Consider the following 57671-nt stretch of genomic DNA (forward strand, 5'->3'; position numbering starts at 1 on the left):
ACACCCAGACCGTACTCAAAACCCAGAGCAGTCCGGGCGGCGCAGGTTTTAACGAACTGCGCATCGAAGACCGCAAAGGTGCCGAGTCCATTTCCATCCGCGCCCAACGCGACTGGTCCGAGCATGTACTTAATGATCAGTCGATCCAGGTGGATAACCAGCGCAAGGTCAACGTCACCGGGTTGTCCAGCCATGAGCTGCATGGCGAAGAACACCATCTCACTCATGGGTCACGCAAAATCCAGGTGCTGGCCGATGACTCTTTGACGGTGGTCGGTAATCAGCACATCAAAGCGGCCAATCATCTGGTCAGCGCGGCCCAGGAAATCCACCTGGCCGCCGGGCAAAACATGGTCATAGACGCCACGCTGAGTACGACTATCAAGGCGGGTGGTCATTGGATATCGATTACGCCAGCGGGGATTTTTACCAGCGTACCGATTCTGTTGGGTGGAGTTCCTTTGCCGGGGATGCCTGCCGTTCCGGTCCCACCCGTACCTCTCGAAAAACGAGTAGCGGTTCCGGGCGGTCCCTCCACACCGGTGATGGAGGTATCGGTTCAAGCCCTCCGTGATGAGTTCGAAATTCTTCCCGCCCGTTGTGAGGCCTGCGAGGCCGCCAAAGCGGAAGAGCTGGCGCAGGGAGACCAGCCATGACCGTCCCTTCCCAGGCCAATTATTTGTTGATCGACGGCGCATTAAGGCCAGGCGCGCTGGTCAGCCTTTATGAGCGTCATGAAATCTTTGAAATCGCCCCGTTGTATTTGGGGACTCGCTGGAAAGACCTTTACGACCTCGGGCCGATTCTGGTCAAGCCTGTGCCGGGCAGTACGCTCCTGTCGAACTGGCTCGTTGATGAGGCGCTTTGGACAGATTCAACGCTGATTTTTTGCGAGGCCTCGATTGAGGAAGTCGCCAGCCACCTTCGACGTTTTATCAGCCCTCCTGACTGTAACGGCGGGAGCGGTTTACTGCGTTTTGCCGATCCGCTGGTGGCGCACTTTTGGCTGTCGAGCTTTTCCGGGTCAGAAACCCTGCATCTGGGCCCCATCCAGCATTGGTGGGTAGCCAAGCCAAAGCAGGCTTGGGAATCACGTTCGCAGCCTTCCTGGCAGGTATTCAGCGGACGCCATAACGGATCGCCTTGGGACCACCGCTGCGCACTGCTGGGCCCCGACCAAATACTCGCTCTTGAGCGAACCCAACACTGGCGATTTCTTGGGCGTGTTCACGCGTGGATCAGTGAGCGAAACCCTTCGTTCTTTTTCGACATGAGCGGCGCGCAGATCACTGATTGGTTGGACTCAAGTCTGAATGCAGGTCTGGAGTGGGGCCTTGTCAGTGAGCGTGGTCTGGTTATCTGGATTGAGGCCTGCGCCGATGATGGTCAGGACTTCGCCACTAGCCCGCATGGCCATTACCGAAAATGGCTAACCCTCGATCCAGAACACGCCCGCCTGTCTCCCGAAGCACGAATCAAAGCTTTCGACGCGCACCGCTATGCGCAAAAGGATAACGCTCATGGCTGATAAAAACGGCAACCCTCAGCAGTGTCGCAACGCTCGGTTCTCCAATAGGCCCATGGCTAATCCGGGCGTCTGCCCGTTCAAAGGTCCGGACATCGCCATTGTGCCCATGCGCTATGCGCTGGACCGATCCCGCTATGACGTCGATCCCGGCCGGCTCACGCCTTTGAGTGCGGAGGGCAAATGGAAATGCCCTCCCAAACTGCAAAGCCGCAACTACACCTTGCGACAGCTGCGCGATGGATTTGTGTATGTCTACGACGAGACGGACGAAGCGCTGCACGAGTACCGTTTCAGCGCGCAGGACGCCAGCCTGACGCGGATTGTCTGGAGCGATGCTGGGCAAGATACCCGGTCTGCCTCAGGTGAAAGCCGCAGCCACCTGCTTTATCCCCGCACTCACAAGTTGCGTATGGCCTTCTCGCCGTATCAATGGACCTGGCGCATGTGCCAGTTGATAAGTGCCAGCGGTGTAAAGCGTGCCTCATGGCTGCGTGAACTGGACTTAGGCGACTACAGCCGACAGATGACCGCCTGGCATGCGCTGCCGTTGACCCGACTGAGCAAGCGGGTAGTGGCAGACGTGGATCCTCATCCCGTCAATCATGACGGCCGTTTTGCTGATTCAGCCCATCCTCCGGTGGCAGACGAAGAAGGCAAGTATCCATCTGTTGCCCTGGCCGCCGATGTGCTCTGGACCGGTGGCGTCGAGGATAAATTCAGTTCGGTACTGATCGCGCTGGACGATCCGTTGGCAATGCTCGAAGACCTGAGTATGCAGCTTGCAACTGATCAGGCGGCGCTTCATGAGTTTCAGCTGGAGCATGAGCACGCGCTGAATATCGCGGGTGTCGTGGAGAAACTATGCGGTGCCGCGGGGGACAAGTCTCTGCTGCCTGCTTCGGTATTGAAGGATGAAACGAAAACCCGGCAGTACATCCGGGATGTGGAAGCATACTTTGAGCAGCTTCAGGTGGAGGATGACCTCAAGCAAAGTGCTGATGGTCAGGTTTTGGGGCTTATTGAGTTGCCCTCTGCAGCCTTGGGCGATGAGCTCAAGGCTAATTACGGCAGTTTGCCGAATCCCGATTTGCGCAAAAGCTGGCAGGACCGCAGCAAGTGGCGTCGCGAGGTCGACCTGCAAGCGGCGCGGGAATACTCCGACACCCGGAATGCGCAACTGAAGACCCTTCGTGCGCACGTCATTGAAACCCAGAATGACATCAAGGCATTAGTCGCCTATATCGGCACCGATCCGATTCGGCTGTTCATTGACACCACTCATTCAACCTCGCTGCTGTGTTTGCTGGATGTTGTATCCGACCTGTTATGCAACCTGAGTCAGGACCTTGGCTTTTCTCGCTGGCTGCAAGAGGAAGAAGAGAACAGCAAAACCCTGTTTGGCCATGCTCGTTTCGGCTTCTCCCATCTGATCAAAGATGCCATGACCAATGAAGCCAATCGCGTGATGCAGGGCATTTCCGATGTCACGGCATTGGTAGGGCGGGCAGGGGAACTGAACGGATTTCTCACCCACGATGCCTTGGCAGAAAAACCCTGGATCAAGGCGCTGAGCGAACCGGCGCAAATGACCCTGAATGCCTTGGTCGATCTCGCCAAAGGTGCAGGAAAGGCGACCCTGGAAAACATCCAGCTGGCGTTCTTCCCGGTCGACAGTCGTCTGGCCGGCGGTGCCATCAATCAAAACGCTGCCTTGATACTGCGCAACCTGCTCATGGGCCATGTGCTGCTCAACCACCCCGAGAAACTGCAGATCGACGAGGCTTTCATCAAACAACACGCGGCCTGGGAGGCTGAGCTCAAAAAGGGGCGTGATCTTTACAAAACCGCTCAATATCGCTGGCTCTACCAAGCCAAACAATACGACCGCCGTGCTCTCGCGTCGATCATGCAAAACATCCAGCACCAATTGACACGGCAGAGGCTCAACGAGCCGTTGCTGTTCGACTATCGCGGCAAGCGCTACGGTCAAGTCATGCAGTCCAAGATCGTGAACTTCTTCGCCGCACACGGCCAGCTCACCCAGGCATGGAGCAAACAGGCCAAAGCCTGGAGCGCCGAACACGGTCTTAACGCTGGCGCTATCACTTGGGGTATTGCGGCCATCAACCTGCTTAACACCTTCGTTACTTACGAGACGGCCAGCCGGGATGGTGAGTTGAGCAAGAAGGATTGGGCGAAGGTAGCGTCGGCTGCGGCCTATACCGGGAATGCGTTGATGGCTGTGTTTGTCGAGACTGGGTGGGGGGCGATGAAGGGGCTGGAGATTTTTGGTAGCGACTCGAAACCCATCAAAATTACCCAGAAGTCTGCAGCTCACTGGACTCGAGCGGGTAAATCCGACTGGGGGAAATTGATAAAAGGATTTGGTACGAGGTTGGTTGGGTTAGGCGGGTTTGCTGTGATAGCTGCGTCTTTGGAGTGGTGGGATATCGATGATGATTACCTGAATACGGACTCAGCGTTGGATAAAGATGTAATGAATATAAAGAAGATCTCTGTCCTTGGATTTGCAATGGTGGGTGGGGCTCAGTTGTTAGCTGGCATTGCGGCATTAGTGGGTAACGGAACACTAGCTGCCTTGGTCATGAGTCCTTGGTTCTTTGGTATCACAGCATTGATTGGGTTGGTGTACCTGTTATCAACTCTGACGCTCAACTATTTGAAGCGAGATGTCGTGGGACACTGGCTTCGCAAATGTCACTGGTCTCGCTACCCGGATGAGTGCTTTGAGAGCAAAGATGAGGAGAATCAAACGTTCCTTGAAATTCAACTTGCTCCGGCGCTTTTCATAAAGCCAACATTCCATGCCAGCCAACATTACTTCCCTGATATTGGTTATCTACCAACTGAGACCCAAAACGGCGCCTGGGTGCAGTTGCGATTGCCCGGCGCCATTCGAGGCGAGTTGGCGCATGTGAATTTGACTGCAACCGGCCGACCGTTTCCTGGCTTTCCGGTAGAGAGACTAGGCGACAGCTTGAAGGACTGTTTCAGTGGCTATGGCACAGTTGAGGCCGTTGCTCAGTGGCGAAGAGTTTCGCTGCTCAAAACTCAGACCCGCTTCAACGAGCCGCCGCAAAAAATCTCGCCTCCAGCGGACGAAGATGTTATTTGGCAAACTTGGGTTCCGCTCACTGAAAGTGCGCAGTACCTGGAACTACAAGTTTGGTACTCAGCACAAACTTTGCCCATCCGAGAGGGCGACAAAGGCTATCGCTATCAGATTGAACTGATTCCAGAGGGAGAGACTGATGGCAGCGAGAGTCGAGTGGTCGGTGCAAATCTAAACTCCCTGACGGTTGAATCCTTAGGCGGTCGCGCGGACGCCTTGCTGCTTCCCTTGCCGTTGTAATGATTCAGTCGTCTAGCGGTGAGCACTGGGTGGTAGCCGAACTTGCTAGCGAAAGCGCTGGGTCATACACCAAATTCGTCGGTTGTCCTGACCCTTAGCAAGCAGTCCCACAATATGATGAGTTCAGTTCGGGCACTGATATATTTTAGATAGGGTAGTCACGTGATGAGTCTGAAAGAGAATGCACAGGTACAGGAGCCTTCCGTTGAAGCAGATCTATCTCTGGAGAAGGAAGTGAGCGCTATCTTTATGAGCTGGGAGATAAAGGCTCATGCGCATCCGACAATGTTTATGGATGTTGGAATGGCGGTCCTTGGAGCATTTCCGTTCATTTTTTGTATCTACGGCGTTTTTTTTCATGAGAACGAAAATACAAGGCACTCATTTATAAATTCAGGTGCGTTTGGCATGGCGCTGGTTTTTTTCATGTGGATTGTAATCGTTCGACAAAAGACCTTCTATTCCTACCGTATTTCTGAGAAGGGTGGAGAAGTTGACTATTGGCTGTACTTTCCAAAGTGCGCCGGTTGGATATTCAAAGGCATTGCGGTTTTTGTATTGGTCACCGTGCTGGCCATAATCTCAATCATGCCAATGATGATTTTTGCTTTGGTCGGCGTCGGCGCTATTACCATCCCGGCTGCCTTGAAGCTGCTGGCCTGGGAGAATGAGATTGATAGCGGCAGTTTTGAGTGGGAGAGAGTGCAGTTGATAGTGGCGGATCGAAAGAGAAGTCTCGTGGTTCTTCAGCGAAGATACCATCCCGATATTCCGTTTGAACAAAACTACATGTATTTCGAGGTTTTTTTGCCCAAGCAGCGGTTTGATGAGTTTATTAGAGCTTGCAAGCATTACGCCCCTTCCACGGTGGATTTTGAAGAGGGGGATGCTGGGTATTAGTATTTTGGTCCGCATATTTTGGGGGGCAATGGAAGGGGAGGTATGGTCGTAAGTTGCTAGTTTAAGTATCGATTTTGGATAGCTATATGTCGAAGTTGAAAAAAAGGGTTAAGAGCAAGCCTTGTGTTCGCAAAGCTCCTCTGGTCTGGAAGGTAAGAGCGCACGCACGACCTACTCTGCCTGCGGATATCGGAATGGGTGTGCTGTTTGTGATTCCGATAATCTTATTTGCTTATGGGTGGCAAGGGGATGTTAGTGATGGAGCGAGAGAGACCCTTACTAGTGGTGGTATAATCTCCGTTTTTATCTACTCATATCTCTGGTCCTTTGGTGTTAGACAAAAGACAGTATTTGAATATCATGTAAATGAGTTAGGGGGAAGTATGGCCTGCCAGCTATATTATCCAAAATACGCGGGACGCTTTTTCAAAGGCCTCGCCATCTTCGCCTTCGTTGCCATCCTCTCCATGATCTCAATAGACCCAAGCCTGATTTGGATCGCTGCGGGGCCGGCGGGTATTTCCATAGCTGCGGCAGTTAAGCTGCTCAATTGGGAGAACCCCGTCGAGCACCATGCCACTGACTGGGCGCGCTATGACCTCGTCTTCATTGATCGTAAGCGGAAAATGGTCGTCCCCAGCTTTCATGCCGATCCCTTGGCAGGCTTCGAAGTCCACCTCGAAAAAGCCAGAATCGATGACTTCGTTGCCTTCCTGAAGACCGTGATCCCACACGCTGAATTCCGCGAAGCTGAGTGGAAGTGGTAGCCGCTCAGGTACCTCGAATTCCCCAACCCGACAAGCGGCCCCACCACGGAACGATTCCCGTGAACCGGGCGTCATAAGCTCCCTTGAGCCAGCATCCATCGGCCCCGCGATTAGCCGTCGCGGGGCTTCCATGTTTTAATTGAACGCTTGTTCAATTAAAACCGGTGGTTCGCTGCCCGCTCATAACAGGAGGCTTACCCTTGCTTAATCCGTTTGTTGCCGTCTTTTCCTACGACCTTGAGGTGCATTGCTCATGAGTGCACCTGCTAGCCAGTCCAGCGGTATGGTTCGTATGAATCCGCCGGTGTTTTATTTCGCGGCGACGGTTATTTTGCTGTTTGGTGTGTCAGTCATTTCCTTCCCGGAGGCCGCTGGCCAGTGGTTGCTGGCGGCACAGAACTGGGCGGCCAATACGGTCGGCTGGTATTACATGCTGGCGATGACGATCTATCTGGTCTTCGTGGTGGTCACCGCCTTGTCTGGTTACGGCAAGATCAAGCTCGGTGCCGACCACGACGAACCCGAATTCAGTTATCTGTCCTGGGCGGGCATGCTGTTCGCTGCCGGGATCAGCATCACGTTGTTCTTCTTCTGTGTATCGGAACCCCTGACGCACTTGCTGCAGCCACCGCAGGGCGAAGCGGGTACGTCTGAGGCGGCGCGGCAGGCGATGCAGTTGCTGTTTCTGCACTGGGGCTTGCACGGCTGGGGTGTGTTTGCGTTTGTGGGCATGGCGCTCGCGTACTTCGCTTATCGCCATAATTTGCCCTTGGCGCTGCGCTCGGCGCTGTATCCGCTGATCGGCAAACGCATCAATGGTCCTATTGGTTATGCGGTTGACGGCTTTGGCATCATCGCGACGATTTTTGGCCTCGGTGCTGACATGGGGTTTGGGGTATTGCACCTGAATTCCGGGCTGGATTACCTGTTTGATATTCCCCATACCCAATGGATTCAAGTCGGGCTGATCACGTTGATGATGGGCGCGGCGATTCTGGTGGCGATCGCAGGTGTCGACAAAGGCGTGCGTGTCATGTCTGACATCAACATGCTGCTGGCCTGTGCGCTGTTGCTGTTTGTGTTGTTTGCTGGCCCGACGCAGCACCTGCTCAACACTTTGGTGCAAAACATTGGTGATTACCTCGGGGCGATCACCACCAAGAGTTTTGATGTGTATGCCTACGACGAGCCGAGCGAATGGCTGGGTGGCTGGACGGTGTTTTACTGGGCCTGGTGGATTGCCTGGTCGCCTTTCGTAGGTCTGTTCATTGCGCGTATTTCCCGTGGCCGGACCATCCGTGAGTTCGTGTTCGGTGTGCTGCTGATTCCGTTGGGCTTCACCCTGGCGTGGATGTCTATTTTTGGTAACAGCGCCATCGATCAGGTGCTCAACCATGGCATGGTCGCGCTGGGGCAGTCGGCTATTGATGATCCGTCACGCACGCTTTATTTGCTGCTGGAAACCTATCCATGGAGCAAAACTGTTATTGCGGTGACGGTGTTCATCAGCTTTGTGTTCTTCGTCACTTCGGCGGACTCGGGCACCGTCGTGCTTTCGACACTATCCGCCAAAGGCGGCAACCCGGATGAAGACGGCCCGAAATGGCTACGGGTGTTCTGGGGTGTGGCGACTGCACTAGTTACCAGCGGGCTGCTGTTCTCCGGCAGTATCGATGCGTTGAAGTCAGCAGTGGTGCTGACATCGCTGCCGTTCTCACTGATTTTGCTGTTGATGATGTGGGGCCTGCACAAGGCGTTCTTCATGGAATCCCAGCGACAGATCGCGCAGTTGTACTCGCTGGCTCCGGCATCCGGGGCTCGACGTGGTGGCTGGCGTCAGCGCCTTAGCCAGGCCGTGCATTATCCGTCGCGAGACGAGGTGTACCGCTTCCTCGACCAGACTGTGCGTCCGGCGATCGAAGACGTTACGGCTGTGTTTGCCGAGAAGGGTCTGAACGTTGTGACTCAGCCTGACCCGGCCAATGACAGCGTCAGCCTGGAAATTGGCCATGGCGAAGAGCGGCCGTTCATTTATCAAGTGATGATGAAGGGCTTCTTCACGCCGTCGTTTGCGCGTGGCGGGATGGGCTCCAAACAGCTGAACAATCGTCGCTATTACCGCGCCGAAGTGCACCTGAGCGAGGGCAGTCAGGATTACGACCTGGTGGGCTACACCAAAGAGCAGGTCATCAACGACATCCTCGACCAGTACGAGCGGCATATGCAGTTCCTGCATTTGGTGCGCTAGGTCAGTGAGACCATCTAACCTCGGTCCCACAGAGTTGCGTAGATTCTGTGGGAGCCGAGCTTGCTCGTGATAAGCCTGTACGCGGTTGCCAGTCAAACCGCGTCACCTTTCATCGCTGGCAAGCGCTGCCTATAGGTTGGTTTCATTCGTTAAGGCGGTGTTGCGGTCTATATAAGGCTGCGGATGCACCTGCCCTTCGCGAATAAATTCGCTCCCACGGATTTGTGTTTGCAGGCCAACATAGAATCTCCGACAGGGGTTTGAGTTAGCAACTCGGCTCACATCGATCTACGCCAACCCACCGTTGGCACGCAGGATCTGCCCGTTGACCCAGCCTGAGTCTGGCCCGGCCAGAAACGACACGACATTGGCTATGTCTTCTGGCTGACCCAGGCGTTGCAGCGGCGGCATGTTTGCGAAGTTCTTGATCTGCTCTTCAGTTTTGCCATTCAGGAACAGCTCGGTAGCCACTGGACCGGGCGCTACTGCATTGACGGTGATGCTGCGCCCGCGCAGTTCCTTGGCGAACACATGAGTGAATGATTCAACCGCAGCTTTGGTGGCGTTGTAGATCGCGTAGCCGGGAATGTTCAGTGCCAGCGCCGAGCTGGAGAAGTTGATGATCCGCCCGCCATCGTTCATTCGCTCCCCGGCTTCACGTAGCGTGTTGAAGGTGCCTCGTGTGTTGATGGCGAAAGTCTGTTCGAACAGTTCGTCGCTGGTGTCGACGATGGGCATGGTTTTCATGATGCCGGCGTTGTTGACCAGCACATCGACTTTACCCAATTGCTGCTCGGTCAGATCAAACAGGGTGCGCACATCGGCTGTGCTGGCGACGTCGGCCTTGATGGCGATCGCCTGACCGCCGTCGGCTATGAGGCTGGCGACCAGCGTCTCGGCTTCGGTTGCGCTGTTGGCGTAATTCACGGCGACGGCAAAACCGTCGGCTGATAGACGCTTGGCGATTTCAGCGCCGATACCGCGTGAGGCTCCGGTGACAATGGCGACTTTGCGAGGGTTGTTCTGAGTCATGGTCCACCTCCGTTCTGAATGTGTCGTTACTTTCACATGTTGAGCGCGGGGGATAAACAGGCGGGAATTGGCATGATTGTTCGGTAAATCTGAACAAATACGTTCGCATCAGTAGATGCTGACCTGTGGGAGAGCGGCCAGTGTCCATAACAGCAAACGCATGGCCCTGTAGGAGCTGCCGAAGGCTGCGAATGCGGTATGCCAGGATGAATGCTTCGCAGCCTTCGGCAGCTCCTACAGGGCCATGCGTTTCAATGCAGTCAGGAGGGGCCCCAGTGAGCTCGCAATCGCGAGCAAGCTCGGCTCCCACGGAATCAAATCGGGGTCAGTATCCAGTGGTGTGGATGCAAAAAGCCCAGAGCTGCTCGCGCAACGCTGGGCTTTCGGAGGAACGAAAGGCTTGATCAGCCTTCATCGCCCTCATCATCGTCACCACCATCGATCTTCATGCCCAGCTCCTTGATCTTGCGAGTCAAGGTGTTACGGCCCCAGCCCAGCAACACAGCGGCGTCGCGACGACGGCCAGCGGTATGCTTGAGGGCGGTTTCGATCATGATGCGTTCGAAGGTCGGCACGGCACTGTCCAGCAGGCTGGATTGACCGCGGGCAAGAGCCTGATCGGCCCATTGGCGCAACGCTTGTTCCCAGTTGGTCACTGGCGCTGCATCTTGCGGCAGGCTCAGCAGCTCTGGCGGCAGGTCGCTGATGTGCACTTCACGGCCAGAGGCCATGACGGTGATCCAGCGGCAGGTGTTTTCCAGCTGACGCACGTTACCCGGCCAAGGCAGGTGTTTGAGGTATTCCTCGGTTTCCGCCTTGAGCAGTTTCGGTTCGACCGCCAGTTCCTGAGCCGCACGGCTGAGGAAGTGTTTGGCCAGGGTCGGAATGTCTTCACGACGATCCGACATGCGTGGAATGTGGATGCGAATCACGTTCAGACGGTGGAACAAGTCTTCCCGGAATTTGCCAGCCTGCACCAGTGTTTCCAGGTTCTGGTGAGTCGCCGCAATGATGCGCACGTCAACTTTGACCGGCGTGTGACCGCCCACGCGATAGAACTCGCCGTCAGCCAGAACACGCAGCAAGCGCGTTTGGGTGTCGGCAGGCATGTCGCCGATTTCGTCGAGGAACAGGGTGCCGCCATCCGCTTGTTCAAAGCGCCCGCGACGCAGGTTTGCTGCTCCGGTGAACGCGCCTTTTTCGTGGCCGAACAGTTCCGATTCCATCAAGTCTTTCGGAATGGCGGCCATGTTCAATGCAATGAACGGTGAGGCTGACCGTGGGCTGTGACGATGCAGGGCGTGAGCAACCAGTTCTTTACCGGTGCCCGACTCGCCGTTGATCAACACGGTGATGTTGGAGTGGCTGAGACGACCGATGGCGCGAAACACTTCCTGCATCGCTGGCGCTTCGCCAATGATTTCAGGGGTGCGGGTCAGTGTCGGAGCAACGTCCATGCCTTGCTGTTCCTGGGCATGCAGGTTGGCACGCTTGACCAGAGAAACGGCTTCGTCGACGTCGAACGGTTTTGGCAGGTACTCGAACGCGCCGCCCTGGTAAGAGGCAACAGCGCTGTCCAGATCTGAATGAGCGGTCATGATGATGACCGGCAGGCGCGGGTGTTGTTCGCGGATTCGCGCCAACAGGTCCAGGCCACTGGCGCCCGGCATGCGGATGTCAGAGATAATCACGTCCGGTTGCTGACGGGCCAGGCGGCTCATCACGCCATCGGCGCTGTCGAAGCTTTGTGTGGTCATGCCTTCTTGTTGCAAGGCTTTTTCCAGAACCCAACGAATGGAACGATCGTCATCTACGATCCAGACAGTTTCACTACGGCTCATGTCGAAGCTGCTCCTTGTTCCAGCGGCAGGAAGATCGAGAAGGTGGTGTGGCCAGGATGGCTGTCACACTCGATCAGCCCCTGGTGCTGACTAATGATGTTCTGCGTTATCGCAAGACCGAGTCCAGTGCCGTCAGGACGGCCACTGACCATCGGGTAGAAAATGGTTTCCTGAAGCTCGGCGGGGATTCCAGGACCGTTGTCGATGATTTCGATTTTGCTGACCAGCCGGTGACGCACATGACCGATCGTGAACTGACGCATCGCACGAGTACGCAGGCTGATTCGGCCCAGGCGAAGCTCGTTCTGGCTGCTGATGGCTTGCATCGCATTACGCACGATATTGAGCACGGCCTGAATCATCTGTTCACGGTCGATCAATACATCGGGAATACTTGGATCATAGTCGCGCACCAGAGTGATGCACCCTTGGCTTTCCGCTTCGACCAGACTGCAGACACGCTCAAGCACTTCGTGCACGTTAGTCATGGCCAGCGACGGCAGTTTGTTTGACCCGAGCATGCGATCCACCAGATTTCTCAGGCGGTCGGCTTCCTCGATGATGACGTTGGTGTAGTCCTTCAAGCTCTCTTCAGGCAGCTCCCGCGCCAGCAGTTGCGCTGCGCCGCGAATCCCGCCAAGTGGGTTCTTTATTTCGTGAGCCAGGCCACGCACCAACATCTTGGTGGTTTCCTGCTTGGACAACTGGGCTTCTTCCTTGGTGATGCGCAGCAGGCGGTCCCGTGGATGGACCTCTAGCAGCAGCAAGGTTTCGCCTTGGCTGAGGATGGGCGTCACGGCGTAGTCGACCGTCAGGGTCTGGCCGGTCAAGGCTGTGAGCATGGCCTCACGCTTGGTGAAAGGGTGCGCTTGTTCTACCGCCTGGCGCAGAGAGCTCAACGCTTCTGCAGATTCAGTGAAGAGCTCGCTGATGAATTGCCCATGGCTGCGCTGACCGCTGATGGCCAGCAGCATTTCCGCTGCCGGGTTCATGTACTCAAGGCGCAGATCGGCGTTGAGCAGAATGGTGGCAGTGGTCAGGTTATCGAGTAACAAACGGTGCAGCGCGTCGCTGATAGTCATTAAAGTCTTTGACCTCTTTTGGCTCATTGCGATTCCAGGTGAGCCTCGAATCGCAGGCGCTGGTTGGTCTTCTCCAGCGTGGGTAACGCCACTGATACATTTGTATCCAGTGCAGATAGGGTGCTGTTATAGCCAAGTTGCAAAAACCAAACCAAGGCTCCGAAAAGAAGCGTTTAAACTGCAAAACCGGGCTTTTTTTGGACAGTGCGTTTGATTGGTTCATCGAAGGGTATCGTTTTCGAACCAAAATGGGGTTCCCGGCCGACTTGCTTGCAATATCTTGCACCAATATAGGGCTTTGATGTTTTGGAGAGAGGTGCTCTATCAAAAGAAAGGCAGAATGCTGCTTTTTTCTTTGGGTTTGTCTTTGAGGGGGCACTCAGGGCGCACGCCGTACTCGGCGGTTTCGCAGGGGTTGGCCAGACGTTTCTGGGCCAGTGAAATACGTTGCATGTGGAAGGGTTGATTGGGCGTCTTTTCCAGCACTCGGCCTTTATCGTCGAGAATCTGCGCAGCGATCTGATGCGTGCCCCTGTCGATGTTCTTCAGCGGGAAAACAGGGCTACGCCCGGCTTGGGCGACTGGCTTGCCATCCAGCAAAAGCTGGTAGGTATGACCTGGCTGCAACGCGGGATCGCTGGTGATGGTGGCAATCATCTCCCCTTCTGTACTGCGTACGGTCGCGTCCGGTTCTGGCACGAGAACCCGAAGCAGGTCGTAACGAAACATCGGCCGGGGCTTGTCTCTGGTGGGTGTACTTTTTTGCACGGTGCGCGGTGGCGGCGAGCCGCTGGTGCTGTTGCTGGGCAGAATCTCGACGCGTTTGGCGTTCTTGTGAGGCTGGTCCGTGAAGACTTTATTACCCTGCGCATCCGTGTAGGTATAGACATCTGCCAGCACCGGAGCAGGCAGCGTGATCAGTAAGCCCAACAGTGCGCAGACCCATGTCCGTGATTTAAGGTTTGCCGACATGAACGCGCTGCACCGTCAGTGTGATGGTTGGACTCTGCTGGATGATGCGGCCTTTATCCAGCACCACTACGGCAAAGCTGTGTTCGCCACGATCAATGTTGACGACTTGCAGGCGCGGCACATTCCCTGGCTGACCATAGAGATTTCCATCCACCAGTAATTGCAGCAAGTGCCCCGGAAGCAGTCTTGGCTGGATAGCGACCCCGACGGTAAACGTACCGTTGTTGGCGCGCAGTGCTTCATCAGCGGGCAAGTCGGTCAGCGCCAGCGTCGGGTAGGCCACTTGTGTCTGTGCTGAGGGTGGCGGGTTTTGCGGGGGTGCTACCGGGGTAGCCATTTTCTGGGTGTCGACGCTGTTGAGTGGCGGCAGCTCCACGACCTGAGCCTTGACGCCATCGGGCGGCGTATTGCTGAACGCAGCATTACCGTTGGCGTCGGTGTATTTGTAAATCTGCGCCGCTGCGGGCAAGGCGATCAACAGCAGCAGACAGATGAGGCTTAGGCGCATGCGGGCTCCATGGCTTGGCTGCGGGTAGCGGTGGGTTGCGCGCAGCATAGAACATAAATCAGCTGAAGCGGTTGATGATCATTTACCTGTCACGCACAACTCGCCGACTGCTCGCGTAAGCGCCAGGTCATGAATCGGATCTTTCGCTTGTAGTCGGGACTGTTGAATCACCCAGTTCGGGCATTGTGGGTCCTGACGGTACATCGCAAAGGCTGAGTATTCGCGCAGCAATCGCGTTTGCAGTTGATCCAGCTGGGGCCGAATTTGCCCGACCAGATCTGGTCTTGGCGTGTCTGGCGCCTTACCCGCTTCGTGCCACCGGGCGAGCAGTGCATACTGCACCAGCTTGTTCGCTTCAATTTGTGCGGCGAGGAATTGGCTGACTTCCTGCGCATCCAGGTTGTATGTCGGTGCGAGCTTTGCGGCGGCTGCGATGACCTGTGCTTCGCGAGGGCTGTCCTGTATCGGTTTCCCACTGTCCCATTTGGTCAGCGCGACCTGGTCTGCGATGGCAAGGCGTTCGCTGATCGTTGTCAGTAAAGGTGCAAGCGGTGCGGGCGAAGTCACGGGTGTGCCCGCGCAGGCGGTCAGGCTGGTGAGCGCAGCGCAGAGAAAAAGCAAGCATGCTGGATTGGACATATCTCTTTTTTCTCTCAAATTAATCGGAGCATTGATGCTGAACCTGTAGGAGCGCACGAGCACCTACAGGGGGCGGTGTTCGCGAATCGACAGCATGCACCTGCTGGCGGCGTGCGTGGCAACAAATAGATATCGCCTATTAAATCCCGCCCATAAAAAAGGCCTCCCGAAGGAGGCCTCTTTAGTGCGTCAGAATGCCTGACGCGACTGGATTAGCAGCTGTAGTACAGCTCGTATTCCAGTGGGTGTACGAAGGTGCGTACTTTGATTTCTTCTTCGCTTTTCAGAGCGATGTAAGCGTCGATGAAGTCGTCGCTGAAAACGCCGCCTTTGGTCAGGAACGCACGACCTTTGTCCAGCTCTTCCAGGGCTTCTTTCAGGCTGCCGCAAACTTGTGGGATCTCTTTGGCCTCTTCAGGCGGCAGGTCATACAGGTTTTTGTCAGCAGCATCGCCAGGGTGGATCTTGTTCTGGATACCGTCCAGGCCGGCCATCAGCAGTGCTGCGAAAGCCAGGTACGGGTTGGCAGCTGGATCCGGGAAGCGAGCTTCGATACGACGGCCTTTAGGGCTGTTGACGTAAGGAATACGGATCGACGCGGAACGGTTACGAGCCGAGTACGCCAGCATTACTGGAGCTTCGAAGCCTGGAACCAGACGCTTGTAGGAGTTGGTAGCAGGGTTGGTGAAGCCGTTCAGTGCCTTACCGTGCTTGATGATGCCGCCGATGAAGTACAGAGCGGTGTCGGACAGGCCGGCATAGCCTTCGCCTGCGAAGGTGTTCTTGCCATCTTTGGAGATGGACATGTGAACGTGCATACCCGAACCGTTATCGCCGTACAGAGGCTTAGGCATGAAGGTAGCGGTGCGGCCATAAGCGTCAGCAACGTTGTGAACAACGTATTTCAGGGTCTGAACTTCGTCAGCCTTTTTAACCAGCGTGTTGAATTTCACGCCGATTTCGTTCTGACCAGCAGTGGCCACTTCGTGGTGGTGAACTTCTACGGTCTGGCCCATTTCTTCCAGAGCGTTGCACATTGCGGTGCGGATTTCGTGGTCATGGTCGAATGGCGGAACCGGGAAGTAGCCACCTTTGATACCTGGACGGTGGCCTTTGTTGCCGCCTTCGATGTCCTGATCGGACATCCACGAACCTTGTTCGGAGTAGATTTTGAACATGGAGCCGGAGATGTCGGACTTGAACTTCACTTCGTCGAAGATGAAGAACTCTGGCTCTGGACCGGCGAATACGGTGTCACCGATACCGGTCGACTTGAGGTATTCCTCAGCGCGGTGGGCGATTGCACGTGGGTCGCGATCGTAACCTTGCATGGTCGAAGGTTCGATGATGTCGCAAACCAGGATCAGCGTTGGGTCTTCGGTGAACGGATCGAGAACGGCGGTTTCGTCGTCCGGCAGCAGGATCATGTCGGAGGCTTCGATGCCTTTCCAGCCAGAGATGGAGGAGCCGTCGAACATCTTGCCGACTTCGAAGAAGTCGTCTTCCAGAGCATCGCGAGCCGGCATGGTCACGTGGTGCTGTGTACCTTTAGTGTCCGTGAAGCGCAGATCAATCCACTTAACGTCATGATCTTTGATAAGTTGAACCGACTTCGACATGGTGTCCTCCGGGTGGCTTCGGGCCTATTTAATGGTTTGGGCCCTTAGAATTTGGGTGATGCCGGCGCAGATACTCTGCCAAGGCAACCTGCCTCACAAGGGAGCAAATTGCATGCCAGTGCCCCGAGATGGGTTTTGTGCCCGAAACGCTCGCATTTTCAGGCATAAATTCGATTATTTGAAAAATTAGCGCACCACAATGATGCTCGATATTGCGGGTCGGGTCTTTTTTGGTGCGCTGATGATTGGTTGCACGATAACTGGTTAAACCTTGAGCAATTTCCGCTATAATCCCGCCCCCTCTTTTTCGGCTGGCACCTCGCGCGCTGTTTTCATGAAACTAATCGTAAAAGTCTTCCCCGAGATCATCATCAAAAGCCCGCCGGTGCGTAAGCAATTCATCCGCCAGCTGGCCAAGAACATCCGCATCGTGCTCCGTGATCTGGACCCGGTACTGGTGGTGGACGGGTCGTGGGACAACCTCGAGGTTCAGACGAAACTGACTGACGCCAAGGTCCTGCAGGACATGACCGACCGCCTGAGCTGCATGCCGGGCATCGCCAATTTTCTTCAGGTGGCCGAATACCCGCTGGGCGATATGGACGACATCGTTGCCAAGTGCAAACTGCACTACGCCGATTTGCTGCCGGGCAAGATGTTTTCAGTGCGCTGCAAGCGGGCAGGCAAGCACACATTCAGCTCTATGGATGTCGAGAAATACGTCGGCAGCCAGTTGCGCAAACAGTGCGGCGCGGCCGGTATCGAGCTGAAAAAGCCGGAAATCGTGGTGCGAATGGAAATTCGCGACAAACGGTTGTTTGTGATTCACAGCCAGCACAACAGTGTCGGCGGATACCCGTTAGGCGCCCTCGAACAGACCCTGGTGTTGATGTCCGGTGGTTTCGATTCGACTGTGGCGGCCTATCAGGTCATGCGTCGCGGGCTGATGGCGCATTTCTGCTTCTTTAATCTGGGCGGGCGTGCCCATGAACTGGGCGTCATGGAAGTCGCACATTTCATCTGGAAGAAGTACGGCAGCTCCCAGCGTGTGCTGTTTGTCAGCGTGCCTTTCGAGGAAGTTCTCGGAGAAATCCTGCAGAAAGTCGATAACAGTCATATGGGTGTAGTTTTGAAGCGTATGATGTTACGCGCTGCATCCTCTATCGCTGACCGTCTTGATATCGATGTGCTGGTTACCGGCGAAGCGATTTCACAGGTTGCCAGCCAGACGTTGCCGAACCTGTCGTTGATTGATGCCGCGACTGACAAGCTGGTCTTGCGTCCTTTGATCACCAGCCACAAGCAGGACATCGTCGATCAGGCGGTCGAGATTGGCACTGCCGATTTCGCCAGACACATGCCTGAGTATTGCGGGGTGATTTCGATCAACCCCAAGACCAACGCCAAGCGCAACCGCGTTGAGTACGAAGAGCAACAGTTCGACATGGAGGTTCTCGAGCGAGCGCTTGCGAACGCCAAACTGGTTTCGATCGATCGGGTGATTGACGATCTGAGCCGGAGCATCGAGATAGAAGAAGTCAGTCAGGCACTGGCAGGGCAGGTCATCGTCGACATCCGTCACCCGGACGCCCAGGAAGATCAGCCGCTGGTGTTGCCTGGCATTGAAGTACAGGCGTTGCCGTTCTATGCATTGAACAGCCGCTTCAAGGAACTGGATAACACGCGCCAGTACCTGTTGTATTGCGACAAAGGCGTCATGAGTCGCCTGCATGCTCACCATTTGCTCAGTGAGGGGTATGCCAATGTGCGCGTTTATAGACCGAGCTAAGTGCCCGGGGCTGTTTGCCTGTGGCTTGCGTCACCGGCCCCCCGACGCCAGTCGTCTAGCCGTAACGGCTTTGGCCGACTCTGACGTTATAAATAGCTGTTTAGCAGTATTCAGCTAACCGAATCCTCTGATCGAGATACACAAGTGATCGAAAATCTACGCAACATCGCCATCATTGCTCACGTTGACCATGGTAAAACCACCCTGGTAGACAAACTCTTGCGCCAATCCGGCACTCTGGAGCGTAACGAGCTCAACGACGAGCGCGTGATGGACTCCAACGACCAGGAGAAAGAGCGCGGTATTACCATTCTGGCGAAAAACACCGCCATCAACTGGAACGGCTACCACATCAACATCGTGGACACCCCGGGCCACGCCGACTTCGGTGGTGAAGTTGAGCGCGTAATGTCGATGGTTGACTCCGTGCTGCTGCTGGTCGACGCACAAGACGGCCCTATGCCGCAAACCCGTTTCGTGACCAAGAAGGCTTTCGAAGCCGGCCTGCGTCCAATCGTGGTTATCAACAAGGTTGACCGTCCAGGCGCGCGTCCGGACTGGGTTCTGGATCAGATCTTCGACCTGTTCGACAACCTGGGTGCTACCGAAGAACAGCTGGACTTCAAAGTCGTCTACGCCTCGGCCCTGAACGGTATTGCCGGTCTGGACCACGCTGAAATGGCTGAAGACATGACCCCGCTGTACCAGTCGATCGTCGACAACGTACCTGCGCCGTCTGTTGACCGTGACGGTCCGTTCCAGATGCAAATCTCCGCTCTGGACTACAACAGCTTCCTGGGTGTTATCGGTGTTGGCCGTATCGCTCGTGGTCGCGTCAAGCCGAACACCCCGGTTGTAGCGATCAGCGCCGACGGCAAACGCCGTAACGGTCGTATCCTGAAGCTGATGGGTCACCACGGTCTGCACCGCATCGACGTTGAAGAAGCAGCAGCTGGCGACATCGTCTGCATCAGCGGTATGGATTCGCTGTTCATCTCCGACACCCTGTGCGACCCGCTGAACGTGGAAGCAATGGTGCCGTTGACCGTTGACGAACCTACCGTTTCGATGACCTTCCAGGTCAACGACTCGCCGTTCTGCGGTAAAGAAGGCAAGTTCGTGACGTCCCGTAACATCAAGGAACGTCTGGACAAAGAGCTGCTGTACAACGTTGCTCTGCGCGTTGAAGAAGGCGACACCGCTGACAAGTTCAAGGTCTCGGGCCGTGGTGAGCTGCACTTGTCGGTACTGATCGAAACCATGCGTCGCGAAGGCTTCGAAATGGGTGTTGGTCGTCCGGAAGTGATCATCCGTGTCGTTGACGGCGTGAAGCAGGAACCGTTTGAAAACGTCACCATCGACCTGCCAGAAGAATCCCAAGGTTCCATCATGGAGCAAATGGGTCTGCGTAAAGGCGATCTGACCAACATGGTTCCGGATGGCAAGGGCCGTGTGCGCCTTGAGTACAACATCCCTGCTCGTGGTCTGATCGGTTTCCGTAACGAGTTCCTGACCCTCACCTCCGGTGCAGGCATCCTGACCTCGATCTTCGACCGTTACGACACCATGAAGTCGGGCGATGTGTCGGGCCGTCAGAACGGCGTTCTGGTTTCGGTTGAAACCGGCAAGGCTCTGACCTACTCGCTGGAAACCCTGCAGGCTCGTGGCAAGCTGTTCGTTGAACACGGTCAGGAGATCTACTGCGGTCAGATCGTTGGCTTGAACAGCCGCGACAACGACCTGGGTATCAACCCAACCAAAGGCAAGAAGCTCGACAACATGCGTGCTTCGGGTAAAGACGAAACCATCGCTCTGGTTCCACCTGTCAAGTTCACCCTTGAACAGGCTCTGGAATTCATCCAGGACGACGAGCTGTGCGAAGTAACGCCTAAGTCCATCCGTCTTCGCAAGAAGATCCTGGACGAAAGCGAGCGTACCCGCGCTGCCAAGAAAGCCAAGAACTGATTAGTTTTTAATCAGGCTTGAAAAAACGCCCCCGACCGCAAGGTCGGGGGCGTTTTTGTTTGTGTGGTGATCACTTATTTTGTCGGAGCTGCCCAGGTCTCTGTGGGAGCGAATTTATTCGCGAAAGGGCCAGTCCTGAGGCATATCTGTGACTGACACACTGCATTCGCGAATGAATTCGCTCCCACAGATGTCCGTGTTCGTAGGGTTATGGCGCAGTGTCAGCGCCACCGTCTCATATTGGCAATCTTAAAACTTCGGAAATGGCGTGCTGGTGTTGTTCTTCAGCGTGCCGGTGTCCTGACGCACTACGGCCTTGGGCTTGTAAGCGCAGTAGCCGGGACGCGGGCCAACCTTGGGGTGGTTGCGGCAAGTGTCCGGACGTTTGTCGTAGATGGTGCACAGGCGGCTCTTGCGGTCCAGATACAGGCAGTCGTTATTGCTCATGCGCTGCAAGGTGAAGATTTCGGACTTCTGGTTGTAGCGCTCGACAATCCCTTCCTTCTGCAAACGCTTGGCGATGTTCTTTGCCGGTTCGCCGCGCTCGAAGTCATCGACGATGCCGATGCGGATCAAGTCCTTGATCTTCACTTCAACTGGCAGCGTGCAGCAGCTGGAGATGCAGCCTCCGCACATATGGCTGGAGTATTTGGCCCAGGTATCGATACGGTCGATTTCTGCGGCGGCGATCAAGGTCGGTTTCATGAGCAATACGGTTCCGGGTGTATCGGGCGCGCGATGATACCGGTGTCCGGGGAAATCGAGTAATCAAAAATTACCAAGGCGACTGGTGGGCATAGAGCTTTGGGGACGTGATTACCTTGTGTGCGGTGCTTGGTCTGGGCAGGTTTGCGGTGATCTCAAGCTCATGATGAACCTGTGGGACCGAATTCATTCGGGAAAGCGATATTTCGGAGCCCAGAATTGGCCGCGTATGTACCGGCCCCTTCGCGAATAAATTCGCTCCCACAGGGTTTGTGCGTGCAGGCAATTAAAGAGTCCTCCGCTGGAACCCCAGCAATCAGCTCTGCGCCAACACTTTCGCCAGTTCCTCTATCTGCTCCTGCCGCTCAGCCTGATTCAGCTTTGCCCCCGGATTCAGCGACGACCATTGCGGATGAGCGCGGGCTTTTTGCAGCGCGTCGGGCAGTTTGCCTTCACGCCAGGTTTTATCCTGTGGTGTGGTCAACTGGATGCTTTCCATGGCGGCATGGCCTCTGGCGCCCAAGGCAATCAGCAAATGGCGTTGACGCAAGGCGAGCAGGCGCAGTACGGCATCGTCCACCGTAAGCTCGCGCTGACCTTTGATCTTGCCAAGCAAGCGCCCGCCGTAACTGCGTGCAGTCTGTAATGCCCCACCGGCAATCGCTCCAGCCAAAGCCGCCGCACCCATGGTGAGTCCGCCCACCAGCAAGTCGACTCCCGCACCCGCTGCTGCGCCTGCCGCAATTCCGCCGCCAACCCGTACGCCCAGTTGCTTGAGGGTTTCCGGGTTGAACAGGTCGTCACCCCAGCGCCCGTCCAGTAACGGAAGGTCGCTGGCCGCTGCGTCCTGGGTACGAAACGCATACAGCTTGAGTAGCTCCTCCACGCAGCGTTGTTCGCGCTGACGCACCGCTTTGCGCAACTCATCGATAGCTTGTTGCTCATGGCCCGATTCGGTTGAAACGCTGCGGCGGCAGGCCGCGCAGTCGATAAGCAACTGCGCGATCAAGCGACTGGCGCTTTGCTGACGCGCTTCGCGCTGAGCTTCCTGATCGAGAATCAGCCGTTCCAGTTGGCCGCGGGAGTTTTCCAGCAGCAGGGCAAGACTTTCATAAAGGCGCCGCTCGCCGTCTTCCGGCGGCGCGACACTGTCAAAGCGCACCAGCGCATGCAGACCCAGTCGTGCAAGTGCCTCGCGCCATGCGGGCTCCCGGTGTTCTGCACTGCTGACAAAATTCAGGACGGGCAGCAGCGGCTTGCCGCAGCTGGCCAGAATCGACAGTTCGTCGCGATATTTGGCCAGTACCGGCTCCCGGGCGTCGATCACGTACAGACCTGCGTCCGAAGCCAGTAATTGGCGCATGACCTTGGCTTCCTGCTCGAAACGTTGCCTCGCTTCGCTGCCCTCCAGAAACCGCGCAAGCCGCGCCGGGCCGTCCAGACGCTCGCCCGGTCTGTCCTGGCGTTCGAGAAAGTCCAGCAACGCGATGGCGTCTTCCAGGCCCGGCGTGTCGTACAGTTCAAGCAGAGCCTGCCCGTCCACGGATAACCGTGCCCCTTCCACATGGCGTGTGGTGCTTGGACGATGGGATACCTCGCCAAAGCCCACATCGCGAGTCAGGGTTCGCAGCAGCGAAGTCTTGCCGACGTTGGTGTGGCCGACCACCGCCAGCTTCAGTGGGCGGATGTTGTCCTTGTCAGTCATTACCTGTCTCCAGCCAGTTCAGGGGCGCGCTGTCGCTGCAGGTCAGCTCCAGTTGCTGGAGTGCGGCGTGCCAGTCGCCGAGCCTTTGCGGGTTGAGGCTCTGGCCAGCAGGGGCGGGCAATAACCAGACCCGTGTTGCGCCCGCACAGCGAGCCAGTTCGGCAACCAGTGCAAGGCTGCCGCGATCAGGTGAGCGCCGAGGGTCGCAGGCAATCACCAACCGAGCAGGCGGAAAGCGGGTCAGTTGATCAAGCAGTTTTTGTCGGGATTCCCGGCTGTCGAGAATGCCTGCATCAACCACGCCTTCAGGCAATAACGGCGGCCATGGCTGTTCATCGTCCAGTTCGATAGCGACCAACAATGCGCCGTCGCTGTGTTGCGCTGCGCCATTGGGCTGTACTTGATGCAGTTGCTCTGGCGCAGCGTCGCTGACCCCCAGTCTCTCGCTGCTGGGCATCAGGCGTTCGCGAAGCTGGCTGTAACCGGGCAAGGTCAGGTCCAGACTCAAAGCCGCCCGGCCCATGCGCCAGCGCCACACGCAGACCAACGCAAGGATCAGGCGCGGCACGATGCCATAGACCAATAGCACGCCGACCAGCCATGCCGCCCAGGCCTGACGACCTGATTCAACAACCAGGGCGCTGTCGCCGCTGGCGCGGATCATGGACTCGTCCGGCACAGTAAAGCCCAGCATGGCCGGGAGAATGCCGAGGGTCTGGGTCAGGCTGACGAAGGTGTCGCTGCCTAAAATAGTGGTTTCCCACACAAAGCCATAACGTCGGGTTGCCATCAGCATCAATAGCAGCACCAGCGCGCTGACCAGTGCCAGCAGCCATAAGCCATGGATCATCGCACCTAGCACCCATCGATTCAGGCGTTTGCGCTGCAACAGCACAATTAGCGCAGGGGCAAGCTGGGCGGCCTGAGCATCGCGGGCGAGTTTTTCGCTGAGCCATAGCCAGATACGTCCAAGGCTCGCCGTGTTTTGTCCGGCGACGCCGAAGCTCATCGCCCAACTGAACAGCATAATCAGGTTCAGCCCGAGCAGGCTGCCCAGCGCCCAGAACACATTGACCGGCGTCTGGCCGTCGCCCATTGCAGCGAATGCCAGCCCGGCGCCGCTGAGCACCGAGAAAATAGCCAATGCGATCAGCGCCAGGCGCGCGCCTTGTTTCCAGTGCGGCAGTGCGGCGCGCATGCCGTCACGTTCGGCCAGCCACAGGGCCCGGCTTTGCACGCGATTAGTCAGATCGCCACCGTTGGCCCGGGCGCGACGGTTGGCTTCAAGGTCTTCCAGCGGGCCGGCCTGTTCTTCGCGCAGACGCACGGCTTCAGTCAGCCATAGAGTATCGAGGGGAGTCAGAGCAGTCACACAGCGTCTCGTCGAATGAATCAGTAAAAGAGCATAACCTCTGCGCCCTGTATTCGAGCAAATCGGCCGCTACGAATTCAGTGTCAGCGTCTGTTATTCTCGCCGCCATGAAAAATCAACTTCCGCTCAGCCTGATTGCCGCCCTTGGTGAGAACCGAGTGATTGGCGTCGACAATTCCATGCCCTGGCACTTGCCGGGGGATTTCAAATATTTCAAGGCCACGACCCTGGGCAAGCCGATCATCATGGGCCGCAAGACCTGGGATTCATTGGGCCGGCCGCTGCCGGGACGCTTGAATCTGGTGGTCACGCGCCAGGCGGATCTGCAACTGGAGGGCGCTGAAGTGTTCACTTCGCTGGAGTCTGCTGTCACTCGCGCTGAAGAATGGGCCCTGGAGCAGGGCGTTGCGGAAGTGATGCTGATCGGCGGTGCGCAGTTATATGCACAGGGTCTGGCTCAGGCAGATCGCTTGTACCTGACCCGTGTGGCGTTGAGCCCCGAAGGCGATGCGTGGTTTCCGGAGTTTGATCTGGCCGAATGGGCGTTGGTGTCCGAGGTGTTGAACCCGGCGGCAGATGACAAGCCTGCGTATAGCTTTGAGGTTTGGGAGCGGCACTAATTTCCGGTTGACTGCGGAGTTGTGGGACCGGATTCATCCGGGAAGGGGTATTTCAGCCGAGATAAATTCAGCGTCTGCACCGGCCCCTTCGCGAATGAATTCGCTCCCACAGGATTTCTGACGGTCACAAAAGTGTCGTAATCGGAAATCTGCGTCGCGAATCGCTTCCAGTGTGACGCCCTCGGGACGTACACAGTCGCTGGCATCCCCAATCAGTCATCATAATTTGTTACGGTCGATCCTCTTAACGTTCAGGGGGATACCACGATGAAGTTCGCTCCACGATTGCTTGCCGCCGCGCTCTGCCTGGGTCTGGCCGGGCAGGCGTTTGCCGCCACCGAGTTGAAGCACTGGCCTGAGCCCGCGGCAAAAGCGCTCGATGCAATGATTGCCGCCAATGCCAATAAGGGCAATTACGCGGTTTTCGACATGGACAACACCAGCTACCGCTTCGACCTCGAAGAGTCGCTGCTGCCGTACATGGAAAGCAAAGGGCTGATCACTCGTGAAAAACTTGATCCGTCCCTCAAGCTGATGCCTTTCAAAGACACGGCGGATCACAAGGAAAGCCTGTTCAGTTACTACTACCGCCTGTGTGAAGTCGACGACATGGTCTGCTACCCATGGGTCGCTCAAGTGTTCTCGGGCTTTACCCTCAAAGAGCTTAAAGGCTATGTCGATGAGCTGATGGCCTTGGGTAAACCGATCCCGGCCACTTACTACGATGGCGATGTGGTCAAGAAGCTCGATGTCGAGCCGCCACGCATCTTTACCGGCCAGAAAGAGCTGTTCAACAAGCTGATGGAAAACGGCATTGAGGTCTACGTCATGACCGCCGCGTCCGAAGAGTTGGTGCGGATGGTCGCCTCAGATACCAAATACGGCTACAACGTCAAACCGCAAAACGTGATTGGCGTGACCATGCTGCTCAAGGACAAGAAGACCGGCGAACTGACCACCGCACGCAAGCAGATCACGGCGGGCAAGTATGACGAGAAGGCCAACCTTGGTCTTGAGCTGACGCCTTATCTCTGGACTCCAGCGACCTGGATGGCGGGCAAGCAGGCGGCGATCCTGACCTACATCAATCAATGGAAGAAGCCAGTGCTGGTAGCGGGTGATACGCCAACCAGCGATGGCTACATGCTGTTCCACGGCGTAGACGTCAACAAGGGCGGCGTTCATTTGTGGATCAACCGCAAAGACAAGTACATGACCCAGTTGAACGGCATGATCAAAAGCAACGCAGAGGCTCAGGCCAAAGAAGGGTTGCCGGTAACGGCGGACAAGAACTGGGTGATCGTCAAGCCGGATGAGATTCAGTAAATAACAGAATGACGTGCCCCCTGTGGGAGTGAATTCATTCGCGAATGCGGTGTTCCAAGCGACGGATTTGTATCGTTTGTACCGGCCCTTTCGCGAATGAATTCGCTCCCACAGGTTTTGTGTTGCTCCGGGCAGCCCAACAACAAAAAACCCGGCATCGCTGCCGGGTTTTTTGTGGTCACTGAAAAAGCTTACGGCACCAGCTTGTCCAGCAACGCCTTGTCACGCACCGCGCCTTTGTCGGCGCTGGTGGCGAGCAGGGCGTAGGCTTTCAGGGCTGTGGTCACTTTACGTGGACGCACTTCAACCGGCTTCCAGCCTTTCTCGTCCTGCTCTGCACGACGCGCGGCCATCTCTGCGTCGTCGATCAACAGATTGATCGAGCGATTCGGGATGTCTATCAGCACTTTGTCACCGTCGCGCACCAGACCGATTGCGCCGCCAGCGGCTGCTTCCGGGGAAGCATGACCGATGGACAGGCCTGAAGTACCACCCGAGAAACGACCGTCAGTGAGCAGCGCACACGCTTTGCCCAGACCTTTGGATTTCAGGTACGACGTCGGGTACAGCATTTCCTGCATGCCCGGACCGCCTTTCGGGCCTTCGTAACGGATGATCACGATGTCGCCTGCCTGAACTTCGTCAGCAAGGATGCCGCGCACGGCGCTGTCCTGGCTTTCGAAGATCTTGGCGTTGCCTTCGAATACATGGATCGACTCGTCGACGCCCGCTGTTTTCACTACGCAGCCGTCCAGCGCGATGTTGCCGTACAGCACGGCGAGGCCGCCTTCTTGCGAGTAGGCGTGCTCGAAACTGCGGATGCAGCCGTTTTCACGGTCGTCATCCACGGTTTCCCAACGGGTCGACTGGCTGAATGCAGTCTGGGTCGGGATACCTGCCGGGCCTGCGCGGAAGAAGGTGTGCACAGCTTCATCGTCAGTCTGGGTGATGTCCCATTTGGCGATGGCTTCTTCCATCGACGGGCTGTGCACGGTTGGCAGGTCGGTGTGCAGCAGGCCGCCACGGGCCAGCGAGCCGAGGATGCTGAAGATGCCGCCTGCGCGGTGTACGTCTTCCATGTGGTACTTCTGGATGTTCGGCGCCACTTTGCACAGCTGAGGAACCTTGCGCGACAGGCGATCGATATCACGCAGGTCGAAGGGGATCTCGGCTTCCTGAGCCGCCGCCAGCAAGTGCAGGATAGTGTTGGTCGACCCGCCCATGGCGATGTCTAGCATCATGGCGTTTTCAAACGCCTTGAAGTTGGCGATGTTGCGCGGCAGGACGGCTTCGTTGTTTTCGATGTAGTACTGACGGCACAGATCGACGATGGTGCGGCCAGCCTGCAGGAACAGTTGCTCGCGGTCGCTGTGAGTGGCCAGTGTCGAACCGTTGCCCGGCAGTGCCAGACCCAGTGCTTCGGTCAGGCAGTTCATCGAGTTAGCGGTGAACATGCCTGAGCATGAACCGCAGGTCGGACAAGCGCTGCGCTCGTATTCGGCGACTTTTTCGTCGCTGGCGGTAGAGTCGGCCGCGATGACCATGGCATCGACCAAATCCAGGCCGTGTGAGGCGAGTTTGGTCTTACCGGCTTCCATCGGGCCGCCAGAAACGAAGATCACCGGGATGTTAAGGCGCAAAGCAGCCATCAACATGCCAGGGGTGATCTTGTCGCAGTTGGAGATGCAGACGATGGCGTCGGCACAGTGGGCGTTGACCATGTATTCCACGGAGTCGGCGATGATCTCGCGGCTCGGCAGCGAATACAGCATGCCGTCGTGGCCCATGGCGATGCCGTCATCCACGGCAATGGTGTTGAATTCCTTGGCAACGCCACCGGCACGTTCAATTTCACGGGCAACCAGTTGGCCCATGTCCTTGAGGTGCACGTGGCCCGGTACGAACTGAGTGAATGAGTTGGCAACGGCAATGATCGGTTTCTTGAAGTCTGCGTCTTTCATCCCGGTGGCGCGCCACAAGGCACGAGCGCCGGCCATGTTGCGGCCGTGGGTGGACGTTTTAGAGCGGTAATCAGGCATGGAGCACTCCGGGCGGCTAATCAGGTAAACAAGAGGGAGTGAGCTTCTAGTGTCTTCACATAACAAACGGCAGTGACCGCTTGCTGCGAGGGAAACCGACGCCACGGGATCGCCGTGCGCTCGGCCTGAGCTCATAAACCCGCCGGGGATGAATGGCGATGAATAGCGCCGATTCTACACCTGTGAGGGGGATAAGGGATGTTAAGGGTGGGATTTATGGATGAATGATGACTACAGCCATATGGCATCCCAAAGCGGGTAGTCACCATAGCGCTTTACCAGGCCTGTACGAATGGGGTTGGCGACGATGTAGCGCGCTGCCTGGATGATTTCGCTTTCTTGTCGGATTGCTCGATCGTGGTAGCCTTTTTGCCAGAGCTTGAACTGGTGGTTTTTTGCTCTGGTGACGGCGAGAGCGCTGCCTGATTTAACTCGGCGCATTAAGTCACCTAGATCGCCGCTCTTCAATTCTATAAGCCAGTGGAAATGATCCGGCATAACCACCCATGCTAAAGAGTTCGCCAGCTCTTGATCCTGTGCTTTGCGGAACTCGCTTGCCAAAAGTCGCCCCATTGTCCAGTCAGAAAAAATGGGGTCTCGGTTTTGAGTGACGGATGTCAGCAGATAAATACGACCTGTCTCGCAATGGCGACCCTGACGTAATTTCGAGCCACGACATGAATCGGTCATACCATGCCCTTCATTCTGGTTTGAGACAGGAAGGTTAGGCGGTGATGCTGGATTCTGTGGCTCTGAACTGGCTCTTTATGTGTCTGTTCCGATGCCATCGCGGGCAAGCGCGCTCCTACAGTTGAAATTCGATCCTGTAGGAGCGCGCTTGCTCGCGATGACGTCAGTTGTCGTTACGCAAATTTAAACCCAACCATCATTCTTCTTACGGCCGCGGGTCAGGGCCGGGATGATCAGGCCGACCAACAGGCCGGCGCCAGCGATGCTGCCGCCGTAAACCATGTAGCGCATGAGCACGAGGTTGTTCTCGTCGCCCAACTTGGCTTGGGTGGTGCGCAGTTCCGATTGGGATGCGCTGAGCTGCTCGTTGAGATCTTTGCTGCGGGCCTCCAGCTCGTCGATCAGTTTCTTACGGGTGTCCAGGGTTTCCTGCATGCCTTGCACGCGGGTCTTCCAGCCATCGTCGATGGTTTTGAGCTGGCCGCTCAGGTCTGCGACTTGTTGAACCAGTTCAGGCAGCCGCTCGGCCTGGCCGGGTTCGCTTTGCAGGTCAGCTGTCGGAATCCATACCGAGTTGCCACCCTCACGCACCTGGCTGTACTCGCCCTGGGTGCTGATCAACTCAACCTTCTGGCCTGACTTGAGGGTGCCGACAATCCGGTAACCGTCGGTGGGGCCGCTGCGCACATAGGTATTGAGGCTGTCGCTGACCCAGCGGTCATTGGGTTTGGTTTCTGCCGCATGGGCTGTACTGCAAGCAGCAATCAGCAATCCAGCGCCTAGAGTGCGGTAGTTGAAAACACGAGGAAGACGAGAAATGAATGCTGAAAGATGACGAGACATAGACATGGTTATCTTCGATAAAAGGAAAGATAAAGGCGCCGATGGTCGGGCCGGTAAAGATGGGGCAGTGACCTGCAGGGCAAACGCGCTGCAACTGCGATGGATGATCGGCATGGGCGAGAAGGGGAATACATGAGCCTATTGGGGCTCAACGCCAGCAACGCCATCCTTTTTTATCCCCACACACTGACCGTCAAAAACCGTTCGGGTTCATTGCCGGGGTGTGACGGTGACGGAATTCTGACTTGCGGTAGGAAGATGCTGCCGGGTTTGATGTGTAGGAGCTGCCGCAGGCTGGGAAAGCTGGGCTGGCCTCACAGGGCGATTTCACAGCCTGCGGCTCTTATCAAACAACACGTAATCAGCTGAATTCATGCCTAACCCGTGGGACCGAATTTATTCGGGAAGAGGTCTTTGGATTCGCTGAATTTTATCGTCAGGAATGCCGCTTCCCGGATAAATCCGGTCCCACACGTCCTCTGTTTGCGGCGAGAAAGCGCGGTGACATGGACACCGCGGCAGCTCTAGAGCAATAGCGTGCCTTGCTTAGCTATTCGGCAACAACCGGCACGTGATGCTCTTGATGTAACGTGTTTCTGCGATTGCCGGGTGAACCGGGTGATCCGGGCCCTGGCCGCCGCGTTCCAGCAACTGAATGTTGCGGTCCAGGTGTCGAGCGCTGGTCAGCAGGATGTTTTGCAGGTCATCTTCCGGCAGATGCATCGAGCACGACGCGCTGACCAGGATGCCGTCCTTGCTGAGCAAACGCATGGCTTGCTCGTTCAGACGACGGTAGCCGGCTTCACCGTTTTTCAGGTCTTTTTTGCGTTTGATGAAGGCCGGTGGGTCGGCAACGATGACGTCGAAACGTTCTTCGCCCGCTTTCAGCTCTTTCAGGGCGGCGAACACGTCACCTTCGATGCACGTGAGCTTTTCTGCAAAACCGTTCAGGGCGGCGTTACGTTCCACGCCATCCAGCGCAAATGCAGATGCGTCAACACAGGTCACGTCAGTAGCGCCGAATGCCGCTGCCTGAATGCCCCAGCCGCCGATGTAGCTGTAGAGATCCAGAACACGTTTGCCTTTGACGTAAGGAGCAATACGCGCGCGGTTCATGCGGTGGTCGTAGAACCAGCCGGTTTTCTGACCTTCCATGACTGGTGCTTCGAACTTCACGCCGTTCTCTTCCAGCGCTACCCACTCCGGTACCAGCCCGAAGACGGTTTCGACGTAGCGATTCAGGCCTTCTGCATCGCGCGCGGCCGAATCATTCTTGAACAGGATGCCGCTTGGCTTGAGCACTTGAACAAGTGCTGCCACCACGTCTTCCTTGTGATTTTCCATAGTGGCAGAAGCCAGCTGGACCACCAGAATGTCGCCGAAACGATCAACGACCAGGCCGGGCAGCAGGTCCGAGTCGCCGTAGACCAGGCGATAGAACGGCTTATCAAACAGGCGGTCGCGCAAGGACAACGCCACGTTGAGGCGATGCACCAGCAAAGATTTGTCCAGTGGCAACTTGACGTCGCGCGACAGCAGGCGTGCGCAAATCAGGTTGTTCGGGCTCATCGCGACGATACCCAGTGGCTTGCCGCCCGCAGCTTCGAGCACCGCTTGATCGCCAGCAGCGAAGCCATGCAGCGGGGTCGCGGCGACGTCGATTTCGTTGCTGTAGACCCACAGGTGGCCGGCGCGCAGGCGACGGTCGGCGTTGGCTTTGAGGCGCAAGCTAGGCAGGGACATGACGTCGCTCCGGAAAAAAGAGCGGGATTATAGCGCGTCATTCCTGCTCAAGGGCGCGCTGTTGTGAATTAACCGGCTAGCGGTTGCGTGATCCAGGGCTCAGTTGCACAGGGTGCGCGATTATTGCCTTTGAAATGAATTTCTACAGAATCTTCACCGAAGAAAATCGCTGCATATATCGATATCTTTTAAAGGTTTGCGAGGTCTGCTGCCTTAGCGGTGGATTAATTGACGCTCTGAAAGCGCCTGCCGTGTGCGTCGGTGACTGTAAAGCGACAGGTATGAAGGAGTAGAATCCAGGTCTGTCCTTGAGTGTGTACTTATGTCCCAAGAGCTTACGTCCGAGCAGATCCAGAAGGCCTTGCAAGGCATTAGTGTGCCGCCGCAGCCGCAAATCATGGTGGATTTGCAGATGGAGCAGTACATGCCTGACCCGGATCTGGACGTGATTGCGAAGTTGATTTCACAGGACCCGGGCCTGTCCGGTGCGCTGCTGAAAATCGTTAACTCGGCGCATTATGGCCTTGCCAACAAAATCGCTTCGATTCAGAAAGCGGTCAACCTGTTGGGCATTCGCTCTGTCATCAATCTGATCAATGCGCAGTCGATCAAGGGTGAAATGAGCGATGAAACCATCGTCACCCTGAACCGATTCTGGGATTCGACTCAGGATGTGGCGATGACGAGTTTGACGCTGGCCAAGCGTATCGGCTCGCAGACAGTCGACGAGTCCTACGCGCTGGGTCTGTTTCATGACTGCGGCATCCCGCTGATGCTCAAGCGCTTTCCGGACTATATGGAGGTGCTGGAGCGGGCGTACACCAACGCAAGCCCGGAATACCGTGTTGTCGATACCGAGAACGAGGCGTTTGATACCAACCACGCCGTTGTCGGTTATTTCACTGCCAAATCCTGGCGCTTGCCTGAACATGTGACCAACGCCATTGCCAATCACCATAATGCGCTGGCGATTTTTCAGGATGACTCCAATCGCAATGCACAGCTGAAAAATCTCCTGGCAGTGCTGAAAATGGCCGAGCATATTTGTGCGTCCCACAAAGTGCTCGGCAACGAGGATGAAGATCACGAATGGAATGCCATCGGGCACCTGATCCTCGACTATGTCGGTCTGTCGGACTACGACTTCGAAAACCTCAAAGAAAGCATTCGCGAACTCTCTGCGCGCTGATTACGCGTGCTGTTGTATCGCTTCGCGCATCACCGAGTTACCCATGCCTGAATTACCAGAAGTTGAAACCACCCGCCGCGGTATCGCGCCTCACCTCGAAGGTCAGCGAGTCAGCCGCGTCATTGTGCGTGATCGGCGTCTGCGCTGGCCGATCCCCGAAGACCTCGATGTGCGCCTGTCCGGCCAGAAGATCGTTGTCGTTGAGCGACGCGCCAAGTACCTACTGATCCAGGCTGAAGTTGGGACCTTGATCAGCCACTTGGGTATGTCAGGCAATTTGCGGCTGGTCGAGGCTGGTTTGCCCGCGCTCAAGCATGAACACGTGGATATCGAGCTGGAGTCCGGCCTGGCGCTGCGTTATACCGACCCGCGTCGGTTTGGCGCGATGCTCTGGAGTCTGGATCCACTCAACCATGAGCTGCTGATTCGCCTTGGGCCGGAGCCACTGACCGATCTGTTCGATGGTCAGCGTCTGTTCGAGCGCTCGCGGGGCAAGTCCATCGCGGTCAAGCCGTTCATCATGGACAACGCTGTGGTAGTGGGTGTGGGGAATATCTATGCCACGGAAGCGTTGTTTGCGGCCGGGATTGATCCGCGTCGTGAAGCCGGAACCGTCTCGCGTGCCCGGTACGTGAAACTGGCGGTTGAGATCAAGCGCATTCTCGCCGCAGCCATCGAGCGTGGCGGTACGACCCTGCGTGATTTCATAGGTGGCGATGGTCAGCCCGGTTACTTCCAGCAAGAGCTGTTCGCTTATGGCCGGGGTGAGTTGCCGTGCAAGGTCTGCGGTACCACCTTGCGTGAGATCAAGCTGGGGCAGCGGGCGAGCGTGTATTGCCCCAAGTGTCAGAAGTGATGCGGGTAAATGCTCGGCAGGTGGGCGATTCGATGTTTGCATTCAAGCTTGAGTGCGATGTAAATCCTGTGGGAGCGGTGCTTGCCCGCGATTTTGGCGACTCGGTCTCTCCAGGAATCGCGTCTAGCGCTTTTCGCAGGCAAGCCTCCACAGGCTGGCGGACCCGTGGGACCGACCGGGGTGGCGCTCCACTTGATTCGGGAAAACTGATTGCCAGCCGCTGAATCTGTATTGTCTGTACCGGCCCCTTCGCGAATGAATTCGCTCCTACGCAGACTGTGTGAAAACTACTGCAGGCTGGGCAACTTCGTCGCTACGCGCGCAATACTGCGTTAAAAACAGGCGAAAAATGCTCATTTAGAACACTAGAGTCGGACGCGACCCCGGCCGTTTTTCGCCTGTTTTTGCCTTGTCTTGCCGTCGCTCGCTACGTTTTCACACAGTCTGCACGGGAATTGTGTTTGCAGGCCAGCATAGAATTTCCCACAAGATATTCCGCGTTCAACATGCTGTTGTGTTGCCCCACTTGCTTAACCGACATCCCTGTTTATAGTTAACCAAACCTAACCCGCTGTACGTGAAGGACCATGCCATGAAGCCGTTTCGACTGATCGCAGCCTGCCTGGCTTTGACTTTTGGTTTGCAGGTGATGCCAGCAATGGCTAATGAAACTGTGAGTCACGGCAGTGGTGATCCGGTTTACAGCATCCAGAATCCCCCGGCCTACGCCATGATTGGCGACTTGCTGATTGCGCGTCCGCTGCTGGTAGCCGCCACTATTGTGGGGGCAGGCCTGTTTGTTATTGCACTGCCGTTCACCGCAATGGGCGGTGGTATTGGTCGTACGGGCAAGGCGTTGGTGGTCGACCCCGGTAAAGCTGCGTTTGTGCGCTGTCTGGGTTGCACCGGCGATGGCTACAACAAGCAGGAGTAATACCTGCGTACTGCGCCCATTCAGGGCGCGGTTTGCATGACCTTAGGATCAAACGTTTCTGACACGCCAAGGCCTCTCGGGTCGCTGGCGGCTTCAACGTGTTTGCCTGCTTTATCCCACCGCAGCACTTGCTGGTTCCCGTAGCCGCGCGGGACTTCTTTGAACTGATAACCGCGAGATCGCAGCGCGTTCATTTCTTCCAGAGTGAATGCATCTGCCTCGTGCTCAACGACATCCGGCAAATACTGATGGTGATAGCGCGGCACTGCTGGCCAGTTCGCAATGGGCTGACCGTCCAGGTATTGCAGCATCGAGAGCAGCACCATGCTTGGGATGCGGCTACCGCCCGGCGTACCAAATGCGGCGAATTCATCAGGGCTTTCAAGGAAACTTGGACTCATGCTCGACAACGGCCGCTTGCCCGCGGCAATCGAGTTGGCCCTGCTGCCTGCCAATCCATAGGCATTGCTGCCTTGGGGATCGGCAGCGAAATCGTCCATTTCGTCGTTCAGCACTACGCCGGTGCCCGGGACGGTGAAGGCTGCGCCGAATGGCAGGTTGACCGATAACGTCGCCGCAACTGCGTTGCCGTCACTGTCCAGAATGGCAAAGTGGGTTGTGTGCTCGCCTTCACGCCAGCGCGGCGCCGGTTCAAGGCTGGCGCTGGGCGTTGCGTCATGAGGCGCAATGCCCTGCGCCAGACGCACCAGATACCGCCGGTCCAACAGGCGATCGAGAGGGTTGGCGACAAAGTCAGGGTCGCCCAGTAACCCCCGGTCACGATAAGCGCGCCGCAGCACCTCAAGCACGTAATGGGCGCGCTGCACTTTGTCCGACGCCTGCCATGGTAGCTGTTGCAGCATCACCAGACTTTGAGCCAGCGCCACGCCGCCCGCAGAAGGGGGCGGCGCGCTGATCAGTTCTCGCTGGTCATCCAGGCGAAAGCGTAAAGGTGCGCGGGTCGCGATCTGATACTGGTCCAGATCTTCTGGTTTCCAGATGCCACCGGCTGCCCTTACTCCGTGAACCATTGATTGAGCGGTGAGACCCGCATAGAAGCCATCGCGACCGTTGTCAGCCAGTCGATTGAGCGTCACGGCCAGCTCCGGCTGCCGGATGATCGTGCCCGCAGCCGGGACATTGCCGTCGCGCAGGAAGAGGCGGGCGCTTTCAGGGTCCTTTCGCAGGGCCGTCAGGCGAGCAGTGGCGCGTTGCTGATAAATCCTGTCGACCGGAAAGCCTTGATAGGCCAGACGAATGGCTGGCGCCATGGAAACCTTAAGCGACAGCTTGCCGTAGCGTTCAGCCAGTTCGACCAGGGCAGCAGGTAATCCCGGAATGGCGGCTGCCAGCGGGCCGTTCAGAGACAGGGCAGGTACTACCTTGCCGTCACGGCGATAGAGATCATAAGTTGCGTTGAGCGGGGCTTTTTCCCGGGCGTCCAGAAATACATAGCCTGTCTCCGGTCCGCTTTGGCGTAACAGGAAGAAACCGCCACCGCCCAACCCTGAACCGTAGGGTTCCACCACAGCCAGTGCGGCGCTGACGGCCACGGCCGCATCAAACGCATTGCCGCCCGCGACCATGACTTCCCGACCAGCGGCAGTCGCTTGCGGATGCGGGCTGGCGATAGCGGACCGCTCCGGGCTAGGAGACAGTGTTTCAGCTGCGATGGATAGCTGCGCGAACAGCGCGCAAAGCAGCAACAAAATGCTGGATAGACAGTGGTGGTGACGGTGTTCTGGGATCATGCCAGGCTCGCTTTGGTCGGCAGGCATGAGCCTGTCAGCGATGCCGAAGGATCAAGCCTTGCCGGTAATGATCAGGTATTTGTTCATTAGCTCGTCTTTGCTTTCGACGCGGTTTTCATCCAGCGGGATGCAATCCACAGGGCAGACTTGCTGACATTGCGGCTCATCGTAATGGCCAACGCACTCGGTGCACAGGCTCGGGTTGATCACGTAGATCTCCTCGCCTTGAGAAATCGCCTCGTTCGGGCACTCGGGTTCGCAGACGTCGCAATTGATGCAATCGTCAGTGATGATCAGGGACATGAAACACTCCTGCCGCGGTCGATGCCGGGGCATATGAAATCCAATGCGGCGAATTGTGCCGCATTAGTCGTTTCGATGCACCCGGGCGTTGCCGAAAAGCTCAGCGTTTGAAGCGTTCGGTCAACGCCTCAGCGACAGCTGGATGCACGAACTTGGTGATATCGCCGCCCAATGCCGCGATTTCGCGAACCAGCGTCGAGGAAATGAACGAATACCGTTCGGATGGCGTGAGGAACAGACTTTCGACGTCCGGTGCCAGTTGGCGGTTCATGTTGGCCAACTGGAACTCGTATTCAAAGTCGGAAACGGCGCGCAGACCTCGCAGAAACACATTGGCGTTCTGTTCCTTGGCAAAGTGCGCCAGCAGCGTCGAAAAACCTACCACTTCGACGTTTGGCAGGTGTTTGGTGACCTCCCGGGCCAGCTCCACACGCTGTTCCAAGGGGAAGAGCGGATTTTTCTTGGGGCTGGCGGCAACGGCAATGATCACATGATCGAACAAGCGCGATGCGCGCTCGACCAGATCGCCGTGTCCCTTGGTAATAGGGTCGAAGGTGCCTGGATACAACACTCGGTTCATCGCGTCGTCCTGGTCGGAGTCCTTTGGGGAGTCGGATGGTAGCGCAGCATTCCCGGTGGGCCAAGTCGGCATGCCGAAGGCAAAGGTCGTATTGTCATTGAAATTGAGCGCTAAGGCCGGGTAAACCGTATCCCTGTAGGAGCTGCCGAAGGCTGCGAAAGCATTAATCCTGACCCGCCGCCATCGCAGCCTTCGGCAGCTCCTACAGGCGCAATCAGCTCAGCAGGCGTTCACCCAGCGCAGTCGCCAATTTGGCCGTCAGCCCGTAGACCGACAGTTGCGGGTTTGCACCAATGCTGGTCGGGAACAGCGAGCCGTCATGAATCGATAGGTTCTGCAGGTGGTGATGCCGACCCAGGCTATCGCATACCGCTTGTCGGGGATCTTCGCCCATGGCGCAACCACCCATCACATGAGCGCTGCCAAGTCGGGTGCGAAAAATCTCCAGGCTCAGGCTGTCGATCATCATCCGCGCTTCGGCAAAGTTTTTGGCATGGCGGGCGTCCGCGTGCATCGGCATGACTGAGCGCGCGCCTCCGGCAAACTGGATCTCGGCCATGCTGTGCCACGCGCGGCGGATACCGTCCCAGGTGTAGGGTGAAATCGGGTAGTCCAGCACCGGGCTTCCATCACCCCGCAACTGCACCGCGCCTCCCACGCTGTCCGGGTGAAAGCCGTCGCGCATGAGAGCCAGCATCATGTGAGTGTGAGGCAATTGCGCCATGCGCTCGGCGTTCTGTTGACCGAAGTCGCCGAGCAAAGTGCTGGCCAGCGCCGGATGCAGCGGCGGCACTTCGAGCTTGTAGGACATATGCCCTGCGATGCCATCTGCCCACTGAAAGTGATCTGAATAAATGGACTGCGGTGCGCCGTAGAACGGATTGATGACTTTATCGAACAACCCTGCGGAGAAGCTCGCCAAGTGCAGAAATGTACGCTTGCCTGCGCGCTCATGCGGGTCGGGCACTTTGGAGCGCATCAGCAGTGCCGGGCTGTTGATGCCCCCACCTGCCAGGACAAAGTGGCGCGCTTTGACGTGGATCGTGCGGCCATTAGGCGAGACACAGCGCTCATCCATGCCCAGGCAAACCAGTTCGGTGATCTTGTCGCCCTGGAGCAATAACCGATCGGCACGCGCCAGATAAAGCAGCTCGCCGCCTTTATCCAGGGTTGCCGGAATCGTTGTCACCAGCATTGATTGCTTGGCGTTACTGGGGCAGCCCATGCCGCAGTAGCCCAAATTCCAGCAGCCCAGCACATTGCGCGGGATTACATGCCAGCTGTAGCCCAGTTGCTCACAGCCGATGCGGATCACGTCGTTGTTGGCATTGGGCGGCATGATCCATGGGGCAACACTGAGTCGTTGTTCCATTTTCTCGAACCAGGGAGCCATCTGTCCTGCGCTGTGATCTTTCACCGCATGCTCGCTGGCCCAGTGCTCCAGCGTGGCCGGTGGCGTGCGGAAGCTTGAGGTCCAGTTGATCAGCGTCGTGCCGCCCACTGCGCGGCCTTGCAAAATAGTGATCGCGCCGTCCTTGCTCATGCGCCCGATGCCTTCCTGATACAGCGTTGAATAAGCCTGGTCTTCGAGCATCTTGAAGTCGCTGCTGGTCTTGAGCGGGCCTTCTTCGATCAGCAACACTTTGAGGCCCATCGCGCTGAGGATTTCAGCCGTGGTCCCGCCGCCCGCACCGCTGCCGATGATCGCGACGTCGGCCTCCAGAGTCAGGTCCTTGTCCAGGCGAGATCCGTCGTAGGTTTGCCAGCCACGGGCCAGGCCTTCGCGGAATGGATCAGGTACAGGCATACCACCTCGGTGCTTGTTTTTATGGATTCAGATTTTCGGTGGGCCGGCATAACCGCAATGCACCCAGGATTGAGGGGTGCTGTACCACGCCATTAGAGTGAGTTGCAGCAGTGCGGCATGTCCTTGGCGCAGGAGATCCAGCGAACTGTTTTGCCAGCGATCAAGGAAGTGCTGAATCTGTATGTTGCTGGCTTTTCCCCAGGCTGCCCATACGCCGGTCAGCGGTCCGCGGGTGAGCGGCAGGGTCAGCACATCAAGCAGTTGCTGAGTCAGCTTGAGCATTGCCGGCGACAGGTGACTCAGGCCTTTGTCGATGCATTGCAGGGTGTCATTGATGGCCTGCGGTACTAGAGCGGGTTGCACGCTGCCATTGATCAGCACCGGGACAAGTGCTCTCAGGAACGGCAGATCGCTGCTGCGCAGGACCCTAAAACCGTTAGCGGGGGCGGTCGCTGAGCAGCCACTCAAGCTTGCCGTCAGGCCGACGGTGGACAGAAACGCAGAGGCGCCCAGGCTGACTTGCAGGAAGTTTCGGCGGCTCAGGTTGTGCTGGGTGTTCATGAGTGAACCGTTATTGAATTGAAATGATCCCTGTAGGAGCTGCCGAAGGCTGCGAAAGCATTCGTTCTGACACACCGCGATCGCAGCCTTCGGCAGCTCCTACAGATAGGTTAGTCATCACCGAATAAACAGCTTGTAGACCAGCCGCTGAATAGCCTTGCCATACGGAGGGTAGATCAGCCGTGCAGCGTTGAAGCGCTGCTTGATCAGCACGCCCTTGGCCTTACTGAACGTCATGAAGCCTTCATGCCCGTGGTAATGACCCATTCCTGAAGGACCGACGCCGCCGAATGGCAAATCATCCTGGGCGACATGCAGCAGGGTATCGTTCAGGCACACACCACCGGAGTGTGTCTGTTCCAGCACGCGTTGCTGTTCGGCTTTGTCGTAGCCGAAGTAATACAAGGCCAGTGGGCGAGGGCGCTGGTTTATGTAGCTGAACGCCTGATCCATCCGTGAATAGGGCACGATGGGCAGCAGCGGGCCGAAAATCTCGTCCTGCATCACCAGCATGTCATCACTGACATTCAGCAACAGGCTGAACGGCATGCGTCGATCCTGACCTGCCTCGTAAAGGGAAATAACTTTCGCACCCTTGTCAGTCGCATCGGCCAGATAGTGGTTGAGGCGACTGAGCTGTCGTTGATTGATGATTGCCGTGTAATCCGGGTTGTCCGTCAGCGTGGGATAGAACCCGAGTACTGCGGTCTTGTAAGCATCAACGAATGCCTCGACGCGATCTTCCGGCACCAGGACGTAGTCAGGCGCGACGCAGGTTTGCCCGGCATTGAGCGTCTTGCCGAAGGCGATGCGCTCGGCTGCGTCCTTGAGCGGCACGTCATGGGACACGATGGCCGGGGACTTGCCGCCAAGCTCCAGCGTGACCGGCGTGAGGTTCTCCGCAGCCGCTCGCATCACATGCTTGCCAATGCTGGTTGCGCCGGTGAACAGCAAATGATCGAACGGCAATGTTGAGAATGCGATGCCAACGTCCGCTTCACCCAACACCACAGCGACCAAGTCCTCCGGGAACACACGAGCGAACAGATGCTTGAGCAGTTCGCCGGTGGCAGGTGTTGATTCGCTAAGTTTGAGCATCACCCGATTGCCCGCTGCCAACGCTCCGATCATTGGGCCGATGGCCAGAAACAACGGGTAGTTCCAGGGCACGATAACGCCGACTACCCCCAGAGGTTGATACACCACCTTGGCGGACGCGGGCTGAAAGGCGATGCCTACCTTGCGGCGCGAAGGCCTCATCCACTTTTTCAGATTTTTACGGGCGTCTTTTATGCCGAACAGGCTGGGCATCAGTTCGGCCAGCAACGTCTCATCAGCGCTGCGATGGCTGAAGTCACTGCTGATTGCCTCGATCAACGCCTGCTGCTCGGCACAGAGCAGGTCATGCAGGCTGGCAAGCCATTGCAGCCTCTGGCCAGCAGATGGCATTGGATTGGCGGCGAAGGCTTTGCGTTGCTCAGCAAACACCCGCTCAAGTTCGTTGGACGGTTGTGAGCGGTCCGTTAACCAAGCGAGTTCGGCAGGCATGTGGGCAATTCCTTTTGGAGTTATCCACTGGTTTTAGAGTTGTTGCTCTAGAAAGTCAAATACCGCTGCGTCGAGACATCCGCAGGACTGGCGTTAGTCGGGAGGGTGGCGCTACATTCACAGCATTCAATCCATCAGAAGTATCGTCCTCCCGGCGAAACCAGTCCTACAGTGTTTGGCGTTTGATAATGTCTGGCGGTATCTTTGCCGGTCTAGCGCAGCGGTCCGGAAACATTCATGTCGAAATCATCAGATGGCGTTCCTGCGGGATCTACCATCGCATCCTTGCCCAAAGGCGCGAGCCTGACCCTGATTGATGTCGCCAAGGTGGCGGGCGTTTCGCCGATGACGGTTTCCCGGGCATTGCACCGGCCTGAGCTGGTCAGCGAGAAGACTCGCGACAAGGTGCGCGAGGCTGTGCGCGCGACAGGCTATGTTTCGAACATGTTGGCCGGTGGGCTGGCCAGCAATAAGAGCCGCCTGGTAGCGATCTTCCTGCCGACGATTGCCAACTCAATCTTTGCCGACACGGTACAGGCGCTGATGGACTCCCTGACCAAAGCGGGCTATCAGACGATGATGGGGCTGACCGGTTATTCCGCCGAGCAGGAAGAGAGGCTGCTTGAGGCGGTCCTGGGGCGGCGGCCTGACGGCATTGTATTAACCGGTACGCTGCACACTGAGGCAAGTCGGATGCGCCTTGCCCAGGCGGGCATTCCGGTGGTCGAGGCGTGGGACTTGAGTGAAGCGCCTATCGACATGCTGGTGGGCTTTTCCCATGAAGCGGTGGGCGAGGCCGTGGCGCGGCATCTGCTGGAGAAAAACTATCGGCGTTTCTCGGTAGTTACCATCAGCGACCCCCGTGGTATGCGCCGCTGCAAAAGCCTGCTGGCTGAGCTGGAGCGCCATGGCGTTCGTGATGTGCCGGTTGAAGTGCTTGCGCCGCCAGCCACACTTGAAATCGGCCGCGAAGGTTTGCGTCGCCTGCTCGACCAGCAAGAGCGCCCTGAAATTGTTATCTGCAGCTCGGACACTATCGCGCAAGGTGTTCTGGCTGAAGCGGCCAGCCGGGGTTTGCGTGTGCCCGAAGACTTGGCGGTGATGGGCTTCGGTGACTTGAGCAGCGCCGCACAGGTTTATCCGGCATTGTCCACGGTCAACGTCGATGGTTTGCGTATCGGCCAACTCGCCGCTCAGGCCCTGCTGGAGCGCTTCGGCTACCCCGCTGGCGCAGAAAATCCCTTGCGGATCGATACCGGTTTCACCCTCATCGACCGCGCCACCACCTGAAGTCACTGGCATCTGAATTAATGAACGGTGCTATTGAATGATTGCGCAATCATAGTAGTATCGGCTCAGTTCTCCCGCCGCATCAGGGCGTGGAGATTTTTTTGAAGTCTGAATGATTGCGCAATCATTATTCTCTGCATTTGCTCGTGCCTAACCACGAAGCTCTGGTGCGAGCCGAACTCAGGAAGCCCCTATGCAAACCCAACAAGAAAACATCAAGTCCGCCGATCACGACCAGATTGCCTGGGTGAAGGTCTCATCGGTATTCCTGCCGCTGGCCAATCCGATCAGCGACGCCAAGGTATTGACCGGGCGGCAGAAGCCGATGACCGAAATCGCCATGCTGTTCGTGGAAATCGAAACCGTTGATGGCCATAGCGGGCTGGGTTTCAGTTACTCGAAGCGCGCCGGTGGTCCTGGCCAGTTTGCGCACGCTCAGGAAATCGCTCCGGCGCTCATCGGTGAGAACCCCAGCGATATCGCCAAGCTGTGGACCAAACTCTGCTGGGCGGGTGCATCGGTGGGCCGCAGCGGCATGTCGACTCAAGCCATTGGGGCCTTCGACGTGGCGCTCTGGGATCTGAAGGCCAAACGCGCCAATTTGTCCCTGGCACGCTTGCTCGGCGCGCAACGCGATTCTGTACGTTGCTACAACACTTCCGGCGGCTTCTTGCATACGCCGCTGGATCAGTTGATGAAAAACACCGATCTGTCCCGGGAAAAGGGCATTGGCGGTATCAAACTGAAAGTCGGTCAGCCGGACTGGGCTGTGGATATCGAGCGCGTCAGCACCATCCGCAAACACCTTGGGGATAACTTCCCGCTGATGGTCGATGCCAATCAGCAGTGGGATCGGCCGACGGCCCAGCGCATGTGCCGCAAGTTTGAAGAGTACAACCTGATCTGGATCGAAGAGCCGCTCGATTGTTACGACGCGGAAGGCCATGCCGCACTGGCTCAGCAATTCGACACGCCAATCGCCACAGGGGAAATGCTGACCAGCGTGGCCGAGCACGCCGAGTTCATCAAATTGCGCGGCGCTGACTTCCTCATGCCCGATGCGCCGCGTGTAGGCGGCATTACGCCTTATCTGAAAGTAGCGGCCATGGCAGAACAGGCCGGGTTGATGCTGGCACCGCACTTCGCCATGGAGTTGCACGTCCATCTGGCGGCGGCTTACCCGACTGAACCCTGGGTTGAGCATTTCGAGTGGCTGGAGCCGTTGTTCAATGAGCGCCTGGGAACCCGTGATGGCCGCATGCTGGTGCCGACCCGGCCAGGATTGGGGTTGACGCTGAGCGAGCAGGTCAAGCCGTGGACCGCGCAGCAAGTGGAAATTGGCAAACGCCCTTGAGGGAAAGTGATATCCGGGCAGGTGATGCCCGGATATCACGCTTGCGTTAAGATCGCTCGATACCTATAACACTCGAGCGATCAAGTTGAGCATGACCCCGCGTATCAAAACCCGTGAACGGATCGTGCAGAACAGTCTGGAACTGTTCAATCAGCAGGGCGAGCGCAGTGTCAGCACCAACCACATTGCCGCTCACCTTGAGATGTCGCCCGGTAATCTCTATTACCATTTCCCCAATAAGCAGGCGATCATCGCCGAGCTCTTCAGTGAATACGAAGTGCTGGTGAACACCTTTCTGCGCCCGCCCAAAGGCCGTCTGCCCAGTGTCGAAGACAAGCGGTATTACCTGCTGGAAATCCTCGACGGCATGTGGCGTTATCGTTTTCTGCACCGTGATCTGGAGCATTTGCTGGATGCTGACCCTGATCTGGCCGCCCGCTACCGACGTTTTTCCCAGCATTGTCTGATTCAGGCCATGGCCATTTACGGTGGATTTGTTGAGGCTGGCATCCTGCACATGAACAAGGTGCAGATTGAGTCGCTGACGCTCAACACCTGGATCATTCTCACGTCCTGGGTACGCTTCCTCTGTACTACGCGGGAAAACAGCACTCATTTGAGTGAAGATGCGATTCGCCGTGGCGTTTATCAGGTACTGATGCTTGAGTCAGGTTATGTAACTGCGCAGGCGCAACAGGAAGTGAATGCGCTGTGCGAAGAATTTTATGTACCGTTGCATCAAGCGCTGGCGGACGGGGTCTGAACGTCGTTAGCCGGAACGAATTGCAGCAATGCTGAATATTCAAAATTGTCCACAGGAGCCTGTCATGCCCATCGCGCAACTGATCAGCCCGCAGCAACTGGCCGCTCGCCAGCAGCAGCCTGGGCTGGTGATTCTCGATTGTCGTTTTGCTCTGGAAGATACCTCCTACGGCCAGCGCAGTTATGCCGACGGGCATATCGACGGCTCGTCGTTCGCCGATCTGGAGCGGGATCTCAGCGGTCCGGTCAGCAAGGGTAAAACCGGCCGCCATCCGCTGCCGGATCCACAAAAACTGGTTGAGCGCCTGCAGTATTGGGGCGTCAACGCCAATAGCGATGTTGTGCTTTATGACGATGGTCCGGGTGCCTACGCCGCCCGGGCGTGGTGGCTGCTGGCTTGGTTGGGCAAGCGTAACGGGGTATTTATTCTCGATGGTGGGCTGAAGGCCTGGCACGCTGCGGGGTTGCCATTAAGCCTTGATCCTCCAGGCAAAGAACCGGGGGATTTTAACGGCCAGCCGGATGACTCGCTGGTGTTGAGTGCCGATCAATTGCAGAAGCGTCTCAACAAACCAGAATTGACCCTGATTGATGCCCGCGCCGAAGCTCGTTTTCGCGGAGAAGTGGAGCCCATTGATCCGGTCGCGGGGCATATCCCTGGCGCGCAATGTACGGCGTTCAACGAAAACCTTGGCCCTGATGGACGCTTTTTACCTCCTGAGCAACTCAAGCAGCGGTTTGCCGAAAAGCTTCAAGGGCGCCCGCCTGAGAGTCTGGTTGCTTATTGCGGCTCCGGCGTAACGGCCTGCCACAACCTGTTCGCGCTGTGCCTGGCGGGTTATCCGTTGGGCGGGTTGTATGCGGGGTCGTGGAGTGAGTGGATTACTGATCCGGCGCGTGAGGTTGCGACGGGGGCTTGAACGAAATAAAGATGAGCTGCCGCGGTGTCCATGGCACCGAGCTGTATCGCGGCAAAACATTTGACCTGTAGGAGCTGCCGAAGGCTGCGATAGCGGTGCATCAGAATGAATGCCTCGCAGCCTTCGGCGGCTCCTACAGGGGATGTGTTTGCTAAACGAACGTCCCATGCGCGTTCGTCAGCCACAATGGAATCCGTCTTTCGAGGTAATAACCCGGATTCTTTAGCGAGCCGTCGACAAATCCCACATGCCCGCCTTTTTCCTGCAGCTCGAACTCGGTGCTGGCAGACAGTTCTGTCGGTTCCGGCAAGCTGTGCTTGAACACGAACGGATCGTCTGCCGCCTGGATAATCAGCGTCGGCGTGCGGATTTCTCCCAGGTAATAGCGGCTGGACGCACGACGGTAGTAGTCCTTGGCATCGGCAAAACCGTGCAGCGGAGCGGTCACCCGGCCATCGAAATCCCAAAACGTGCGCATGTTCTCCAGCGAGCCCAAAGCTGACAGCTCGGCGAGCCCTTCGCTGATCCCTTCATCCTTGAAGTGCCGCTGCTTGTCCTTCACGTAGGTGACCATTTCGCGCATGAAATGCCGCTGATAGACCTTGGAAAAGCCCATGCCGATGCGGTCGGCGCACTCATCCAGACGGAACGGTACAGACACCGCCACTGCGCCTTGCAGGTCACTGTTGACGCCTGACTCCCCCAGATATTTGAGGAGTACGTTGCCGCCCAACGAGTAACCGACTGCGTACAACGGTGCCAGTGGGCGTTTGGCGCGCAGATGAGCGATGACCGAGGCCAGATCTTCGCTGGCGCCAGAGTGATAGCTGCGCGACAGCAAGTTTGGCTCGCCGGAGCAGCCCCGCCAGTTGAGCGCGACGCTGGCCCAGCCTTCCTGAACGATCGCCTGCTGCAGGCCGACCACATAAGGCGAGTTGGATGAGCCGGTCAGTCCATGCAGGACCAGCACCAGAGGAGCATTCAACTCGTGCGGGCCAAACCAGTCCAGATCAAGGAAATCTCCATCGGCCAGCCAGATGCGCTCGCGTTGACGCTCGATCCGCGTCTTTTTGCGCCACAGCGGACCCCACAAGGTCTGCAAATGAGGATTGCCCAGGCCCGAGGCCGGAATGAAGCGGTTGGCGAAGGAGGATTGAGCGGGGCGTGTGAGCACGGTTGTCCTCTCTCGGCAGATTGCGTTTGCGTATGAGGCTTACGTTGCCACAAGTGATAGAAGTCGTGAGCAGAATTTTTGCTCAGCGGTAGGGACGAGGGATAAGTGGTTTGGCTGATTAACTGGGCGAGATCTGTGCTGGGCTGCAAACACGATCCCAGTGGGAGCGAATTCATTCGCGAAGGGGCCGGTACATGCACAGCACCTGCTTTGTCAGGAATGCTGTCTTCCCGAATAAATTCGGTCCCACCGGATGGCGGTGACCTGGAGATGAGTGCGAATCCCGTGGAGCCCATTCGCGAATGGGCCGGTACATCCGATCTTGATTCATCGTTTGCACAAGCCTATTCGCTCCCACAGGTCAGGCGTCACTCACGTCGAGCAGATTTACCCGCGCTGCCATAGAGCGTAATAAACCTGCCCGGCTTTCTTCTCCCGGTGCAGACGCCAGTTGCCTGGCAAGCCGGTAGTCGAAGGCGGGGTTTCGCTTTCGGTGTAGACCCAGGCGTTTTCTGCCAGCCAGCCATGTGATTCCAGCAGTGCGCACGCCGAAGCCAGCAGGTTCTGGTGGAACGGCGGGTCGAGGAAAACCAAATCGAATGGCTCGGCGGCCTGGTTTTCCAGGTGGCGCAACGAGTCGGTTTGCGAGACCTGGCCAGTGGTGCAGTTCAGCATGCTCAGATTCTGACGCAGGCTGGCGATCGCTGCAGCGCTGTTATCCAGCGCCAGGCCCTTGCTTGCACCACGGGACAGCGCTTCGAAGAACAGCGCGCCGCTGCCGGTGAAAACATCCAGTACCTTGGCACCGGCAATGTCCATTGCCAGCCAGTTGAACAGCGTTTCGCGAACGCGATCGGGTGTCGGGCGCAGGCCCGGGGCGTCAGGGAACGTCAGTTTACGACTGCCCCATTCGCCACCAATGATGCGCAGTTGGCCCAGGCCGTTATGACCCTTCGGGCGTGGATTGGCCATTAATGCTCCGGGACCCCAAGAGGGCGTTCAGCGGGTTTGTCGGTGGGCGGCGGCAGCGGCTTTTGCGCAACCGTCGGCCCGGCGGTGACGATGACCATCTTGTCAGCGCTCAAGTGCTTGTTCATCACCTCTTTGACTTGCTCGACGGTCACATCCTGCGACTGGGTCATGAAGTCTTCGAGGAAAGTCAGCGGCAAATCATAGAAGCCGATGGCGCCTAATTGCGCGACGATGGACGAGTTACTGGCGGCGGTCAGCGGGAAGCTGCCGGCCAGTTCACGCTTGGCGTCGTCCAGTTCCTTCTGGGTCGGGCCGTTAGCGAGGAAATCGCGAACGATGTCCTGCACCAGTTTCAGCGTGTTTTCGCTCAGTTCGGCACGGGTCTGCAGGCCAATCATGAACGGCCCTTGGGTTTGCATCGGGGTGAAGCCCGACGAAACGCCATAGGTCAGGCCGCGCTTTTCACGGACTTCAGTCATCAAACGGCTGCCGAAGCCACCACCACCGAGGATCGAGTTACCCAGCGACAGCGCTGCGTAATCCGGGTCGTTACGCTTGATGCCCAGTTGCGCGAGCATCAGGTGAGTCTGTTTAGAGGGGAACTCGATGTGAGTTTCGCCCGCTTTGGGTTCGGCAGGCGTTGGCAGTTTTGCCAGTGCCGGGCCTTTAGGCAGCGATGAGGAAACTTGCGCTGCAATTGCCTGCGCTTCGTCCCGGGACAAATCACCCACCAACGCAATCACCGCGTTACCGGCGGCATAAGCCTTGGCATGAAACGCCTTGAGCTGAGCCTGGGTGATGGGTTTGATGGTTTCAGCCGTGCCTTCGCTCGGATGGCCATAAGGGTGATTGCCGTACAGGCGCTTGAACAGCTCCTCGCCTGCCAGCGAACCCGGATTCTGCTTCTTGTACTCGAAGCTGGCCAGCAACTGGTTCTTGATGCGAGTTAGCGAATCAGCAGGGAAGGTCGGCTTGCCCACCACTTCGGAGAACAGCTTCAGCGCTGGCTCGCGCTTGTCTGTCGCGCTCAGGCTGCGGATCGAGGCCACTGCCATGTCGCGATAAGCGCCGTTACTGAAGTCAGCGCCAAGGCCTTCGAAGCCTTGGGCTATAGCGGTCACGTCCTTGCCTTTCACACCTTCGTTGAGCATGGCATTGGTCAGGACGGCGACCCCTGGCAGGGTCTGATCCTGGCTGCTGCCAGCGGCGAAGGTCAGACGCATGTCAAACATCGGCAGCTCGTGAGCTTCGACGAACAGGACTTTGGCGCCCTCTGCGGTTTGCCAGGTTTGAATGTTCAGCGCACGACGTGCCGGAGCCTTGCCGTCGAGCTCTTTCAATGATTCCAGAGCGGGGCGGGCAGGCGCGGCGTTGCTGGCGGCTTCTTCAGCCAGCGCCGATTGTGTAGCGAAAACACTGAGGCTGGTGGTCAACAGCAGGCCAAACAGCATCTTACGTGGGCCGTTGCGCTCACTCATTTTGCTTTCTCCTCAGGCAGAACGTGCGCAACGCTGAGGCGCTCACGGGTGAAGTAGGTGCTGGCGGCTTTCTGAATGTCTGCCGGGGTTACGCTTTGCAGCGCGGCCAGTTCCTCGTCGATCAACTTCCACGACAGGCCGACGGTTTCCAGCTCGCCGATAGTGCTGGCCTGACTGGTGATCGAGTCGCGCTCGTAAACCAGACTGGCGATCACTTGAGCACGTACTCGTTCGAGTTCTTCGTTGGTCGGCGGCTTGGTCTTCAGCTCGTTGAGCAAACGCCAGATACCGGCTTCAACGTCAGCGAGGGTTTTCTTCTTCTGGGTGTTGGGCGTGGCGCTGATCATAAACAAGCTGTCACCGCGCGCGAAAGCGTCGTAGTTCGAGCCGGCTCCGGAGACCAGTTCCTCGCCGCGCTCAAGGCGCGTCGGGATGCGTGCGCTATAGCCGCCATCCAGCAAGGCCGCGATCAGGCGCAGCGCGTTGACCGAGCGCGGGTCTTCAGCGGTGGCCAGGCTCGGCACGTTAAAGCCATACATCAGGCTTGGCAGTTGAGTCTGTACATGCAGAGTGATGCGGCGCTCGCCGGGTTCGGCCAGTTCCAGTGGTTTCTTCGACGGCGGCACATCGCGGCGCGCAATCGGCCCGAAGAAGCGTTCAGCCAGGGCTTTGACTTCATCCGGCTTGACGTCCCCGACCACCACCAGTGTGGCGTTGTTCGGCACATACCAGGATTGATACCAGTGGCGCAGCTCTTCGACCTTCATGCGGTCCAGGTCTGCCATCCAGCCAATGGTCGGCGTGTGATAGCCGCTGGCCGGATAAGCCATGGCCTTGAAGCGCTCGAAGGCTTTGGACGTCGGCTTGTCGTCGGTGCGCAGACGGCGCTCTTCCTTGATGACTTCGATTTCGCGGCTGAACTCGTCGGCAGGCAGCGTCAGGCTGGCCATGCGGTCGGCTTCCAGCTCGAAGGCCACGGCCAGACGATCACGGGCCAGTACCTGGTAGTACGCGGTGTAGTCGTCGCTGGTGAAAGCGTTCTCTTCAGCACCCAGATCCCGCAGGATCAGCGAGGCTTCGCCCGGCCCGGTTTTCGAGCTGCCTTTGAACATCATGTGTTCAAGGGCGTGGGACAGGCCTGTCTGGCCCGGGGTCTCGTAACTGGAGCCCACTTTGTACCAGACCTGCGACACCACAACCGGCGCGCGATGATCTTCGCGGACGATGACCTTCAGGCCATTGGCGAGGGTGAATTCATGGGTAGGTTGCGGATCGGCGGCCATTGCGCCGAATGGCAGACAAATTGTGCCGAACAGCAGGCCTGCGGCACGGCGGGCTAGAGCATTCATTCGTAATTTGAACCTGTAAGACGGCCCGTTTGAACTTAGCGTCCACGGGCGCGGGGGTGTTAGGATAGCGGCCTGTTCTGCTGCCGACCATGACAAAGATTCGGAGAGGTTCGTAAGCCGACTCCCTGTAGGAGCGAGCTTGCTCGCGACAGCGCTGAGCCAGTCGATAAAAAATTCGCCTGATAAATTGATCGCGAGCAAGCTCGCTCCTACAGACAGCTGCGATTTTATGCTCGACCAGCAGATGAACAAGCAGACCGAAATGTAGTCTGTTTCGCATACCAGAATTTTTCAGAGGCGCCGCTCTGGCGCGTCGCTACCTTGAGATAGCCGTCCTCCATGTTTGGTTCCAACGACGACAAGAAGAACCCAGCCCCGGCTGGCGAGAAGAAAGGCCTGTTCGGTTGGCTGCGCAAGAAGCCGCAGGAAACTACGGTCGAACAACCACAAGACTTGGCTCCTGCAGCCCCGGAGCCGGTTGTTGAACCGATTCCAGAGGCCGCTGAGCTGCAGCAACCTGCTGCGCTGGCCCCAGCGCCGGAAACTGTCAGTGCAGAGCCGACAGTCGAGCACGTCCAGCCGGGCGAACCCACGGCAGAGCCATGGCTGACCCTGCCGGTCGCCGAGGAACCGGTGGCGCTGGTCAATGAATATGAGCTGCATGTCACGCCGCCTATCGCTCCTCCTGCTTCAACCTCTGTTGCGCAACCTGAGCCCGAATTGTCACGTATTGACGTGCCGATTGCCGAGCCGGAGTCCACGATCACGCCAGAGCCAGAGCCAGAGCCAGAGCCAGAGCCGGTTGCCGTAGAACCCGAGCCGCAGCCTGAGCCGGTGGTTCCGCCTGTGGTTGCTGCCATGGCCCCTGCCGCTGCTGCAGCCGTTGCGCCGATCATCGAAGCCCCGGCGGCACCGGCACCGGCACAGCCCGAGGCCACCAAAGCGGGCTTCTTCGCACGCCTCAAACAAGGCTTGTCCAAGACCAGCGCCAGTATCGGCGAAGGCATGGCCAGCCTGTTCCTGGGCAAGAAAGTCATCGACGATGACTTGCTCGAAGAAATCGAAACCCGACTGCTGACCGCTGACGTTGGTGTCGAAGCTACAGGCGTGATCATTCAAAGCCTGACCCAGAAGGTCGCCCGTAAGCAGCTTACTGACGCTCAGGCGTTGTATACGTCCCTGCAAGGCGAGCTGGCCGCAATGCTCAAGCCGGTTGAACAGCCGCTGATTATTGATGCTTCGCGCAAGCCGTTCGTGATTCTGGTCGTCGGCGTCAACGGCGCGGGCAAAACCACGACGATTGGCAAGCTGGCGAAGAAGCTGCAGCTAGAGGGCAAAAAAGTCATGCTCGCCGCCGGTGACACCTTCCGCGCCGCTGCCGTCGAGCAACTGCAGGTCTGGGGTGAGCGCAACAAGATTCCGGTCATCGCTCAACATACCGGTGCCGACTCCGCTTCAGTGATCTTCGACGCCGTGCAGGCCGCCAAGGCCCGCGGTATCGACGTGCTGATCGCTGACACCGCCGGTCGTCTGCAAACCAAAGACAACCTGATGGAAGAATTGAAGAAGGTGCGCCGGGTGATCGGCAAACTGGACGCCGATGCACCTCACGAGGTTCTGTTGGTGCTGGACGCCGGTACCGGACAGAACGCGATCAGTCAGGCCAAGCATTTCCACCAGGCGGTTTCCCTGACCGGCTTGGCACTGACCAAGCTCGACGGTACGGCAAAAGGCGGCGTGATCTTTGCGCTCGCCAAACAGTTTGACCTGCCTATCCGCTATATCGGCGTGGGTGAAGGCATTGATGACCTGCGTACTTTTGAGGCCGAGCCGTTTGTTCAGGCCCTGTTTGCGGAGCGCGAGCGCACATGATTCGTTTCGAACAGGTCGGTAAACGCTATCCGAACGGACACGTCGGCTTGCATGAGCTGAGCTTTCGAGTGCGTCGTGGTGAGTTTCTGTTTGTGACCGGTCACTCCGGCGCGGGCAAAAGTACCTTGCTGCGTCTGCTGCTGGCCATGGAGCGCCCGACTTCCGGCAAGTTGCTCCTGGCAGGTCAGGACCTGGGCCAGATCAGCAACGCGCAGATACCGTTCTTGCGTCGGCAGATTGGTGTGGTGTTCCAGAATCACCAATTGCTGTTTGATCGCACGGTATTCAACAACGTCGCCCTGCCTCTGCAGATTCTGGGATTGTCCAAGCTGGAGGTTACCAAGCGTGTGGACTCCGCTCTGGAGCGCGTAGCGTTGTCGGATAAGGCCGAGCTTTATCCGGGTGATCTTTCTACCGGTCAGCAACAACGGGTGGGTATCGCCCGCGCTATCGTCCATCGCCCGGCCTTGCTACTGGCCGACGAACCCACCGGTAACCTCGATCCACGTCTCGCAGCGGAAATCATGGGTGTGTTTGAAGACATCAATCGTCTCGGCACCAGTGTGCTGATCGCCAGTCACGATCTGGCGCTGATTGCCCGTATGCGTCACCGCATGCTCACGCTGCAACGCGGTCGTCTGATCGGTGACGGGGAGGCTGGGGTATGAGTGCAACACGTTCACCTAAGGTTTCCGAGCGCGTATCGCCGAAAGCCGCCGATCCTGCTCCGAAAAAGCCCAAGAACAACAGCCACGATGATGACGGCCCGGATTTCGGCACGCTGTTCAATGCCTGGCTGGAAGCGCACCGCTCCAGTTTGATCGACAGCTTGCGTCGCCTGGGCAAGCAGCCGATTGGCAGTTTTTTCACCTGTCTGGTGATGGCGATTGCCTTGAGCCTGCCCATGGGCTTGTCGTTGTTGCTCAACAACGTCGAGCGCCTGGGCGGTTCCTGGCAGCGTGCGGCACAGATTTCGATCTACCTGAAGCTGGATGCCAGTGCCAGCCAGGGCGAAAAATTACGGAACGAAATTCGCCTGATGCCGGGTGTTGCCGAGGCTGAATACATCAGTCGCGAGCAGGCACTGGCTGAATTTCAACAGCAGTCCGGGCTGGGCGAAGCGTTGAAAGAGCTGCCGGAAAATCCGCTGCCGGGTGTTGTGCTGGTCACGCCGGACGAGGTAGACAAGCCTGCACTGGAGGCCTTGCGTACTCAGTTGGCAGGCATGCCTAACGTCGAGCAGGCGCAGCTGGATCTGGTCTGGGTTGAGCGGCTGGCAGCGATTCTCAAACTGGGCGACCGCTTTGTCTTTGGTCTGACTGTGCTATTGGTTGCGGCGCTGTTGCTGGTTATTGGTAACACCATACGTCTGCACATTGAGAACCGTCGTACCGAAATCGAGGTCATCAAATTGGTAGGCGGCACGGACAGTTATGTACGTCGGCCCTTCCTTTATATGGGCGCACTGTACGGTCTTGGCGCGGGTTTCCTGTCGTGGGGCGTGCTGGCATACGGCCTGAACTGGCTCAACGACGCGGTTATCGGCCTGGCCGGATTGTACGGTAGTGACTTTTCTCTGGCTGGCGTACCGGCGTCCGATGGTCTATCACTCTTGCTTGGAGCGGTGTTGTTAGGGTATATCGGTGCTTGGATTGCAGTAGCACGCCATTTGAGAGAGCTGGCACCTCGGTAAATTTTTCTTCATGTATTGACTTTATTTACGCAGGGAACTTGTTTAGCGGTTCCCGGGTCAATTTCGCAGTGCTTAACTGCACGAGTCATGTGACGGAGGTAACATTTCGTATGACCACTTCTTTGCAACCTGCGTATGCCTTAGTCCCGGGTGCGAACCTGGAAGCCTATGTGCACACGGTGAACAGCATTCCTTTGCTGACCCCGGAGCAGGAGCGTGAACTGGCTGAGAGTCTCTATTATGAGCAGGATCTGGGGGCGGCTCGGCAGATGGTCCTCGCCCACCTGCGTTTTGTTGTGCATATCGCACGCAGCTATTCCGGTTACGGCCTGGCTCAGTCAGATCTGATCCAGGAAGGTAACGTCGGCCTGATGAAGGCCGTTAAACGCTTTAACCCGGAAATGGGTGTGCGTCTGGTTTCGTTCGCTGTTCACTGGATCAAGGCGGAAATTCACGAGTTCATCCTGCGCAACTGGCGCATCGTGAAAGTCGCGACCACCAAGGCCCAGCGCAAGCTGTTCTTCAACCTGCGCAGCCAGAAGAAACGTTTGGCGTGGCTGAACAATGAAGAAGTTCATCGCGTGGCTGAAAGCCTCGGCGTTGAGCCGCGTGAAGTGCGCGAGATGGAAAGTCGCCTGACAGGGCACGACATGGCGTTCGACCCGGCTGCTGAAGCCGACGACGACAGCGCGTTCCAGTCGCCAGCGAACTACCTGGAAGACCACCGTTACGATCCGGCACGTCAGCTGGAAGATTCCGACTGGACTGACAACTCCACCGCCAATCTGCATCAGGCGCTGGAGGTGCTGGACGACCGCAGCCGTGACATCCTCTATCAGCGCTGGCTGGCTGAAGAGAAAGCTACGCTGCATGACCTAGCGCAGAAGTACAACGTCTCCGCCGAGCGTATTCGTCAGCTTGAAAAGAGTGCGATGAACAAGCTCAAGTTGTCGATAGCCGCTTAAAGCTAAGTTGACAAAGAAACGCCCTGACCGGGAGACCGGCCAGGGCGTTTTTGTTTGTGTGTCTGGATCTGGTCCCTGTGGGAGCTGAGCTTGCTCGCGATGCTGGCGCTGCGGTCCATCAGGCCAATCGAGTTACCGTTCATCGCGAGCAAGCTCGGCTCCTACAGGTATTGAATGGGCGCGCCTCAGTGCCATGCTGGCACCGGGTCGCCAGATTTACGACTGCTGCGCAGCCGTTCGCGAATGAATTCGCTCCTACCGGTTCGAGTCCGCCGGCTATAACTTCCTGCTGCTATTCAACCCGAGCAGATAATCATCCCCACCCAGCTGCTGCATCTGGCGACGAATCCAGCTGGCGCGGCCCGCAACATAACTGGTCGGACGGCTGGCGCTCCAGACGCGGGGGTTGGGCAGTACCGCTGCCAGATAGCTGGCCTGCTGTACCGAAAGCGCACTGGCGTTCACGCCGAAGTGGTGCTGCGCAGCCGCTTGAGCGCCGAACACACCGTCATCCCACTCGACGCTGTTCAGGTACACCTCAAGGATCCGCTGCTTGGACCAGAGGATTTCAATCAGCCCGGTAAACCACGCCTCAAGGCCTTTGCGCAGATAGCTGCGACCCGACCACAGGAACAGGTTCTTGGAGACTTGCTGGCTTAGAGTGCTGGCACCGCGAATCGAGCCGCCCATCTCGTTGTGGGCAATGGCCGCCTGAATGGCTTCGACGTCAAAGCCCCAGTGCTCAGCGAATTTCTGGTCTTCGCCTGCAATCACTGCCACTTTCAGGTCGTTGGAAATCTTGTCCCATGGCTGCCAGGTGCGCTGTAGATCAATAGGCTTGCCATCGACCCATGATTCAATCTTGCGCTCAACCATCAACGCCGTGCCCGGTGGCGGCACGAAGCGGAAGATCAGGACCAGCAACACGCTGCCCGCAGCAAACAGGAGCAGGGCTTTGATAAGACGACGTACTAATGAACGCAGCATAGAGATGGCTTGGCCGAACCCGTTGAGCGGGCCATTATACAGACCGTGCGCCTTTGGACGATTTTTGAACGGAGTTAGTTATGGTTCGTAGCTTTTTGATGTTGGCCGCGTTTTTTGGCTTCACCGGCGTTGCGCTGGGAGCGTTTGCTGCGCATGGCCTCAAGAACCGCCTGAGCGCTGAGTATCTGGCGATTTTTCATACTGGCGTGCTCTATCAACTGATCCATGCGCTGGCGATTCTGGGCGTGGCGGTGCTTGCCGCTCAGCTTCCGGGCAGGCTCATGACCTGGGCGGGCTTCTCGTTTGCGCTGGGAATTGTGCTGTTTTCGGGCAGCCTGTATCTGTTGACCCTGACCGGTATCAGCAAATTGGGGATCATCACGCCCTTTGGTGGGCTGGCGTTTCTGGTGGGCTGGGCGTTGCTGGGTTTGACCGCGTGGCGTTTGGGTGGGGTTTGATCGACCCGTTTTTGAATTGAAATTATTTGTTGGAGCGAGGCTTGCCCGCGAAGAACGATAACGTGGTGCATCTGACGAACCGTGTCGACTAATTCGCGGGCAAGCCTCGCTCCAACGGGACATCAGCAGATCGCCCGAGACGAATGGCGTGGCTTTACCTTGGTCATACAGGCTGATCGGGCTAGAATGCTCGCCCCCAAAAATGATGGCTGCTCCCGCGCATGCACATTCAGTTGAACGGTGAACCCTTTGAATTGCCCGACGGCGCGACCGTTCTGGCATTGCTGACCCGCCTTGATCTTGTCGGGCGTCGTGTCGCAGTCGAGCTGAACCTGGATATCGTGCCACGCAGCCAGCATGAGACCACGGCCCTGAACGAAGGCGATCAGGTCGAAGTCGTCCACGCGATTGGCGGCGGCTAGGCTTCGACATTTTCTGATTCAACTGCAAGACCTCAACTTCCAAGAGGATTTCCAATGAGCAATGTTCGCAGCGACAAGCCGTTTGTTCTGGCCGGTCGGACTTTCGAGTCGCGCCTGCTGGTGGGCACCGGCAAGTACGTGGATATGGAGCAGACCCGTCTGGCCATTGAAGCGTCGGGTGCCGAGATCGTCACCGTCGCAGTACGCCGTACAAATCTGGGCCAAAACCCGGGCGAGCCGAACCTGCTGGATGTCCTGCCGCCGGATCGTTACACCATTCTGCCGAATACCGCAGGCTGCTTCGATGCTATCGAGGCTGTACGCACCTGCCGCCTGGCCCGTGAACTGCTCGACGGCAAGAATCTGGTCAAGCTGGAAGTTCTGGCGGATCAGAAAACCCTGTTCCCTAACGTGATCGAAACCCTCAAGGCTGCCGAAGTGCTGGTCAAGGAAGGCTTCGACGTGATGGTTTACACCAGTGATGACCCGATCATTGCGCGCCAGCTGGCGGAAATCGGCTGCATCGCCATCATGCCGCTGGCTGGCCTGATCGGCAGCGGGCTGGGCATCTGCAACCCGTACAACCTGCAGATCATCCTGGAAGAAACCAAAGTCCCGGTGTTGGTCGATGCCGGTGTCGGCACGGCTTCCGATGCAACTATTGCCATGGAACTGGGCTGTGAGGCCGTGTTGATGAACTCGGCCATCGCCCACGCTCAAGACCCGATCCTGATGGGCGCAGCCATGAAACACGCCGTTATTGCCGGTCGTATGGCTTACCTCGCAGGCCGTATGCCAAGAAAACTGTATGCCAGCGCATCTTCGCCGCTGGATGGGTTGATTCGGTAAGGCAGCCTGATAAAGACCCCCTGTGGGAGCGAGGCTTGCCCGCGATAAGGCTGGACGCGGTTCATCTTGGATCGCGTCGCCCATATCGCGGGCAAGCCTCGCTCCCACATTAGATTGCATTACAGTCCACAAAGTTATGTATCGTTTTATAAGAGCCCGTTGATGACTGATCCAGACGTTCCAAACCCAGAGCTGCCTGTTGCCGAAGAAGGCGAAGAGCGCCAGCACCGCCGTATCAAGAGTTTCGTGATGCGCGCCGGTCGTATGACTGAAGGCCAGCAGCGCGGTCTG

51 protein-coding genes (1 of these 51 running past the window's edge) are annotated in these 57671 nt (G+C 57.4%); 26 read left to right on the top strand and 25 right to left on the bottom strand.

The genetic code is table 11. From position 1 onward, the window contains the following. The 6 genes from EE949_RS08690 to betT all read left to right on the top strand — a co-directional run. Positions 1 to 656: bacteriophage T4 gp5 trimerisation domain-containing protein (locus EE949_RS08690; RefSeq protein ID WP_430735970.1), on the top strand; the 656-nt coding region annotated here is incomplete at its 5' end. Continuing rightward, on the top strand, positions 653 to 1528 hold the full coding sequence (locus EE949_RS08695; RefSeq protein ID WP_122663919.1) for a DUF4123 domain-containing protein: 876 nt from the start codon (positions 653 to 655) through the stop codon (positions 1526 to 1528). The genes EE949_RS08690 and EE949_RS08695, both read left to right, overlap by 4 nt. Beyond that, positions 1521 to 4901, top strand: a complete 3381-nt coding sequence (locus EE949_RS08700; protein ID WP_122663920.1) for a toxin VasX — start codon at positions 1521 to 1523, stop codon at positions 4899 to 4901. Before EE949_RS08695 ends, EE949_RS08700 begins: the two co-directional genes overlap by 8 nt. A gap of 165 nt (positions 4902 to 5066) precedes the next feature. Further along, entirely contained in the window at positions 5067 to 5801 is a 735-nt protein-coding gene (locus tag EE949_RS08705) for a hypothetical protein (protein ID WP_122663921.1), read from the top strand. A gap of 86 nt (positions 5802 to 5887) precedes the next feature. Then, complete coding sequence (locus EE949_RS08710) at positions 5888 to 6568, top strand: hypothetical protein (protein WP_122663922.1); 681 nt, start codon at positions 5888 to 5890, stop codon at positions 6566 to 6568. Between the two features lie 292 nt (positions 6569 to 6860). Continuing rightward, positions 6861 to 8816 carry a choline transporter BetT gene (betT, locus tag EE949_RS08715; RefSeq protein WP_206335698.1) on the top strand — a complete coding sequence of 652 codons (1956 nt, stop codon included), beginning with the start codon at positions 6861 to 6863 and terminating at the stop codon, positions 8814 to 8816. Between the two features lie 288 nt (positions 8817 to 9104). On the opposite strand, the gene EE949_RS08720 is transcribed toward betT, so the two are convergent. The 7 genes from EE949_RS08720 to glnA form a co-directional block, all read right to left on the bottom strand. Further along, complete coding sequence (locus EE949_RS08720) at positions 9105 to 9848, bottom strand: SDR family oxidoreductase (RefSeq protein ID WP_122663924.1); 744 nt, start codon at positions 9846 to 9848, stop codon at positions 9105 to 9107. Positions 9849 to 10252: 404 nt separating this feature from the next. Then, the gene (gene ntrC / locus EE949_RS08725) at positions 10253 to 11689 is read right to left on the bottom strand and encodes a nitrogen regulation protein NR(I) (protein WP_027902131.1); all 1437 of its coding nucleotides are present in this window, start codon (positions 11687 to 11689) and stop codon (positions 10253 to 10255) included. Then, positions 11686 to 12771 (bottom strand): nitrogen regulation protein NR(II), encoded by a 1086-nt coding sequence (gene glnL / locus EE949_RS08730; protein WP_027902132.1) that lies wholly within the window; start codon positions 12769 to 12771, stop codon positions 11686 to 11688. Before glnL ends, ntrC begins: the two co-directional genes overlap by 4 nt. A 324-nt stretch (positions 12772 to 13095) precedes the next feature. Beyond that, on the bottom strand, positions 13096 to 13743 hold the full coding sequence (locus tag EE949_RS08735) for a DUF4124 domain-containing protein (RefSeq protein ID WP_122663925.1): 648 nt from the start codon (positions 13741 to 13743) through the stop codon (positions 13096 to 13098). Beyond that, a complete protein-coding gene (locus tag EE949_RS08740; RefSeq protein ID WP_122663926.1) occupies positions 13727 to 14251 on the bottom strand; it encodes a DUF4124 domain-containing protein in 525 nt (174 codons plus the stop codon). Before EE949_RS08740 ends, EE949_RS08735 begins: the two co-directional genes overlap by 17 nt. Positions 14252 to 14329: 78 nt before the next feature. Then, positions 14330 to 14890 carry a chorismate mutase gene (locus EE949_RS08745; protein WP_122663927.1) on the bottom strand — a complete coding sequence of 187 codons (561 nt, stop codon included), beginning with the start codon at positions 14888 to 14890 and terminating at the stop codon, positions 14330 to 14332. A 212-nt stretch (positions 14891 to 15102) separates the two neighbouring features. Continuing rightward, on the bottom strand, positions 15103 to 16509 hold the full coding sequence (gene glnA / locus EE949_RS08750) for a glutamate--ammonia ligase (protein ID WP_122663928.1): 1407 nt from the start codon (positions 16507 to 16509) through the stop codon (positions 15103 to 15105). Between the two features lie 334 nt (positions 16510 to 16843). On the opposite strand from glnA, the gene thiI reads away from it, so the two are divergent. Both thiI and typA read left to right on the top strand, forming a co-directional pair. Further along, positions 16844 to 18298 carry a tRNA uracil 4-sulfurtransferase ThiI gene (gene thiI, locus EE949_RS08760; RefSeq protein WP_122663929.1) on the top strand — a complete coding sequence of 485 codons (1455 nt, stop codon included), beginning with the start codon at positions 16844 to 16846 and terminating at the stop codon, positions 18296 to 18298. A 144-nt stretch (positions 18299 to 18442) separates the two neighbouring features. Next, positions 18443 to 20263, top strand: a complete 1821-nt coding sequence (gene typA, locus EE949_RS08765) for a translational GTPase TypA (RefSeq protein ID WP_095100978.1) — start codon at positions 18443 to 18445, stop codon at positions 20261 to 20263. 249 nt (positions 20264 to 20512) lie between these two features. Here typA and EE949_RS08770 read toward each other — a convergent pair whose 3' ends face one another. The 3 genes from EE949_RS08770 to EE949_RS08780 form a co-directional block, all read right to left on the bottom strand. Further along, a complete protein-coding gene (locus EE949_RS08770) occupies positions 20513 to 20968 on the bottom strand; it encodes a YkgJ family cysteine cluster protein (RefSeq protein ID WP_122663930.1) in 456 nt (151 codons plus the stop codon). 316 nt (positions 20969 to 21284) lie between these two features. Then, entirely contained in the window at positions 21285 to 22673 is a 1389-nt protein-coding gene (locus EE949_RS08775) for a GTPase/DUF3482 domain-containing protein (RefSeq protein WP_122663931.1), read from the bottom strand. Next, positions 22666 to 24045, bottom strand: a complete 1380-nt coding sequence (locus EE949_RS08780; protein ID WP_122663932.1) for a DUF2868 domain-containing protein — start codon at positions 24043 to 24045, stop codon at positions 22666 to 22668. The genes EE949_RS08775 and EE949_RS08780 overlap by 8 nt, the downstream gene beginning before the upstream one ends. A gap of 107 nt (positions 24046 to 24152) precedes the next feature. Between EE949_RS08780 and EE949_RS08785 the strand changes: the two genes are divergently transcribed. Next, positions 24153 to 24665 (top strand): dihydrofolate reductase, encoded by a 513-nt coding sequence (locus EE949_RS08785; protein WP_122663933.1) that lies wholly within the window; start codon positions 24153 to 24155, stop codon positions 24663 to 24665. A gap of 267 nt (positions 24666 to 24932) precedes the next feature. Continuing rightward, entirely contained in the window at positions 24933 to 25991 is a 1059-nt protein-coding gene (locus tag EE949_RS08790) for a haloacid dehalogenase-like hydrolase (RefSeq protein ID WP_122663934.1), read from the top strand. Between the two features lie 191 nt (positions 25992 to 26182). Here the strand turns inward: EE949_RS08790 and ilvD are convergent, their stop codons facing one another. From ilvD to EE949_RS08805, 3 genes are all read right to left on the bottom strand, one after another. Further along, positions 26183 to 28030 (bottom strand): dihydroxy-acid dehydratase, encoded by a 1848-nt coding sequence (gene ilvD / locus EE949_RS08795; protein ID WP_122663935.1) that lies wholly within the window; start codon positions 28028 to 28030, stop codon positions 26183 to 26185. Between the two features lie 231 nt (positions 28031 to 28261). Beyond that, positions 28262 to 28720 (bottom strand): REP-associated tyrosine transposase, encoded by a 459-nt coding sequence (locus EE949_RS08800; protein ID WP_122663936.1) that lies wholly within the window; start codon positions 28718 to 28720, stop codon positions 28262 to 28264. A gap of 183 nt (positions 28721 to 28903) precedes the next feature. Next, the gene (locus EE949_RS08805) at positions 28904 to 29563 is read right to left on the bottom strand and encodes a TIGR04211 family SH3 domain-containing protein (RefSeq protein ID WP_205505135.1); all 660 of its coding nucleotides are present in this window, start codon (positions 29561 to 29563) and stop codon (positions 28904 to 28906) included. 4 nt (positions 29564 to 29567) lie between these two features. Between EE949_RS08805 and EE949_RS29955 the strand changes: the two genes are divergently transcribed. Beyond that, positions 29568 to 29699: a hypothetical protein gene (locus tag EE949_RS29955; RefSeq protein ID WP_275899033.1), complete on the top strand. Its 132-nt coding sequence runs from the start codon at positions 29568 to 29570 to the stop codon at positions 29697 to 29699. A gap of 410 nt (positions 29700 to 30109) precedes the next feature. Here the strand turns inward: EE949_RS29955 and EE949_RS08810 are convergent, their stop codons facing one another. Then, complete coding sequence (locus tag EE949_RS08810) at positions 30110 to 31306, bottom strand: class I SAM-dependent rRNA methyltransferase (RefSeq protein ID WP_122663938.1); 1197 nt, start codon at positions 31304 to 31306, stop codon at positions 30110 to 30112. A 376-nt stretch (positions 31307 to 31682) separates the two neighbouring features. On the opposite strand from EE949_RS08810, the gene EE949_RS08815 reads away from it, so the two are divergent. The 3 genes from EE949_RS08815 (at position 31683) to EE949_RS08825 (ending at position 34285) form a co-directional block, all read left to right on the top strand. Beyond that, positions 31683 to 32495 (top strand): HDOD domain-containing protein, encoded by an 813-nt coding sequence (locus EE949_RS08815; protein WP_162874643.1) that lies wholly within the window; start codon positions 31683 to 31685, stop codon positions 32493 to 32495. 43 nt (positions 32496 to 32538) lie between these two features. Then, positions 32539 to 33351, top strand: a complete 813-nt coding sequence (gene mutM / locus EE949_RS08820; protein ID WP_122663940.1) for a bifunctional DNA-formamidopyrimidine glycosylase/DNA-(apurinic or apyrimidinic site) lyase — start codon at positions 32539 to 32541, stop codon at positions 33349 to 33351. A gap of 592 nt (positions 33352 to 33943) precedes the next feature. After that, entirely contained in the window at positions 33944 to 34285 is a 342-nt protein-coding gene (locus EE949_RS08825; RefSeq protein ID WP_122663941.1) for a multidrug transporter, read from the top strand. Positions 34286 to 34305: 20 nt separating this feature from the next. On the opposite strand, the gene ggt is transcribed toward EE949_RS08825, so the two are convergent. The 6 genes from ggt to EE949_RS08855 form a co-directional block, all read right to left on the bottom strand. Beyond that, a complete protein-coding gene (gene ggt / locus EE949_RS08830) occupies positions 34306 to 36036 on the bottom strand; it encodes a gamma-glutamyltransferase (RefSeq protein ID WP_122663974.1) in 1731 nt (576 codons plus the stop codon). A 51-nt stretch (positions 36037 to 36087) separates the two neighbouring features. Continuing rightward, positions 36088 to 36339, bottom strand: a complete 252-nt coding sequence (locus EE949_RS08835; RefSeq protein ID WP_122663942.1) for a YfhL family 4Fe-4S dicluster ferredoxin — start codon at positions 36337 to 36339, stop codon at positions 36088 to 36090. Positions 36340 to 36439: 100 nt separating this feature from the next. Beyond that, positions 36440 to 36919 (bottom strand): pantetheine-phosphate adenylyltransferase, encoded by a 480-nt coding sequence (gene coaD, locus EE949_RS08840; RefSeq protein ID WP_087268469.1) that lies wholly within the window; start codon positions 36917 to 36919, stop codon positions 36440 to 36442. Between the two features lie 214 nt (positions 36920 to 37133). Continuing rightward, positions 37134 to 38726: a GMC family oxidoreductase gene (locus tag EE949_RS08845; RefSeq protein ID WP_122663943.1), complete on the bottom strand. Its 1593-nt coding sequence runs from the start codon at positions 38724 to 38726 to the stop codon at positions 37134 to 37136. 27 nt (positions 38727 to 38753) lie between these two features. Beyond that, positions 38754 to 39287 (bottom strand): twin-arginine translocation pathway signal protein, encoded by a 534-nt coding sequence (locus tag EE949_RS08850; RefSeq protein ID WP_122663944.1) that lies wholly within the window; start codon positions 39285 to 39287, stop codon positions 38754 to 38756. A gap of 117 nt (positions 39288 to 39404) precedes the next feature. Then, positions 39405 to 40835 (bottom strand): coniferyl aldehyde dehydrogenase, encoded by a 1431-nt coding sequence (locus tag EE949_RS08855; RefSeq protein ID WP_122663945.1) that lies wholly within the window; start codon positions 40833 to 40835, stop codon positions 39405 to 39407. A 237-nt stretch (positions 40836 to 41072) separates the two neighbouring features. Here EE949_RS08855 and EE949_RS08860 point away from each other — a divergent pair, with 237 nt between their 5' ends. The 4 genes from EE949_RS08860 (at position 41073) to EE949_RS08875 (ending at position 45161) form a co-directional block, all read left to right on the top strand. Beyond that, the gene (locus EE949_RS08860) at positions 41073 to 42125 is read left to right on the top strand and encodes a LacI family DNA-binding transcriptional regulator (protein WP_122663946.1); all 1053 of its coding nucleotides are present in this window, start codon (positions 41073 to 41075) and stop codon (positions 42123 to 42125) included. A gap of 193 nt (positions 42126 to 42318) precedes the next feature. Next, positions 42319 to 43479: an L-talarate/galactarate dehydratase gene (locus tag EE949_RS08865; RefSeq protein WP_122663947.1), complete on the top strand. Its 1161-nt coding sequence runs from the start codon at positions 42319 to 42321 to the stop codon at positions 43477 to 43479. A 91-nt stretch (positions 43480 to 43570) separates the two neighbouring features. Then, the gene (locus EE949_RS08870) at positions 43571 to 44242 is read left to right on the top strand and encodes a TetR/AcrR family transcriptional regulator (protein ID WP_122663948.1); all 672 of its coding nucleotides are present in this window, start codon (positions 43571 to 43573) and stop codon (positions 44240 to 44242) included. Positions 44243 to 44306: 64 nt separating this feature from the next. Beyond that, positions 44307 to 45161, top strand: a complete 855-nt coding sequence (locus tag EE949_RS08875) for a sulfurtransferase (RefSeq protein WP_122663949.1) — start codon at positions 44307 to 44309, stop codon at positions 45159 to 45161. A 151-nt stretch (positions 45162 to 45312) separates the two neighbouring features. Here EE949_RS08875 and EE949_RS08880 read toward each other — a convergent pair whose 3' ends face one another. The 4 genes from EE949_RS08880 to EE949_RS08895 form a co-directional block, all read right to left on the bottom strand. Next, positions 45313 to 46335, bottom strand: a complete 1023-nt coding sequence (locus tag EE949_RS08880) for a hydrolase (RefSeq protein ID WP_122663950.1) — start codon at positions 46333 to 46335, stop codon at positions 45313 to 45315. 387 nt (positions 46336 to 46722) lie between these two features. Beyond that, complete coding sequence (gene rsmD / locus EE949_RS08885) at positions 46723 to 47307, bottom strand: 16S rRNA (guanine(966)-N(2))-methyltransferase RsmD (RefSeq protein ID WP_122663951.1); 585 nt, start codon at positions 47305 to 47307, stop codon at positions 46723 to 46725. Next, complete coding sequence (locus EE949_RS08890; RefSeq protein ID WP_122663952.1) at positions 47307 to 48785, bottom strand: M16 family metallopeptidase; 1479 nt, start codon at positions 48783 to 48785, stop codon at positions 47307 to 47309. The genes rsmD and EE949_RS08890 overlap by 1 nt, the downstream gene beginning before the upstream one ends. Next, positions 48782 to 50134 (bottom strand): M16 family metallopeptidase, encoded by a 1353-nt coding sequence (locus EE949_RS08895; RefSeq protein WP_122663953.1) that lies wholly within the window; start codon positions 50132 to 50134, stop codon positions 48782 to 48784. The genes EE949_RS08890 and EE949_RS08895 overlap by 4 nt, the downstream gene beginning before the upstream one ends. 339 nt (positions 50135 to 50473) lie before the next feature. On the opposite strand from EE949_RS08895, the gene ftsY reads away from it, so the two are divergent. From ftsY to rpoH, 4 genes are all read left to right on the top strand, one after another. Next, positions 50474 to 52006 (top strand): signal recognition particle-docking protein FtsY, encoded by a 1533-nt coding sequence (gene ftsY / locus EE949_RS08900; RefSeq protein ID WP_122663954.1) that lies wholly within the window; start codon positions 50474 to 50476, stop codon positions 52004 to 52006. Then, positions 52003 to 52674 carry a cell division ATP-binding protein FtsE gene (gene ftsE / locus EE949_RS08905; protein WP_122663955.1) on the top strand — a complete coding sequence of 224 codons (672 nt, stop codon included), beginning with the start codon at positions 52003 to 52005 and terminating at the stop codon, positions 52672 to 52674. Before ftsY ends, ftsE begins: the two co-directional genes overlap by 4 nt. Beyond that, a complete protein-coding gene (gene ftsX / locus EE949_RS08910; protein ID WP_122663956.1) occupies positions 52671 to 53699 on the top strand; it encodes a permease-like cell division protein FtsX in 1029 nt (342 codons plus the stop codon). Before ftsE ends, ftsX begins: the two co-directional genes overlap by 4 nt. A gap of 110 nt (positions 53700 to 53809) precedes the next feature. Continuing rightward, complete coding sequence (rpoH, locus tag EE949_RS08915; protein ID WP_122663957.1) at positions 53810 to 54664, top strand: RNA polymerase sigma factor RpoH; 855 nt, start codon at positions 53810 to 53812, stop codon at positions 54662 to 54664. A gap of 276 nt (positions 54665 to 54940) precedes the next feature. On the opposite strand, the gene mtgA is transcribed toward rpoH, so the two are convergent. Next, complete coding sequence (gene mtgA, locus EE949_RS08920) at positions 54941 to 55651, bottom strand: monofunctional biosynthetic peptidoglycan transglycosylase (protein ID WP_122663958.1); 711 nt, start codon at positions 55649 to 55651, stop codon at positions 54941 to 54943. An 80-nt stretch (positions 55652 to 55731) separates the two neighbouring features. Here mtgA and EE949_RS08925 point away from each other — a divergent pair, with 80 nt between their 5' ends. The 4 genes from EE949_RS08925 to trmB all read left to right on the top strand — a co-directional run. Beyond that, positions 55732 to 56109 (top strand): DUF423 domain-containing protein, encoded by a 378-nt coding sequence (locus EE949_RS08925; protein ID WP_122663959.1) that lies wholly within the window; start codon positions 55732 to 55734, stop codon positions 56107 to 56109. Between the two features lie 221 nt (positions 56110 to 56330). Continuing rightward, a complete protein-coding gene (gene thiS, locus EE949_RS08935; RefSeq protein WP_027899703.1) occupies positions 56331 to 56531 on the top strand; it encodes a sulfur carrier protein ThiS in 201 nt (66 codons plus the stop codon). Positions 56532 to 56585: 54 nt separating this feature from the next. Beyond that, positions 56586 to 57380 carry a thiazole synthase gene (locus EE949_RS08940; protein ID WP_027899704.1) on the top strand — a complete coding sequence of 265 codons (795 nt, stop codon included), beginning with the start codon at positions 56586 to 56588 and terminating at the stop codon, positions 57378 to 57380. A 249-nt stretch (positions 57381 to 57629) separates the two neighbouring features. Further along, a protein-coding gene (trmB, locus tag EE949_RS08945; RefSeq protein ID WP_240350658.1) for a tRNA (guanosine(46)-N7)-methyltransferase TrmB crosses the window boundary here: on the top strand, positions 57630 to 57671 show its beginning. 606 nt of this gene lie beyond the right edge of the window; the window shows 42 of its 648 coding nt (coding positions 1-42); it begins with the start codon at positions 57630 to 57632; its stop codon lies beyond the right edge, outside the window.

The organism is Pseudomonas viridiflava, from assembly GCF_900602065.1.
GTDB lineage: Bacteria > Pseudomonadota > Gammaproteobacteria > Pseudomonadales > Pseudomonadaceae > Aquipseudomonas.

Bases quoted from the DNA above. Each gene is read 5' to 3' on its own strand.
- EE949_RS08695 (WP_122663919.1), top strand. From the start codon at position 653: ATGACCGTCCCTTCCCAGGCCAATTATTTGTTGATCGACGGCGCATTA.
- EE949_RS08700 (WP_122663920.1), top strand. From the start codon at position 1,521: ATGGCTGATAAAAACGGCAACCCTCAGCAGTGTCGCAACGCTCGGTTC.
- EE949_RS08705 (WP_122663921.1), top strand. From the start codon at position 5,067: ATGAGTCTGAAAGAGAATGCACAGGTACAGGAGCCTTCCGTTGAAGCA.
- EE949_RS08710 (WP_122663922.1), top strand. From the start codon at position 5,888: ATGTCGAAGTTGAAAAAAAGGGTTAAGAGCAAGCCTTGTGTTCGCAAA.
- betT (WP_206335698.1), top strand. From the start codon at position 6,861: ATGAATCCGCCGGTGTTTTATTTCGCGGCGACGGTTATTTTGCTGTTT.
- EE949_RS08720 (WP_122663924.1), bottom strand. From the start codon at position 9,848: ATGACTCAGAACAACCCTCGCAAAGTCGCCATTGTCACCGGAGCCTCA.
- ntrC (WP_027902131.1), bottom strand. From the start codon at position 11,689: ATGAGCCGTAGTGAAACTGTCTGGATCGTAGATGACGATCGTTCCATT.
- glnL (WP_027902132.1), bottom strand. From the start codon at position 12,771: ATGACTATCAGCGACGCGCTGCACCGTTTGTTACTCGATAACCTGACC.
- EE949_RS08735 (WP_122663925.1), bottom strand. From the start codon at position 13,743: ATGTCGGCAAACCTTAAATCACGGACATGGGTCTGCGCACTGTTGGGC.
- EE949_RS08740 (WP_122663926.1), bottom strand. From the start codon at position 14,251: ATGCGCCTAAGCCTCATCTGTCTGCTGCTGTTGATCGCCTTGCCCGCA.
- EE949_RS08745 (WP_122663927.1), bottom strand. From the start codon at position 14,890: ATGTCCAATCCAGCATGCTTGCTTTTTCTCTGCGCTGCGCTCACCAGC.
- glnA (WP_122663928.1), bottom strand. From the start codon at position 16,509: ATGTCGAAGTCGGTTCAACTTATCAAAGATCATGACGTTAAGTGGATT.
- thiI (WP_122663929.1), top strand. From the start codon at position 16,844: ATGAAACTAATCGTAAAAGTCTTCCCCGAGATCATCATCAAAAGCCCG.
- EE949_RS08770 (WP_122663930.1), bottom strand. From the start codon at position 20,968: ATGAAACCGACCTTGATCGCCGCCGCAGAAATCGACCGTATCGATACC.
- EE949_RS08775 (WP_122663931.1), bottom strand. From the start codon at position 22,673: ATGACTGACAAGGACAACATCCGCCCACTGAAGCTGGCGGTGGTCGGC.
- EE949_RS08785 (WP_122663933.1), top strand. From the start codon at position 24,153: ATGAAAAATCAACTTCCGCTCAGCCTGATTGCCGCCCTTGGTGAGAAC.
- EE949_RS08790 (WP_122663934.1), top strand. From the start codon at position 24,933: ATGAAGTTCGCTCCACGATTGCTTGCCGCCGCGCTCTGCCTGGGTCTG.
- ilvD (WP_122663935.1), bottom strand. From the start codon at position 28,030: ATGCCTGATTACCGCTCTAAAACGTCCACCCACGGCCGCAACATGGCC.
- EE949_RS08800 (WP_122663936.1), bottom strand. From the start codon at position 28,720: ATGACCGATTCATGTCGTGGCTCGAAATTACGTCAGGGTCGCCATTGC.
- EE949_RS08805 (WP_205505135.1), bottom strand. From the start codon at position 29,563: ATGTCTCGTCATCTTTCAGCATTCATTTCTCGTCTTCCTCGTGTTTTC.
- EE949_RS29955 (WP_275899033.1), top strand. From the start codon at position 29,568: ATGGTTATCTTCGATAAAAGGAAAGATAAAGGCGCCGATGGTCGGGCC.
- EE949_RS08810 (WP_122663938.1), bottom strand. From the start codon at position 31,306: ATGTCCCTGCCTAGCTTGCGCCTCAAAGCCAACGCCGACCGTCGCCTG.
- mutM (WP_122663940.1), top strand. From the start codon at position 32,539: ATGCCTGAATTACCAGAAGTTGAAACCACCCGCCGCGGTATCGCGCCT.
- EE949_RS08825 (WP_122663941.1), top strand. From the start codon at position 33,944: ATGAAGCCGTTTCGACTGATCGCAGCCTGCCTGGCTTTGACTTTTGGT.
- ggt (WP_122663974.1), bottom strand. From the start codon at position 36,036: ATGATCCCAGAACACCGTCACCACCACTGTCTATCCAGCATTTTGTTG.
- EE949_RS08835 (WP_122663942.1), bottom strand. From the start codon at position 36,339: ATGTCCCTGATCATCACTGACGATTGCATCAATTGCGACGTCTGCGAA.
- coaD (WP_087268469.1), bottom strand. From the start codon at position 36,919: ATGAACCGAGTGTTGTATCCAGGCACCTTCGACCCTATTACCAAGGGA.
- EE949_RS08845 (WP_122663943.1), bottom strand. From the start codon at position 38,726: ATGCCTGTACCTGATCCATTCCGCGAAGGCCTGGCCCGTGGCTGGCAA.
- EE949_RS08850 (WP_122663944.1), bottom strand. From the start codon at position 39,287: ATGAACACCCAGCACAACCTGAGCCGCCGAAACTTCCTGCAAGTCAGC.
- EE949_RS08855 (WP_122663945.1), bottom strand. From the start codon at position 40,835: ATGCCTGCCGAACTCGCTTGGTTAACGGACCGCTCACAACCGTCCAAC.
- EE949_RS08860 (WP_122663946.1), top strand. From the start codon at position 41,073: ATGTCGAAATCATCAGATGGCGTTCCTGCGGGATCTACCATCGCATCC.
- EE949_RS08865 (WP_122663947.1), top strand. From the start codon at position 42,319: ATGCAAACCCAACAAGAAAACATCAAGTCCGCCGATCACGACCAGATT.
- EE949_RS08870 (WP_122663948.1), top strand. From the start codon at position 43,571: ATGACCCCGCGTATCAAAACCCGTGAACGGATCGTGCAGAACAGTCTG.
- EE949_RS08875 (WP_122663949.1), top strand. From the start codon at position 44,307: ATGCCCATCGCGCAACTGATCAGCCCGCAGCAACTGGCCGCTCGCCAG.
- rsmD (WP_122663951.1), bottom strand. From the start codon at position 47,307: ATGGCCAATCCACGCCCGAAGGGTCATAACGGCCTGGGCCAACTGCGC.
- EE949_RS08890 (WP_122663952.1), bottom strand. From the start codon at position 48,785: ATGAGTGAGCGCAACGGCCCACGTAAGATGCTGTTTGGCCTGCTGTTG.
- EE949_RS08895 (WP_122663953.1), bottom strand. From the start codon at position 50,134: ATGAATGCTCTAGCCCGCCGTGCCGCAGGCCTGCTGTTCGGCACAATT.
- ftsY (WP_122663954.1), top strand. From the start codon at position 50,474: ATGTTTGGTTCCAACGACGACAAGAAGAACCCAGCCCCGGCTGGCGAG.
- ftsE (WP_122663955.1), top strand. From the start codon at position 52,003: ATGATTCGTTTCGAACAGGTCGGTAAACGCTATCCGAACGGACACGTC.
- ftsX (WP_122663956.1), top strand. From the start codon at position 52,671: ATGAGTGCAACACGTTCACCTAAGGTTTCCGAGCGCGTATCGCCGAAA.
- rpoH (WP_122663957.1), top strand. From the start codon at position 53,810: ATGACCACTTCTTTGCAACCTGCGTATGCCTTAGTCCCGGGTGCGAAC.
- mtgA (WP_122663958.1), bottom strand. From the start codon at position 55,651: ATGCTGCGTTCATTAGTACGTCGTCTTATCAAAGCCCTGCTCCTGTTT.
- EE949_RS08925 (WP_122663959.1), top strand. From the start codon at position 55,732: ATGGTTCGTAGCTTTTTGATGTTGGCCGCGTTTTTTGGCTTCACCGGC.
- thiS (WP_027899703.1), top strand. From the start codon at position 56,331: ATGCACATTCAGTTGAACGGTGAACCCTTTGAATTGCCCGACGGCGCG.
- EE949_RS08940 (WP_027899704.1), top strand. From the start codon at position 56,586: ATGAGCAATGTTCGCAGCGACAAGCCGTTTGTTCTGGCCGGTCGGACT.